Genomic DNA, 57,671 nt, shown 5'->3' with positions numbered 1-57,671 from the left:
CGATCGCAAAAAGTCTAAGGCTGACTTGACCGACGTGGAGACGTTCTTAGAAATACTTGACTTGGAGAGTTAACCTGTGTCCACCGACAGGATGCCGGGATACTACCTGACCCAGATAGGCGGTGTTTCGCATTTGTTGTGCGAAACAAATGCCACACAAATGCGCAACAAATAAGGTTTGAGCCGCTCTCTAATTTTCAGTAAAGAACGGCTCAAAGCATTGCTGTGTAAAGGTTTTAGTTAACGGGTACGGCAGGACTCGAACCTGCGACTCGCTGCTTAGAAGGCAGCTACTCTATCCACCTGAGTTACGCACCCAAATCAAAAAAACAAAAATTTAGCTAGAATTTGGCTAACAGGAGTATTGTATCGTGACAGTGTGCGATCGAGCAAGTAAACATTTCATAAAAGTTTGAACAGACCGCCAAGCCCATAGCAGGATGGTTAATTTACAATAAAAGCCGATCGCAGGACAAGAACTGAGGTAAGGTGTAGAGATGAGTTGGAATGCAGCTCAAAAACAACCGATCCAAATCGTCCACCAATAGAAATACTGGTCACAGACTATTATCAAGCACAGCACCTCGGCCATGACAGGAGTCAAATCGCAGTGTCATGTTTATTCTGAAACGGCAGGATGTTGAAATCACCAATTTTCAACACCCAAAACGGGATCAGCAAATCCCTATTCTCAATTATCAGGGGCAGACGTTCCGCCTAATCAGCGCTTTCAACGGCAAACAAGCAGAAGACGCTAGAGCCTTGTGGCGGGACTTAACCGACAACAAAGGCAAAGCCTGCGTTCTGCTGGAAGAGCCGGATAGATATAGCGTCTGGGGAAAAGTTCGTCTAGACCAGCTTGTCGCTGAAGAAGCGACAGGTAATGACGCAGCAAAACCACCCCTGTTCGCACAGGGTTGTTTACTGCTTCTCCAAGCTGTTTACTTTGATGTAGAAGACCTCCTAGGGGCAAGGCAAGCCACATCGTTTCAGAAAGATATCGCCAAGGTATTTCAACAGGGAAACTTCCCCCAGGCAGACTCCCCTGATGCGATCAAAAATTGGCTCACCGTTAGCCCCTTAAAAGGTCTGAAGCTACCCCCTTGGCAAGAGCAGCATCTTAAGACATTGTTACAAGAGCTGCACCGCTTGGGGAAATCATATTTTGGCAATACCGACTTTGCTGAGGGAGTGAGCGATGTGTTGGAAGATATGCCAACACAGGACCGCAATCAGTTTATCGATTGGCTCAAAAAATCCGCCCTCAACAAATTGTGGATCGCAGGCTAAAAATTTTAGACAATTGCTTAGACAATTGGGAAATACTGAAGACCGGGATCTAAATGCGGCAAAGAATATCGAAGGATGGTTTGCGGGAATTTTGATTCCGATTCCTTCGGAGCGAACGGCAAGCTCTGCCGAGATTGCTTGTGGAGTAGACTAAATTCTCTTGAGTCATCTGGAGACTACGAAGCAAGAAGTAAACAGCAAGCCTGTTCAGTTAACCCTGTTAAGGATTTGCATAGGTTTTACAGAGCAACTCAGACAATTGCAGTGTAGGCGGTACGCGATATGTAGTTGGGATTGCCAACTGGTATTTTCGACCAAATTGTTCCTTCGGTTTGGGTGCCACCTACTGTCTGGCAATTGAACTGCTAGTTAGGTCTTTTGGAATCCCTATGAGTAGCACTTCAGAAAAGTCATCTACATCTTCATCTTTATTGTCAGCTCAGACTCTAGTCATTATCGGCATTGTCTGGGCTGTCATGGCGCTGCTGTTTTTTTTACTGTTCAGCGTTCCCCTCTCCCAAGAAGAGGGCTTGCCTCTTTGGTACTCCATCGGCACCTATGTTTTTGAATGCGGGGCCTACCTCGGAGCAGCCATAGTTTGTTTTAGAAACTGGAAAAGTCCTCACATGGCTAGCGGACGCAACGTCTGGCTGGGCATTGGTTTGGGGATGCTGTTCTACTTTATCGCCGGGGTGCTATTTGGCATTTGGGAGCTTTATTTTGAGGTCAGCCCAGATGTGTCCCCAGCAGATGCCTTCTATCTAGGCAGCTACGTGGTACTGATTGGTGGCATGGTGATAGCTGTTACCTCCAAGCGCCTGAATCTAGAAATTTGGCAATGGGCTCTGTTATCGGCAATAGCAGCCTTGGGTATTGTGATAGCTATCTGGGTGGCAGCACCTGACTCTTGGAGGGCACAGCTAGGACTCGCGCCGGCATCGACTCAGGAAGTAGTTACAGAAACTGCACCTGAGTCCACTAAGTCAACAACGAAAGCTCCGGCTTTAAAAGACTCGTCTACCTCACAGGCTAAAGCAGCGACAGCCTCTGTTGCTAAGCCGGCACCAGAGGAGACAGAAGCAGCAGAAACTAAAGCTCCCGCATGGGTGATGGCACTAGACAAGCAACTGTCACCCTATGCCTATGCCATCAATCTGTTTTACATTGTGGGGGACGTTTTTCTACTGATTATTGCCACAGCATTGCTGCTGGCATTTTGGGGAGGACGTTTTTCTCAATCTTGGCGGATGATTGCTGCTGCAACTTTTTCACTCTACATCGCAGATATGTACTTTAAATGGCGTGATACTCAGGCTGAGGGTACTTATCAAAGTGGCAGTTTGCTGGAAGTATTTTTTGTTTTCAGCGCTATTTTGTTCGGCATAGGAGCTGTGCTAGAACATGATATTTCAACCCGTTCTCGCCAAAGCAGGCGCAGTAGGCGGGCTGCTTAAGGATTTGATATTTGAGGATTGTTGGCAAACTTTTTGGATACAAAAGCTTTGTAGCCCTGGCCAACATTTCTCAGATTCAAATTAACCAACAACCGAAATTCAGAGTTGGTTGACCTTTAGACTGCCCTTGAACAAGTCTTTTTGCTGGAAAACTTGGCATGACGCCCACTAAACTCTCGGATTCAGATAAGCGCGAAATCATCAGACTGTACCGACAGTCGAACGAGAATACTATCACTCTGGCAAAGCACTACGGGGTCAGCAGTTCTACAGTCAGACGCATCCTTCAGAGTGCTTTGTCTGAGCGGGAATACGAATCTTTAGTCCAGCAAAAACAAAAGCGTTTACCCGATCGCCCAATTATTTCTCAAGATACACCCATGAAAGTGGACTCGTCCTCCTCTGTAAGTGACTCCTATCCTTTATCTCCAAGTGTTGCCCCATCAATGCCCACCAATTTGAGACACAGAACCCCACAGCCCTCTTTATCAGCCTCCTCGCCAGTTGCTGAGATCGGGGAGCAAGGTCATATTTACTCAGATTTGGATGTTGCTGGCGCATCGGAAGTCAGACACCAGAATCCTGTCGCACGCAGTGACTACATGGATGTGACTGGGGATTTAAAGGTAATAGTGCCAGAAGCAGGAGTTCTCGGAGGGGAAGATTTTAGGGATTTTGACGAGGATGAGGATGATTTAGATGAGGATGATTTAGATGACTTCGACGGCGAGGATGTCGATGATGATGATGACTCTCTGTTAGAAGCAAGTTTGCTAGGTTTGCGATCGTCCGATGACTCGTTCCAGCTTCGGGGACACACCCTGATTCAAATTTTACCTTTTAGCCTCGCGTCTCTTCCCAAAATTTGTTATTTGGTAGTCGATCGAGCTGGGGAATTAATCACTAGACCTTTGAAAGCTTTTGGCGAACTGGGTCAAATTCCTCCCGAAGAATTGCGCGAGAAAACGTTGCCCGTTTTTGACAACCACCGAGTAGCTAGGCGATTTGCTACTCGCCATCAAAGAGTTTTTAAGATTCCTGATGGCAAGATGCTACAAAAAACAGCACCTTATTTACAAGCTAAGGGAATTACGAGGCTGTTAATTGACGGTCAGGTTTACTGCTTAGTTGAGCCTTTCTAATTCGATCCCAAGTTATCAGATATCTTCCTCTAGTTCGGCTCTGTCAGTAACTGGTTCTGAAGCCGAAAGCATCCATAGCGGTTGGAGAATTGCACCTCCTAATATTCCCACACTCAGACTGATAGCTAAGACTACCCCTACGGGCATTGGTATGGATTGGAACAAGGTAAAGTTTAGGGATACTGGCGTAGCATTTTGGACGGAGATAATGCCGATGGCGCTGACCAAAATTGCTAGTAAAAAACTAATGGCGATTAAAGGAATTGTTTTCATATAACGGTTGATATCGTTTCCGGTTGCATGGAAATTATTTAACCACAGAGAACGCAGAGAACACAGAGGGAGATCGGAGAGATGAATACAGGACGATGCTACCGGATTTGATATGACAAATTTATAATTAAGCTAATACACTTGCTTTATAATCGAAATCTGTGTCAAAGTTTTATTTTTGCCAATATTAAATTACTAAATAATATACCACAATAGATTCGGAAAAGTCAAGGGAATATCCGAAATTTTGAGGTTGATTTTTACTGCACAATCAAAAAAAATCGCCACAGCAACAAATCCCATTTTGTTGCAAATATATAGTTTTTTGACATCTAAAATAAATTGAATGAGGTTAAGCAGATACTTAGTCAGTCCTGGACGCGCGGGGGGTAAAAAAACTGGTTTATGCTTCAAGATCTCAGACCAGAGAGCGACGTTTTTTCAAATAAACCGGGTTTTTTGTCTCTAGGACTGTTTGTAAAAAACCCGGTTTCTAGTACCCCATGCGTAAGTCCTCAATTAGTAAAGTGTGTAGCACACCTTGCAGCTATAGTTATTAGCTAAATCCTATCGTTCTCAAACCCCAGGGGTAAGGGGTCTGGGTGGGAAGAAATAGAAGTTTAAACAGGTTCTAGCTGAGAAATTACCTGTTTCATGTGGGCGGCGATTTTGGCTTCTTTTTCCACAGAATTTGTTTCCATGTAAACCCGCATCAAGGGTTCAGTCCCCGAAGGCCTTAAAAGTATCCAGCCACCATCTTCCAGATAGAGTTTAATTCCGTCTTTGCGGCCGATTTCCTTGACGCCAATGCCAGCTACTTCCGAGGGTGGGTGATTAGTGAAAGAGGCTAAAACTGCTGCTTTGTGGGCATCGTCGAGGTGCAAGTCAAGACGTTGGTTGTACAGGGGGCCGTCGGCTTCGCGGATGGCTTCTTCCACTAGCTGAGAAAGGGGTTTTCCTTCGTAGGCGATCGCCTCTGCGACCAGCATATCAGCCAAAATCCCATCTTTTTCGGGGATGTGCCCCAACACGCTCAAACCGCCGGATTCTTCGCCGCCGATGAGTACCGCTGTTTCTCGCATTTTTTCGCCGATATATTTAAAACCGACGGCGGTTTCGTAGATTTTCAAGCCGTACTTGGCGGCCATATTGTCCAGCAAGTGGGTAGTGGCGACGGTACGGACGATCGCCCCTGTTAGGCCTTTATTCTTCACCAAGTGACGCGCTAGCAACAACAGCACAGTATTTGGAGTCAAGACATTGCCTAACTCATCCACAATCCCAAAGCGATCGCTGTCGCCATCTGTGGCCAAGCCCAAATCCGCCGCATCTTTTTTAACAGATTCTACCAACTCAACCAATTGTTCGCCCTTGGGTTCGGGCATTCCACCACCAAAGAGTACGTCGCGGTAGGTGTGAAAACTTTCTAAATCGCAGCCGCAGTGTTCCAAAACCTCGTCTAGATAGCCACGAGAAGTCGAATAGAGGGCATCGTACTTGACTTTTAATTTAGCTGATCGAATCCGTTCTACATCGATCAAGGTATAGAGAAACTTGAGATATTCGGGCTTGGGATCGAAACTAGAAATTTTATCGTTGTGGCTGCCTTTAGCTGGGGCATCAGACGCACCAGCAATATTTGCCACAATTGTATCAGTAATTTCCGGGGTAGCTGGGCCGGCGTAGTCGGGGATGTATTTGATGCCGCAGTAAGGTGCGGGGTTGTGGGAAGCCGTGAACATCAGGGCCCCGGCGGAGTTTAAATGCTTGGCGCTGTAGGCAATAACTGGTGTGGGGCAATCGCGATCGACCAGTTTCACTGTCCACCCCAAATCTGCCAGTACCTCCGATGCAGTGCGGGCAAACTCGTCTGCCAGAAAGCGGGTATCGTAGGATACTAGCACTGGGCGGTCTTTGGTGTAAGCGGTTTCGAGATAACTGGCGATCGCCCGCGTCACTTTACGCACGTTAGCAAAAGTAAAGTCATGGGCAATCAGTCCCCGCCACCCGTCTGTTCCGAACTTGATTTCCGTTGAATTGCTGCTACTGCTCATGTTCGCCACTCCTTTTGATTTTATCTGTAATTAATCGTACTAGAAGGCTATGCTATCGACGCCGATCGGCAGTGTACTTTTCCTACCCAGCGAGTACCTAGATACTATAAGCTGCTACGCATCCTTATTTTCGATCGCCCCCTGAAGATGGCATCTTTAACAGGACTTACCCACGGCGGTGAAATACCAGGTTGTTTCCTCAATATTTATCCAAAAAACGACTATTTTGAGAAAAAACCAGATTTTGTGCATCCAGGACTATTTAACAAACTTGCAACTATGTCTCGATCGCATAAATCTGATTTAAATTGATAATTTAAGTTTTTCTTTATAATAGCCTCACACCAAATATGTTAGGATTTCTTAACAATTGGTTAACAATCAGCTCCGTAATCTAGTCAAAGACCAATTAAATTTCACCAGCATGGCGAAAGTTCGCCCTAGAGCTAATTAATGTATAGAATTATTAAAAACGGAGGCGATAGTGAATAATCTGTCACAGGTAAATTTAAAAAAATTACACACCACAGATCGAAATCAGAATAGACATACTCTACTGTCCCAAAGTATTACCAGTTCAGACCCTAGCGAACTCTCTAAAGCTAATTCAGACAGCCTAAATTTTACTTCTTTAGCAGTTAACTGGTCAAAAAAATATTACAGTCTAGTAGTTGCCAGAAAAAACCAAACACGGTGTCTCATACTTCAAAATCCACCGTCAATAAATGAACCAGAAAATAGAACCAAAATAGTTGAAAAATTGAGGGAAACCCTGAAAGTAGCGAGCGAGATAGCTTGGAGAAAAGTAGAAGCTATTTTAGGAGGAGAAATAGAGTTTCAAGGCATCGATTCTAGGTTAATTAATCCTGTAGAAATTGTCTCAAATACTCGCCAATTGTATAGTAAAGCAATAGACGCTTACGGCGCTCTAGAATCGGTTTCCCGTTTGTCCGTGTTGGTGGGAAAACCTATTATTGAACTGAGGCGGAAATATTCACAAATCGAGCCGTTAGTTCTAGGATTTGTGACCTTGGAGTTTCAATTAACCCAAAAAATTTTGTTGGGATGTCTTTCGGAGTTAGAGCGGACGCAATTTTCACCGTACTTAAAAATTGTAGATGATTACCTGCACATTCCCTACGGTGAGATTAACCAGGCTGCTGCGAATCTCCCCACGAATTCACAAGCCCTATTAGCCGTACAGCACCTGTTGCCACATACGACTCAGATTGCTAATGCGGTGTACCATCGCGCTACTTCGCACCATCAAGGATATCGTAGCAGTAGCGGGTATTTAACCGATGAGGATGTAAAAATTTCTGGAATTCGGGATATTGAGATTTTTCAAAATTATTTATGCTGGTGCGTTTTGGAAGATAGCTTTCGCCCGGTACAGCAAGAATTATTTCCAATTTGCGTGATGTTATATCCCAAACTTCATGTAAGCTGGGAATTGGTGCAGGATATGTTGTTGATTTTGTTTTGGGAAATATCCGATCGCCTTGCTGCTGAAGATTTAATCGTATTTTTACCTTATTTGCGTACTGTGACAGAGATGTTTTCGAGTGATGTATTTGAAAATTAGGGAATGGGGTATTGGTAAGGGGTAATGGGTAATTGCAATTCTCTATTTAAAATTCCAAGCGGCAATTGCTAAGCATACCCAACCGACAATATAAGCCACTCCTCCCAAGGGGGTAATTGCGCCCAGTAATTTGATATTAGTTAGACTGAGGGCGTACAAACTGCCTGAAAAAATTAATGTACCGACAATAAAAGCCCATCCAGAAACTGCAAAAAAGGTTTGAGATGCCTCGGCACGGCTCAAGATTAATGCCACAAATAATAAAGCCAGGGCGTGATACATTTGATAGCGGGCACCTGTCTCAAAAATTTCTAAAGAGCGATCGCTTAATTTGTCTTTTAAAGCGTGAGAGGCAAAAGCCCCACCAGCGACGGATAAACCTCCGAATAGGGCTGCGGTTGCAAGGAAGATGCGCGTTAAGATTAGTGATGACATTATTTAATCATGAATAGCTGTTTATTTAATTTTAGGGTGCTGTGGGGATGGTCGATCGAGAAATCAGTTTTTTTAACATCACACCTCTGGCATAATTAGTGTGGAACAGCCTGATAGCCTGTTTTTGACTGTCTTTTTAGGAAATGTCTATCTGACTGTCTAAACCACCTAGTTTCCAGGAGTAGGAGTGCTTCCAAGGCTGTGTGATGCGCTTTTCCCCCATCCTCCCCAAATTCTCGCTAAATTAAAGAAGTGTAACAACTACTCAGGCACTACCAAGGAGATATCTATGCCTCGCGTCAGAGCACCAGAATTCCCCACCAATTACCCATGGTTAAATACCGACAAACCCATCTCCATCGAATCCCTCAAAGGCCGCGTCGTCATCCTTGACTTCTGGACATACTGCTGCATCAATTGCTTGCACGTCCTCCCAGACTTAAAATACCTGGAACAAAAATACCCTGATTCCCTCACGGTTATCGGCGTTCATTCTGCCAAATTTGATAATGAAAAGGAAGTGGAAAATATCCGCCAAGCTATCCTCCGCTATGATATTGAACATCCCGTAATCGTAGACAGCGAGATGACAATTTGGCAAAATTATGCTGTCCGTGCTTGGCCGACTTTAATGGTAATCGATCCAGAAAGTTATGTCATCGGTTACGTTTCTGGTGAAGGCAATCGAGAAGCACTTGATGAGTTAGTTGGTAAATTAATTGAGGAATACAAAGAGAAAAATGCCATCAACTTTGAAGCCCTCAGTTTCAGCTTAGAAAAACAGCGCAAACCTCTATCCACACCTCTGGCTTTTCCTGGTAAAGTGCTGGCATTTGCAATTACGGCAACTGAGGCAAAACAGCTTCATCAACATGAGGCTCTTTTGGGAGAAATGACGGAGGATAGCGAATCTGTAGACGAAATTATAGAAGCAGGACCTGCGAATTCAGTCATACAAAGCTTAGTCGGTTCCTGCTTGTTTATTGCTGATTCAGGACATAATAGGATTGTGGTTAGCACCATCGAAGGTGAAGTTCTGCACGTCATCGGTACTGGGAAACCGGGTTTAACGGATGGTAACTTTGAAGAAGCTGAGTTTTTTGCTCCCCAAGGAATGGCTTTTGATGCAGAAAGTCAAATTCTTTATGTTGCTGATACCGAAAATCACGCTCTTAGAACAATTGATTTTACTACTGGGCAAGTCCAAACTATTGCTGGTAACGGTGAACAAAGTCACGAAATTGTACCGCAGAGTGGTAAGGCTTTAGAAATACAGTTGAATTCGCCTTGGGATTTGGAAAGAGTTGGACATAGGCTGTTTATTGCAATGGCGGGCTCGCACCAAATTTGGGAAATGAATTTAGATACGGGAATTATTGGTACTTATGCGGGTAATGGGCGAGAATCCTGTGTTGATGGGAATCTGGCAGAATCTGCTTTTTCTCAGCCTAGTGGGCTGGCTACGGATCGATTGGAGTTGTTTGTGGCTGATAGCGAAATTAGTTCGATTAGGGCGATCGGCATTGATGAAAATCCACAAGTGCGAACTGTCTGTGGTAGTGGTGACTTGTTTGGTTTTGGCGATCGAGATGGTCGCGCTGATGAGGTAAGATTGCAGCACTGTTTGGGTGTGGAATACGCTCAAAATTATCTTTGGATTGCTGATACTTACAATCACAAAATTAAGCGGATAGACCACCGAAGTGGTATATGCAGAACTATGGTTGGAGATGGTACTCCCGGTCATGTTGATGGTCAAGGTATCAGTGTTCGCTTGTTTGAACCTTCAGGATTAAGCGCGATCGGACCTCATTTGTTTATTGCTGATACAAATAATCATGCTATTCGCTTAGTTGAGTTAAATACTCTGGAAGTGAAAACTTTGGATTTCCCTGGTTTGTGCGCTCCTGATGTTTGTGTTCCCGATCGCGCCTTTGGCAATACCTGAGTGCTGGGTAAACCCCTCTAACAATTATACTAAGTTTGTAGTGAGGAATTTATAGCAGTCGCCAAGGCCCTTTATATTGTTTCCGGTTGCATCGTCAGGTGATTTAACCGGACCTAGAACGCTCCAGAACACAGAGGGAGATAAGAGAGATGAATACAGGACGATGCTACCGGATTTGATATTAGTCATTGCTCCCTTCGACTCCGCTCAGGGAGCAATGACTAAAGCACCTTAACAGCCTTGGCGGTTGCTATATCAGTCCCGATCGGGAGAAAAACTTAAAATTCGGAAGAACTGAGCAATCGCATGATTTTTTCCACATCGTTCAACTCTCCCACAATACGTCTGACAGGTTTTGGCCAAACTTTAATCAAAGTAGGAGTAGCAGAAATCTGATCTTTTTCGGCTTGTTCGGGATGCTTAAAAACGTCAATTACTTTTAAGGTATAGGGATAGTGCAGGGCTTTTTCTAACAATTGGTGTACGGTTTCAAGAGTTCGTTCCGTATTAGCATTGTTGCCGGAAACAAACAACCGCAGCACATAGCCTTGAGTTTCGGCGTGTTCGGTAAGTGCAGTGGGTAGAGGAATCTGGGTTTGCTGTGGCTTTGGGAATCGGGAAAGAGGTACCATGCCGGAACTGCGAAATTCCGATCGAGATTCTGCGTTCTTCCAATGTATAACTAGGTCATGATTCTCCCAAAGTTCGGGGAATTGTTGGTGATAAGTAGCGATCGCCATGGGCTCACACATTTCTTCCACACGGGGGTGCCAAACCAAATCACCAGTCTCAAAAACCGCATTTAGCAGCGTTTGGTGTCGCATCACAGGTGGGTAGGCTTCAGCGGCAATTCGCAACTGCCGATCGCGCGGATCTAGCCAACAGTCAACAGTAGCGGTGTAGCAAGGCACTAAAAAATGTGGCGGTTCCGACAAACCAAGTATGGACTGTAGGGCTACGCACAATTGCAAGTGCCACCGAGCTTGCTTGCATGAGTCTATGCAGTAGATTAAATCTCCACCTGGTGTAAAAAGTGCAATGCCTTTGAAAATTTGGGGCAAGGGTGGGCGATCGGCTTTCAATGAAGTACACGAATAAAAGTTAAAAGATAGATAGATTACTGGCTGCCTCAAGGCTGCAACTAGGTTGGTTCCCCGGCTGGAAAATCCGGGGTTTGCACGCAAACAGCCATAACAGTTAAGTGTTAACTGTTGATACTTGATTTTTAGACACGACCTCGAAGCATTTGGGCCATTTCGTTAGGAGATGGGGACTGTTCGATACAAATCTCTTCTGTAATCCGACCTTCTTGATAAAGCCCGTAAAGAGACTTATTCATCGTCGTCATACCCTCATAGGTATCTTTGATCATAATTTGGTTAATTTCTTCATTTTGCCCCTTCATGATGTATTCCTTAACCACGTCTGTATTGATCAGAACGTCGTGGAAGGCTGCCCGCTTGCCATCGGTGGTTTTACACAGCAGTTGAGCGATGATTGCCACTAGAGATTCAGCCATAGAAACCCGTAGAGCCGGTTGTTCTTCTGAACCAAACATATCCAGAATCCGATTCAGGGTTTTGACAGCGCTGTTGGTGTGCAACGTCCCCGCTACCAAGTGACCTGTTTGGGCAGCTTTCAGGGCGATTTCCACTGTTTCTCTGTCGCGAATTTCCCCTACTAGCATCATGTCGGGGTCTTGTCGCAGGGCCCCTTTCAGGGCGTTGATAAACTTGAGGGTGTGTCGGCCCACTTCCCGGTGCTTGATCAAAGATTTTCGACTGGTGTGTACAAATTCTACAGGGTCTTCGATCGTAATAATGTGGTGAGACTTATTTTTGTTGATGTAATCAATCATGGCGGCCATAGTGGTGGACTTACCGGAACCCGTGGGCCCTGTCACCAAAATTAGACCTTTGTGATAGCCACATATTTTCCGAAATACCTCTGGTAGCTTCAACTGCTCCATGGTCAAAATTTCGGCTGGAATGAGCCGCAATACCATAGCAGGGCCTGCTAAAGAGTCAAAGGCGCTGATCCGAATGCGGACAAAACCAAAGTCGAAGGCACCATCAAAATCTAGGTTTTTCTGGAAGTAGGCAATTTCATCATCAGTCATGCACTCCCGCAGCCAACCCATGAACATATCTAAATCTGTTAGGGGATAGCCAGCATCAGTAATTTCACCGCGCTTGCGGAAGCGGGGGATCTCGTTGACTCCCAAGTGCAAGTCAGAAATGCCTTCTTCTTTGGCTCGCAGAACGAGTTCTCTCAAACTCGGGTGTCCATTGTTTCCTGAGCTGGACTCTTTGGATGGGGCAAAGGATTGGGGGGCTGGTGCGGCCGGAGGCGGGGCGGATGGTGGTGCTGGTGGTGGTGCTGGTGGCAATCCTCCGGTTTTGGCAATGCCAGGAGCTGGAGGACGGGGTGGCATACCTGGGGGTGGTGGAGCACCAGGTACGGGGGGGCGAGGAGCTGGCGGACGCTGTTGTGTCATATGCGCTACCTAAATGTTGGCGAAAAGGCTTAGTTGAGCGAATGATTTGTGGAAGTCGGGGAATGTTAAACGCGATTTTGCGTGTCTTCAACAAAAGCTTAACTTTTCACATTAGTCTATCTCAAGAGGGAGCAAAACAGCGTTATCCCAACAGGAATTTTATTCCCTACATCCTATACCGATCGCGATCGGTATAGGATAAACAATAGATATTTTGAATCTCTTGAGAATTTTTTTTAGGTCTAGAGTTGTCACTGCGCCCGCAGTATAAATTATTACCGATATTTGTATTGAAAGGATTGGAATCTGATGAATTCTGTTGATGTGGCTTTTACTCCAGCTCTGGAATTGGCGAAGTCGATCCGCGATCGAGAGGTGTCCCCCCTGGAACTTGTCAATGTTTACTTGGAACGGATCGATCGCTTCAACCCCCAACTGGGCAGTTATTTTACCGTGATAGCCGATCGGGCTCAAGCCCTAGCTAAATCTCAAACCGAACAACTAGCTGGCTTCAACAAATCACAAGAATTGCCACCTTTTTTCGGAGTGCCGATCGCGATCAAAGACTTAACACCTGTTACGGGCATTCCCTGTACCTATGGCACTCAGGCTCTTGTCGATAATATCTCAGCCTACGATGAATCAGTAGTATGGCGGATCAAAGCAGCCGGATTTAACATTCTGGGCAAAACAGCAACTTCTCAAATTGGCTCATTACCTTACACCGAACCCCCAGGTTTCCGCCCAGCGCGCAATCCCTGGAACCGAGACTACACGCCAGGAGGTTCCAGTGGTGGCTCAGCGGCGGCTGTAGCAGCAGGTTTATGCGCGATCGCCCAAGGTTCAGACGGCGGCGGTTCAGTTCGAGGCCCAGCTTCCTGCTGCGGTTTAGTGGGCATTAAACCCTCGCGAGGACGAGTTTCCTGGGCCCCTGTCGGAGATTATCTCAGTGGCATTTCTGCCAACGGCCCTCTAGCCCGCACAGTCGCTGATGCGGCCGCCCTGTTGGATGTCATGTCAGGCTACACCACCGGCGATCCTTATTGGCTTCCAGATCCAAATCCCACATTTTTAGAGTCAGCAAGTCAAAAGTTAGGCAAGTTGCGAATTGCTTTTTCTACCTCTGTTTTCCCTGTGGGGGAGGCTTCGGCTGTATGTCAACAAGCGGTGCTCGATACCGTAAAGTTACTGACTGATTTAGGTCACGATGTGGAACCTGGATGCCCGGATTTTACGGGTTTGATCGAGCCGTTTACAGCAATTTGGCAGACTGGAGCGGCTGCAAGTGGCATTCCAGCCTCTGTTTTGCAACCGATGAATCGCTGGCTGTTGGAAAGAGCTATTTCGGCTGGGGAATATTTGCGGGCTGTGCATCAAATCCAGGTGATTTCGCGGCGGATTGTGGGATTCTTTGAAAAATTTGATGTGTTAGTTTTGCCGACTTATATGCACTCGCCGATTCAGATTGGTGAGTGGGCAGATTTGAGTTGTGAAGAAACTTTGGCTCATATTATTAATTGGATTGCTCCCTGTCCACCGTTTAATGCTAGTGGCCAACCGGCGATCGCACTTCCGGCAATTTTAGATAGTAATGGTTTACCTGTGGGGATTCAAATTATTGGTAGACCGGCGGCGGAAGCTACTTTAATTGCTTTGGCGGCGCAGATGGAAGCGGCGAAACCTTTCCCAGTTTTGGATTTTACCTGAAGTGGGAAAATTTTGAGAATATAGTAGTGATGTGTTGGAAAACATCCTCCTATGGTCTATTGACATGAACATTAAAAAAACTTTCACATGGCTATCCTCGTTGGCGAGTATGTCGATCGCGATCGCGATTAACACTTTCAGTGGCACTTTTGCTCCCGCACAAGCGGCCCAAACGGTTGTGGTTCGCAAAGGTTTTTTAGAATCTTCCATATCTGTAGCGGATTTGCGATCCCTTGTGGAAACCGGAAAAGTCCCGGATGGCCTTCAAAGTTACGCCAATCTTCTCTCCTCCGAACAACGGAGTCAAATCTTTGGAGCTCTCAAAGCCAAAATTCCGCTGAATGTAGTCGGACTCAGCAGCTTGCTGAATACTCGCGTTGGTACTGCGATTCTCGCGGATCTCACCACTGTTATACCTAGGCGTGACGGTGCCGGTGTCGAAGCACTACGAGCGGCCTTAGTTTTGGGAGCAAATCAGCCTGAAGGTTTGTCTGTATTGAGTTTTATTGAAAATTATCCGGGGCGACGGGTAGTAGTGGATCTCGATCGCGCTTTTGCGGTGTTGGCCAATTTGAATACTGGTTTCTGGCAAACTCAACGGTTTATGGCGGCCATCGCACCTCAGTTAGGGGCCAATAAAGCAGCGCTGAATCTGCCCTTTGATGCTAGCCAAGCCGGCCCGAATGCAGTGCAGGTACTTAAGCTAGATTTAAATGATACCGCCCGCGATCGACGTATTCCCGTTGACGTTTATTGGTCCAAGGCGGCGACAGCCGACAAGCCGACGATCGTGTTTTCTCACGGTTTGGGTTCTGTGCGTACAGATTTGCGCTATTTAGCCGAACATTTAGCGTCTCACGGCTATGTGGTAGCAGCTTTGGAACATCCCGGAAGCAATGAAGCCAACACTAATGCTGCGATTGTTGGTCAATCACGGTTGATAGCTCCTCAAGAGTTTTTGAACCGTCCCAAGGATATCAGTTTTGTCCTCGATGAATTGGCAAAATTGAACAAAACAGATGTTAATTTGCAGGGAAAAATTGCGATCGACAAATCCATGGTAATTGGATATTCCTTCGGTGGCGCAACTGCTTTGTCCTTAGCCGGGGCCGAGATGCAATTGGGCCGTCTTAAACAGCGGTGTCAGGCGGATTTGATTACTTTAAGTTTGGGCGAAGGCATTCAGTGTGCGGCCGCCGGATTATCTGAAGAACGTTATCAATTGCGCGATCCCAGAATTAAAAGGGCGATCGCCATGAATCCTACAACTTCTTTATTATTTGGAGAAACAGGTTTAAGTAAGATAGAAATTCCCACATTAATAGTTGCTGCTTCTGCGGATAAAACCACCCCGGCTTTGGTCGAACAAATTGTCGGATTTCCCCAAATCCCCTCTCCCAAATGGCTAGTTGGGTTTGTGGGCGCAACCCATTTAAGTGTGAAAGACCCCAGCACAACTTTAGATCAAGTTGATAAGCCGAGTACAGTGATTACCGGTGATGAAGTAGTCGGCGATAAAGCTGTTAGTATTCGCAACTATATTAAAGCTGTAAGTTTGGCGATGGCTGCTCAAATGACGGCGGATGCTGATAAGTATGCAGTTTTTTTAACACCCGATTATGCCCAATTTGCTTCTACACCAGCACTTCCGGTGCGACTGGTTACAGAGATTCCCCCGGAAGCTAATGCAATTGTACAAAGTTTTATGGAGCAGAATAAGTAGGGCCTAGGGAACTTCTGCTGCCCTTCGCTCCAGAGTCGAAGGGTAGTAGAAGCCTACCTAACAAAGCTTGAGAACTGCTATAACTAATAACTAATAACAAACAACAAATAATAAATAATATCGTTTCTGGTTGCATAGTCAGGATTTAACCACAGAGAACGCAGAGAACACAGAGGGAGATACCAGAGATGACTACCTGGGGGGGTGACAAAGAGGTTTAGGAGATAGACCGAACAAGGGTTGCAGCCTGTATACCCCGTTGATAAAAGCCATGTTGATTTCGAGTTAACTTCATTAACTCTTGAATTTCTAATGAATGCCGATCGAGATAATCAACCCACTGCTCTCCATCGAAACCGCTTTCTGTTTACTAAAACCCTTGTTGGGACTGTCTTATTTTTAGTGGGCAATAGTCAAACAAAATATGTGCCATAGTGTTTTGAAATGGAGAATTCAAAATACTGTGCAATAAAATCAAAATTCGGGGCATTAAACAAAAAAAAGCGACGGAGAGGGTGGGATTTGAACCCACGGAACCTTTCAGTTCACCTGATTTCAAGTCAGGCGCATTCGACCACTCTGCCACCTCTCCAGGTGGATACACTCTATCATACCAGTAGTTGTCCCTAACCACAAGTAGTTGCAGATTCAGTCCGCCGATACAGAATTTGTTCTGTTTCCACAGAGAAATCTTTACCCACCCACACTAAAGATACTTCCGACACTACTCCAGTATCAAGTTCCACGAGGGAGAAATTTCGTAGTTTCGAGCAATCTTTGTCTACAATTCGCGGTACTCTAGCTGCATTCAAATATACCGTACCCTCGGCCCTCACCACCGACTTCCGAAACTCGTGTTTGATGTGGCGGAGTTGATGGTGCATATGCCCAAAAGTTACCAGAGGTATCCGTTTGCCAGAATTACGAGTTTTCTCGATCGCCTGGGCAAAGTCTGGATCGCCCCAATCCCCTCCCAGCGGCTTCCAATCTCGTCCGCAGACATCTTCAGGAGCCTCTCCTAAGCCAGTTGGGCCTGTGTGACCCAAAAAAATCACATTTTCGCAATCAGCGTCCGCAGCCGCAAGTGCAATACGTTGCGCCGACTCCTCAAAACTCTCTACCCCAAACCACTCCGAGTAAAAATCCCCATACTTCCAATCCGATCCGCCCCACGTAAACGGGCGACTTCCTACGACTGTTACGCCCAATTCGGGAAAATCTCGTTTCCCGTAACCGACGTGAGCTTCTCCCATTAAGTCTATTTGCTGTTTGACGCGATTTTCTTGTTGGCGATCGTAAGGACACTTACTGCGCCCCCAATCCGTCGCCGTGTACCAAGCATCGTGATTCCCAAACACAGCGGCTTTCGGAATATCCAATTGGGCAATCGCCCGCACCACATCCACCGACTCATTCCCAAAATCTCCCACAAACAGCACCAAATCAACACCCAGATGCTTTAGGGCCTCGCCGTCTTCTGCTTCCCACTGATCGTGAACATCTCCCACCACTGCAATTTTGATAGATTTAGTCTGATTCATTTGATTTGCCCTGTGCGATCGCTTCCCCCCTCTTATCAGCATAGGAAACAGCGACCAATTTTTACACATCCCCCCAACCAATTTTAGATTTGAGATGGGTTCAACGGAACTCCCAGTCTTTTTTGGTGAATTCAACTATAATTCAAAGTACACTTTAGCTTTCTTCACCACCTTTCGCGGAATATTTTAACTGTGTTTACCACCGCACGTTCTCCCAACCTGACCCAAAGCAGACTGCCCGATGACTTGTTTGCAGCCATTAAAGCCCTCAAACAAGAGTTGAACGCCGTCATTCTCGCCCATTATTACCAAGACTCAGACATTCAAGACATCGCCGATTTCATTGGTGACTCCCTGGAACTAGCCAGGAAAGCAGCCAACACCAATGCCGATGTCATCGTGTTTGCCGGTGTCCATTTTATGGCAGAAACCGCCAAAATCCTCAATCCCGACAAATTAGTATTGTTGCCCGACTTGAATGCTGGGTGTTCCCTAGCCGAAAGTTGTCCTCCCGAAGCCTTTGCAGCCTTCAAAGCCGATCGGCCAGGACATTTGGTAATTTCCTACATTAATTGTACGGCCGCAATTAAGGCAATGAGCGATATTATTTGCACCAGTTCCAACGCCGTAAAAATAGTCAACCAAATCCCCGAAAACCAGCCGATAATTTTCGGTCCAGATCGCAATCTAGGCCGGTACGTGATGGAACAAAGCGGTAGAAAAATGGAACTTTGGCAAGGAGCTTGCATCGTCCATGAAAACTTTTCAGAAAAAAAGATAGTTCAACTCAAAATCGAAAATCCCGAAGCCGAAATCATTGCCCACCCAGAATGCGAACCTCCCGTACTGCGCCATGCTAACTATATTGGCTCAACCACGGCTTTGCTGAAATATTCTCAATCTAGTTCCAGCAGTGCTTTCATTGTAGCGACTGAGCCGGGAATCATTCACCAAATGCAAAAGCAAACACCTCACAAACACTTTATTCCCGCGCCTCCAAACAACAATACTTGTGCTTGTAATGAATGTCCACATATGAGATTAAATACCTTGGAAAAATTGTATCTAGCCATGAAAAATCAAACCCCAGAAATTACCATGCCTCAAGATCTGCAAATAGCAGCTTTAAAGCCAATTCAGCGAATGCTAGAAATGAGTTGACGGTTCACTGTTGACGCTTCACTGTTAATAATCAATCTCTTCTAGGGTGGGTTGGGCGCAGCGATTCAATTAAGTCATTCCTTTAAACATCAGGGACGATAAATGATTTCAGAACAACTAATTATTTTCACTCGCTATCCAGCACCGGGACAAGCCAAAACTCGATTAATTCCTGTACTCGGAAAAGAAGGAGCAGCCAACCTTCACCGCCTGATGACTCAAAGGACGATCGCCCGCGCCCTCTCTCTTCAAAACTCCCGCCAATTATCCGTAGAAATTCACTACACAGGGAGCAGCCAGCAACTAATGGAAGACTGGTTGGGAACTGAGATTATTTATCATCAACAGTCCGAAGGAGATTTGGGCGCAAGAATGCTAGCAGCCTTTCAAAAATCCTTTAATTTCGGGATTGAAAAAGTTGTAATTATCGGTACTGATTGCCCACAATTAAAAGAACAGATGCTGGCCAAAGCTTTTGACGCTCTCAATGATAAAGATCTAGTTTTGGGACCAGCAAAAGATGGGGGTTATTATCTAATCGGGCTGCGTTGCCTGATACCTGAATTGTTCGACGGGATTCACTGGGGAAGCAGTGAAGTATTTGCTAAAACCCTGGCGATCTCTCAAAATCTAGGTCTAAATATTGGTGTTCTCCCTACTTTAGTAGATATCGATAGACCAGAGGATCTTATCGGTTTAGATATCAATATTTTGCGATAATCAAAATTAGGACAATTTAGCATAATTCATTAGTAATTGTCATCGATAATTACAAATAATTACTTGCTTAGGAAGCCACGATGTCATAATATAGTAATTGTATTTGTCTAACCAAATACTGACTCTCAGTAGTGGTTAGACAGCGCTTGAGAGAATTCTCTCAGGCGCGATAAAAATCAATTAATACCAGATACAGCCTTTCTCAGGTAGATGACGTCATCATCGTTAAGGACAGGATAGGTAATAGGTAATTGCAGGAGTGGCATAAATGGGCAAATCATACCTTAAGCTTTGTAAAAAAAACAACTCTAACGGCGTTATTTATGGGAGCATCCCGATTTTGCATAGGTGAAGCATGACCGCAGACAATTTATTAGGGAGAACCAGAGATTTACAGCCGTCATGCTATAGCCTATACGAATATATTGGCACTCATTGAGATGCACCCTTATTTATTTTGTATGCCTGAAACTGAAACTGCAAATCTCAAAATTTCTATTATCATTCCCGTCTTAAACGAAGCTCCGACGATCGCCAAAGTCATCTCCACCGCCCGCAATGCCGAAAATGTCGAAATAATAGTCGCTGACGGCGGCAGTCAGGATGGCACTGCGGAAATAGCCAAATATGAAGCCGATCGAACTATTTTCACCACACCAGGCCGCGCTACCCAAATGAATGCAGGTGCTGCCGCCTCCACCGGAGACATCCTCTTGTTCCTCCACGCAGACACTCATTTACCCCAGGGCTATGATGTTAGCGTCCGTCAAGCACTCACGAATCCCTCCATAGTGGCGGGAGCCTTTGAACTCAAGATTGATGCGCCTTTGCTCAGCCTGCGGCTAGTAGAAACAGGGGTAAAGTGCCGATCGCACTTGCTAGAAATGCCCTACGGGGATCAAGCCATTTTCCTCAAAACAGATACCTTTAACCAAATCGGTGGCTTTCCTAACTTGCCAGTGATGGAAGACTTTGAATTTGTGCGGCGATTGAAAAAACAAGGCCGCATCAAAATAGTACCCATGGCAGTCCTCACCTGTGCGCGCCGGTGGCAGCAGCTTGGGGTAATCAAAACCACCGCCATCAATCAAATAGTAATTATTGGTTATTTTCTGGGATTATCGCCCGATCGACTCGCTTTCTGGTATAGAGGACAAAAGAAAAATTATTCTCAAAACTAAAGAATAGTGAACTTTTCTAAAGCTCGCAGCCAATTTTGCAAATAGGCTACACGTCCCTGCGTAAAATATGACTTGAACGCCTCAACTTTCTTTCACACCGAGGAGAAACTAAATATGGCCGACCCCAGAAATGCAGAAATGATTCAACCCTTTAACGGCGACCCCTTCACGGGTCATCTAGCAACTCCCATTAGTGCTTCGGATTTTACCAAAGCATTCATTGGCAATTTGCCAGCCTACCGCAAAGGACTCTCCCCCCTAGTTCGAGGTCTAGAAATCGGCTTGGCCCACGGTTATTTCCTCGTCGGCCCAGAAATCGTCTTCGGACCACTGCGGGACTATCCAGAAGCAGCTAATCTTGGTGGACTAATTACAGCCCTCGCCTTAGTTCTACTCGGCACAGCAGGTATGTCTGCCTACGGTTTGGTATCTTTCAAAGAAAATACTACCTACCCCAGCGCCAATCCCATGACTCCCGAAGCCCTTAAAACCGGCGAAGGCTGGAGCCAACTTACCGCTGGTTTCTTTGTTGGTGGCATGAGCGGTGTCTTTGCTGCCTATTTCTTACTCGAAAACTTTAAGGGCGTCGATGCCATTTTCCGCGGTTTGGTCAATTAAATTAGACCCTACTCGGAAATACCTCTGTTGAAACACACTAACTTTAGCTGGGAGAATTTGATATGACAGGTTCATACGCCGCTTCTTTTTTGCCTTGGATCTTGATTCCGCTCATTACCTGGCTGATGCCAGTTGTGGTCATGGGTTTGTTGTTTATTTACATTGAAAGTGACGCCTAAATCCTACCGCTCCTGCCACATTCAAATTTGGGATTAGGGATTAGGGATTAACACCAGAACCAGCCCCCGGATTCATCTGTGGGCTTGATTGGCAATTTTAAAATCTCAAATCCCATGCCATTATCTCAAATCCAAAATTTACCAGCCCTAGGATTTTAGAGAGCATCAGAAAAAACTATGTTGATGTTGCTGACAGCCAAAATACTGGGTTTATTTACCAGAATGCTCAGAATTTATTAGGTAAGCAATGTTGGTGTTTTTTGCCTTCTGAACTGGATAATTGCAAAAAAACCTGCGCCCGCAAGCGGAGGTTTTTTTGTCAAAGCTAAAAATACTCCTCTGGAGGAAGACAAATTGCTGAATTTTGAGTCACAATTATCAATGGAAACTCTCTTACAGGAGACAGCGATGAAATTATCCTCCGCACGCCGAATCTTAGCTCCATTTCTAATATCGGTACTTTTGCTCCTCACCTCCTGCGGTAAAGCCCCAGAACCCTCCCGCTGGGACAAAGCTCAGCAGGAAAGTACCCAAAAACCTTCCGCTAAAGCTAAGCAGACAACTGCTGATAAATCCACTGCTGACAATCAAAACCTGCCCAAGAAGGCAGTAGCAGGTGGCAAATTAAATAAATATTTCCCTTCGTCGGGTGGCGGATTCGATCGCGTCTTCGCTCAAGAAAAATCAGGTTTTGCCGAAGCTAAGCTCAACAAAGGTGGTAAAAATGTCGCGATGTTGTCCATCAACGACATCGCTGGCAACCCCTCGGCTGGGTCTAAATTCAAAAGTAGTAGCAAGCAAATTGGCGGCTATCCCGCTGTTACCCAAGGTGCTAATATCACTGCGGTCCTCGTGGCAAATCGCTACCAGGTGAAAGTTCAATCCCGCGATCCTTCTTTTACTGCTGGCGATCGCGAAGATTGGTTGACAAAATTTAACCTCAGTGGCCTTGCTAACGTCAAATAACCATACCTATGCTCATCGTCCAGCTTTAACTTGAGTCTGACTCTATTGGCATCCAATCTCTACCCTGACTTTGAGCCTGGTGCAATCTGCCAAAAGAAATACTTTTGAGTCCTGTTAATCAACTAGAAGGAGTTTTTTGTGAGCAAATCCATCTTTGAATTAGTGGATCAACTTCCTAAAGACAACATGACTGTCAAAGCTCTCAGAGCCCTTGACTTTGTTGTACCCGGTGAGTGGAACAATTTAATTGGTTTTGAAAATACAATTCGCACGGTAACAGGCGAAACAGATGAAGAACTGATCCAGCAAATTGGCGAGCGGGCTATCTATCTCTACAACGATAAATCTGAAGGCTATCAGCGCGCTCTCTGGCTCTACCAAACCATCGACAGTGCGGACAAGGCCCTAGGTGCAGCAGCAATGGCAAACAAAGTCTCTCAAAATGTGCCGTTTTTGTCCATGCTGGGCAATCTTACTCCCAAGCCGGAAAAGGCTCAAACGATCGACCTTTCTTTGAAGTTAGTCGTTGAGTTACTAGCTTTTTGCCAAATCAACGGCCTTCCCGGCGACAGCATCGGCGATTTTGCTGGTGCTTTGGCCGACTACGGTGGCGAATCCCTGATGCGGATGGCGGCTTTGGTTTGTTTTGATGGTTTGATTCCCCTGGGCCCAGACTTTATCATGGCAACTCAGTCTTGGATTCAGAGGCTTTCCCCAAGCGATTTGCAATCCAATCCATCGTTTAATGCCATAAGCAGTATGATTCCTGGTGACCACCCAGCAGGCCAGTTAGGCTTTATTGGGGAAAGTTTTAGCTCGGTTTCTGGCTGGATGGGCTCTTTTGTGAGCGATCGCGGTTTGACTCCCCAAAACGTGATGGGCCACTTGCAAAACTTTGTGGAAATTTCTGCTGATAAGGTGGACTATCTGGGGGCATTCCTCGACGTGACTACCAACTACTACGAACACACAGGCGTTCAAACTTTGGCCCGCCGTTTGATTGAACGAGCTGTCGCTGAGATTTAGAATAATCATAGTCCTCAGTCATTAGTCAGTAGTCATCGGTTATTAGTTATTGGTTATTAGAAACAACAACTAAAACTAACAACCAACAAATAACTACTGACTACTGACTCCTGACTCCTCTACTCATCACTTTTTTACAGGAAGCACCAATGGCAGAAGAACCGACAAATCCAGCAGCAGGCGAAGCCGAAATTCCTAGTCTTTCTGCTGAAAACACTCCCAGCACTGACAAGCCTCAGCCTGCGGCTAAAAAGCCTGCTGCAAAAGCTGACGGCGATAAGCCCCCAGCTAAAGCTAAAAAGGAAAAAGCTCCTGCTGTTGAAGACAAGCCGTTCGCAGAATTTATTCAACAAGACTATTTGCCTGCTTTGCAAACTGCTTTAACTAAGCAGGGCGTTGAGGATTTAGATATCAGTTTTGCTAAGCAAAAAATCCCCGTTACGGGCATGAGTTCCGCCGGCGATTGTTGGCAAGTAGTGGGCAAATTCCAATTAGGTCAGCGCCAATTTAACTTGTATTTTCCTCAAGAAAATATTCAAAGTCAAAGAGCTTTTTCTTGCGCTGAAAGTAACACAAAAACTAGCACTCTTGAACCTTTTTTGATAGACGAGCGCAAGATCACCCTAGACTTAATGGTTTTTGGTGTAGTTCAGCGGCTTAATGCTCAAAAATGGCTGAATCTTAATTAGTTATTGGTTATTAATTGGTAGCTGGTTGTTAATTGTTATCGGAACTTACCCCCTGCGGGGTAGTTCCGAACGATTTATTCTTAATTATTCACTCCTTTCTAGCTTTCCCAAAACAATTAAACTTTCTAAATTTTTGTTGATTGTTGTTGATGATAATCAATCATTAATGACTGACAACTAATGACCTATTTAAGAAATTCTGAGTTTGCATAATTCTATGAAGGTCAACATCAGTTTCTAACAAACAAGCATGACCGCTGTTAGCCAGCATCACCAGTTCAGCATTAGGAATTACCTTGACTAAAAGCTTCGCTTCTGCTAAAGAAGGCAGAAGTCGATCGCTACCACTAGCAATTACTACCGTCGGCTGTTCGATCGCACTCAACTGATTTTCGTCAACATCGAACGATCGCACTAAAGCTAATCTCCATACAGAAGTGCTCTGAGGTACTGCTTGCATCGCTTCTAACAAAGCTCGTCGCTCCTCTCGCCCAATCTTTCCCAAGGATGCTAAGACTGGCAATAAACCTACTACCGACAGCGGATAAAGGCTTGCCGGTAGCCATTGAGTCAGGTAAGAACCCCACTGTACCCAAGGTTGCTGTCGAAACGAAGAAGCTGGATTGACTAAAATTAGTCGATCGCACAATTGAGGAGCTTCTAAAACTACTTTCATCGCTAAACACCCCCCAAATGATTCCCCACACAAATAAACCGGCCTCTGATTTCCGGCTGCCTTTTCTGCTTCAACTAAGGCGATTGTTTCGCTGACAAGTACATCCCAACTAGCCATGTCATTGGCTGGTATAGCTAAGCAACGAATGTCAAAATCATTGGTTAATTTAGGGATTTGCCGACGCAGCAGCAAACCGCTACCATCCATACCAGGAAGAAATACAAATAAAGGCAGATCGGAATTCGGAGATTTTGGCGTTAGGAAACGAAGCTTGTTAGTAGAATTTGACATGATTAAAGTCAATTGATTTTAGATTTTATAGACGAAGGAAGCAGGAAAAATGAAGATGAGATTTTAGGTTAAATCATTCCGGTTGGAGTCGAAGGATTTAACCTTTATATAACGGATAAAACCCAGAGCAAAAAAAGAGAGAGCAAGAATTTTGATGCTCGCTGATTTGATCTAAAATCTGACAACAGTCAACAGTCAACTTGCTTGGAGTAATTGTGCAATTTCTCCGTGACAATGTTCTGTAAGTTCCGCAACAACTGCTTTGGCTTGTTTCCCTCGATATTGCTGTTGTCGATCGACCGTAATCCAGTACGGACGGCCGACTAAAATATTAACTCGTCTGTAAAGTATCACAGGATGCCATCCAGCTCGATCGAACAAAGGTTCTGAAGGATCGAACCAACTCAATAACTTCAAGGGTATAGCCGATCGTACCGACTCTTCTTGAAAAGAACTAATCGCCACGGGCAAAACCACCAAATCCCGCACCGGAGCTCGCAAAGCTAAATGAGCAAATCCTCGCTGAAACTTTCCGACAGTATGCGGTTGAGTAAAATTCACCATCGGTTCAGCACCCTCTGGAAACACCCCCACCATCTCCCTATTTTGCAGTAAGGCTGTCGCCTGATCGAAAAAATGCTGCTGTCGGTGTTGCGGTGCTTCCAAGGGAAAAGCACCGAAAGATGTTACCAATTCCCGAACCAGCGGCACCTGACCCATGTAATGATGGCAAGCAAACCGGATCGATCGACCCAAAGCCGCCGTCAGCAGCACAGGATCTAAGAAACTGCGGTGATTGCTAACCACCAACACCGGGCCTTCTTGGGGAATTCGATCCTCTTGGTGCAAAAACATCTGAGTGCCCAAACCTGCTAAGAAAGAGCGTGAAATCAGTAATGTGCGATCGGGCGACATAGGCAAAAAGACAGGTGCGACCCTCTAAAAGTTAATTACATCTCCATGTAACTTAACATTTCTTTACGAAATTGGCGATCGGTCCGAAAGTAGATTTTTCCGTAAATTTATAAAGTCTTGTTGCGACCTCTCTAAAAATCTTTGGAACCGCAGTCAAACCAAGTTAGCTTAGCAGACGGGAATCCCCACACTATATCGCTTCGATTAGTGTGGGATCAAAGGTACGTGAATCGACGATTCCATCAGCCACAAGACGTAAAAGCGAAAGCTAGCAGGCGATGGCGGATGGATGAGGAGATCATCCCTTCGGCGAGCGTGAGGGGGCATCGCAAATTGTTGGCTTTTCTAATATTTTTTGTTATGATAAACTTAGACTAATCAAAAAAGCAATCTAAGTATTGTGCTGAAAGCTGTCAAAGTCCGAATCTACCCTACTATTGTCCAGCAAGCATACCTTGCTAAGGCTTTCGGTTGTGTGCGTTGGGTCTGGAATCAGTCTTTGGCTATAATAACCGCAACCTATCAAGAGACTGGCAAAGGCGTTACCGCCATGACCATAAAAAAGTCAATACCCTTGTGGAAAACTGACAATGAATGGCTATCTGAGTGTTACTCTCAGTGTCTTCAGCAATCGGTCTTGAATCTAGGTGTAGCCTTTGGCAACTTCTTTGATGGTCGCGCCATGTATCCAACATTCAAGAAACGCCAAGGGAAGCAATCTATTCAATACCCTCAAAATGTCAAAGTATTGAGTAATTGTGAGATTAAATTTCCGGGTTCGTTGGGTACTGTCAATGCTAAAGTTCATCGGGATATTGAAGGTAAAGTCAAAACTGTGACTGTATCCAAAAATCCTGATGGGAGATACTTTGCTTCCATGCTTGTGGATGATGGCATTGAATGCCCAGAATCTAGCTCTGAGGGTAATGTGATTGGCATAGATTTAGGTCTAACTGATTTTGCAGTTACATCAGAAGGTTCTAAATATCAACATCCAAAAGCTACAAAGAAACATGAAAAAAATTTAGCTCGTAAGCAAAAAAAGCTGGCTCGCAAAAAAGATAAAACGACAAATAATCGTCGAAAAGCCAAGCTGGCAGTAGCTAAAGTTCACTCAAAAACCAAAAGAGTCCGCGAGGATTTTCTGCACAAGCTATCGCGCAAGATAGTAGACAAAAACCAAGTCGTAGTAGTAGAAAATCTGGCAGTCAGAAACATGGTGAAAAATCATTGCCTAGCCAAATCAATATCTGATGCTGGTTGGGGAATATTTTGTACTATGCTTAAATATAAAGCAGAAATGGTGGGGAAAGTTTATCTAGAAATAGGTAGATTTTTTGCATCAACTCATCTTTGCTCAAATACTTTGAAGCCACTGCCAAAAATGGATTTATCTGTACGAGAATTTGACTGTCCACACTGTGGCAATCGGCACGATAGAGACATTAATGCCGCGATAAATATCAAAAATGAAGGCTTGCGCTTATTGACGTTGGGAACCAGCGTTATTGCTCCTGAAGGCTATGTAAGACCAAAACAGTATGGACGCAAATCTACTACTGTGGTGGCTGTGGTCGTTGAAGGGAGAAGCCTCCGTCATACCGGTACGACCCTTGACGGCGGGTAGTTCACGCTAACTAGACTAAGAAATTTCAAGTATTTTCGCGCAAGTCCTAATAGCAACCTCGCCAGGCCCAAAATGAATAACTTCCATAACTATCGCCTCAGATGCACGCTGACCTTCGGCGACATTTACGGTCAAATCATTATTTGGCTGATTGTGATCTTTCTAAGCCTAGCCTCCGCCCTCGCCTTGTGGAGTAGCGCCCGTCAAATCTACGCCTTAGCCACCGTCGGATTGATCTTAGTCCTGTCTCTACCCTTCCTACTGTTTGCGTTTGTGACTACTTTGCTAAATCACATCGAAGTCACAGCCGTAGAACCAGCTACCGAATCGATACCACCCGCTAGCGCCAATTTACCAGGTCAAAAACCTACCCCAGCAGTGGGTTAATCCCTCTCAGAGATTTTTAATTATCCATCAAATTAAAAATCAAAAGTTAAAAACTTCCTTACCTTTGCGTGAGGATTTTTTTTGTGCATCAAAATTATACATACAGCAGAACACTCAACACTACTCAAAAAATGCTAGAACACGACGTAATCATTGTGGGCGGCGGTTTAGCAGGTTGCCGCGCCGCGGTGGAAATAGCCCGCACTGACCCCAGTTTAAAGGTAGCTGTAGTTGCCAAAACTCACCCGATTCGATCGCACTCCGTCGCAGCCCAAGGCGGTATGGCATCCAGCCTGCAAAATGTCGATACCGAAGACAGTTGGAAAGCCCACGCTTTTGACACCGTAAAAGGTTCAGACTATTTAGCCGACCAAGATGCCGTCGAAATTCTCACCCGCGAAGCCCCCGGTGTAGTCATCGATTTAGAACACATGGGAGTCCTATTCTCTCGCCTCCCAGATGGCAGAATAGCCCAGCGCGCTTTTGGCGGACATTCCCACAACCGCACCTGCTACGCCGCCGACAAAACCGGTCACGCCATCCTCCACGAATTAGTCAACAATCTCCGCCGCTACGGAGTTCACATCTATCAGGAATGGTACGTCACCCGCCTGATTTTGGAAGAAGGCCAAGCCAAGGGCGTAGTTATGTATCGCCTTGTAGACGGTCAAATCGAGGTTGTGCGCGCTAAGGCAGTGATGTTCGCTACGGGGGGTTATGGTCGGGTTTACAACACGACCTCGAACGATTACGCCTCGACTGGAGACGGTTTGGCAATGACTGCTATGGCGGGATTGCCGTTGGAAGATATGGAATTCGTGCAGTTTCACCCGACTGGTTTGTATCCCGTGGGAGTGTTGATTTCCGAGGCTGTGCGGGGCGAAGGGGCTTATTTGATTAATTCCGAAGGGGAACGCTTTATGGCGAACTATGCCCCCTCGCGGATGGAATTAGCGCCTAGAGATATTACATCTAGGGCCATCTCCTTAGAAATTCGTGCAGGCCGAGGAATCAATGTAGACGGTAGTGCTGGCGGCCCATTTATTTACATGGATTTGCGGCACATGGGACGGGAAAAAATCATGAGCAAAATTCCTTTTGCTTGGGAAGAAGCCCACCGTTTGTTAGGAATTGATGCCGTAAATCAGCCGATGCCAGTGCGTCCGACAGTCCACTATTCAATGGGGGGAATTCCTACTAATGTTAGAGGACAAGTTCGCAGTAGTGTTGATGGTTTGGTAGACGGTTTCTTTGCAGCCGGAGAAGCAGCTTGCGTGTCAGTTCACGGCGCAAATCGTTTGGGCAGTAACTCGCTGTTGGAATGCGTAGTTTACGGCAAAGTTACTGGCGCAACCATAGCACAATTCGTCCAAAATCGCAAGCTTCCATCTGTAAACGAACAGTTATATATCAAGGAAGCAAAAGAGCAAATTCAAGCACTTGTAGAGCGTCCAGGCAAATACCGCATCAATCAAATTCGGCAACAGTATCAAGATACGATGACTGAGTATTGCGGCGTATTTCGTAGCGCCGAATTGATGCAGGAAGGTTTGACAAAATTGGAGGAATTGGAGCGACAATATCAGGAGGTTTACTTGGACGATAAAGGCAAGTTGTGGAATACGGAAATTGTGGAAGCTTTGGAGTTGCGAAGTTTGATTATTGTGGGGAGAATGATTTTAACTTCTGCTCTGAAGCGGCAGGAAAGTCGGGGCGCTCATTCGCGGGAAGATTTTCCGCAGCGGGATGACGGCAATTTCTTGAAGCATACGCTGGCCTATTATTCGCCGGCTGGCATCGATTTGGCTTATATGCCGGTGGCGATTACGATGTTTGAGCCGCAGGAGAGGAAGTATTAATTTATAGGTGGGCAATGCCAGCCCTATTAAGGTGGTGAAGAAATCCCTCAAACGCTTGAAATTGCGTAGCGGGCGATCGTTAAATCTGATTCTTTTAAAAGGCGATCGGTAATAAACCAGGTTTATTGCCGATCGCCACCGCCTAGAATGACGCAAATCAGTTGTTAGCGCAGCCCTCGAAGAGGATCGCACCTTGACTGGGCTGGCTGGCAATGCGTACCTTACCAATTGAGAGGCAATTCGGCAATCTTTAGTCTCTTCTACCACTTTTAGTTATCTTGCGCTATAATTATGTCAGATACGACATATTTGTAAACTTTATGACTAGACTACTTAATTTATGGAATCCCAAGGCGAGAACAAAGATGTTGTTTGGCTCATCAGAGGCTCCGTAAAAACTCCCCCTTTTTCCGCCTCAGCGCGAATTGAGGCAGGGATTTTATTAAGGATGTTACAAAATGGATAAATTTTAGCCATGCCTGTCTCTCGGCCTATGCCAAGCATCAGCCCTCACTGCCACGAATTGCGGATCGATGATAGTGAAGCCGGTAAACAGTGGCGAATTATTTACCGGATTGACTCAGATGCTATTGTCATTGCAGAGGTGTTTCAAAAAACTACCCAGAAAACGCCTAAGCGCGCGATCGAAAACAGTCAAAAACGACTGAGATTGTACGATCAAAGCTCAGGAGAAACCTAGTTATTTCAGGACTTCCTTTAGGGTGGGCAATGCCCACCTTACAAATTGAGAGACAATTCACCATTCACAATCCTTGCTCTGTGCAATTCATATAATTTTAAAAAGAGGTAATAATTACAATGGATGCCATTAAACGTCAACGTTTAGAAGCAGCAGGTTGGCGGGTGGGAGATGCCGCAGACTTTCTAGAACTTTCAGCCGAAGAAATTGCTTTTATTGAGATGAAGCTGTCTCTAATTAAACGCTTGAAGCAGCTTCGCCTTAGTCAAAATCTTTCTCAAGAAAGTTTGGCTAAGAAAATTAAATCTAGTCAGTCACGGGTAGCTAAAATAGAAGCTGGCGATCCGTCTGTTTCTCTTGATTTGATGGTAAGGACAATGCTAGCGCTGGGAGCAACTCGCGAGGATGTGGCACTTGCTATTACTTCTTCCAAAAGCTGAGAAGCAGACAGTTGAAATTTGAGAATCTTCGAGAATTTGAAGTTAACTTTATCCCGATAAAACTATCTCAGCCGTGATAATTGTGGCTAACTTCCTCCACAGATAAAATTAACGCCTCCGCCACTTGTTCGACACTCAAACCCATTCCCAACAATCGGGGAATAGCATCCCTTCTTGGGCAGTTCGCACCTTACTAATTGACAACTACAGGTTCGCCAAGCATAGATATGCTCAACCATATTTTGCTAGCTGTCAAAGCCGAACGTTTTTCAAACAGTCCTGGACGCACTCGGACAAAAGAAACCGGGTTTTTTACCTTGGGTGCGGGCTGCAACGAAGTATTTTTGTAAAAAAACCCGGTTTCTGGGTTCCATGCGTCCAGGACTATCAGAAATAAAAATTGCAACCAATACCAGAGGTAAGCAAAAGCACCTCCTTGGGACGGAGATCCGTCGCCAGAAGATTATTCTTATCAACACGATGGACAACCTATCTCGTGGTCAGAAGAGTAAACACAATCTACTGAATTTGCTGTTTATTCAACTCTGGGGGATGACTGCAAACTTGGCAGTGTTATACTGCTTTTATCCGGTATCATACAGTTAAATATAATATATGAGCAAAACAACACAGACATCTCAATTCCAGCAAGCTCTTGAAGCTGTAGAAGTTTTATCATTAGAAGATCAAGCCATGCTTCTAGATATTCTTCAGAATCGTCTGCGACAACAGCGACGAAATGAATTACTTAAGGAAGTGGCAGAAGTTCGTCAAGAGTATGCGGAGGGCAATGTTAAATTTGGTTCGGTAGCCGATTTTATGGCGGAGTTGGATGATTGATGAAAATTGGTTGGACTCCCAAATCTATTCGTACTTTCAAAAAGTTAGTTCGTAAAAATCCTCAGCTTCGCCTTTTAATTGAAGCTACGCTAGAACTTTTGTCTGAAGACTGCTTTAACCCCAGCTTGCGAACTCACAAATTGACAGGAGATTTATCGGGTATCTGGTCCTGTTCCATAGATTATGATTATCGGATTTTATTTGAGTTTGTGACCGATCCAAAAGATGAGGAGGAAGCTATTTTATTGCTCAAAATGGGTTCTCATGATGAAGTCTATTAATACCGATCGCCCTTTTCCCAATTCTCTCCCCCTGTCTCACTCTCCAGCATTCTCCGTAACTTCCTCCACGAATAAACTTAACGCCTCCGCCACTTGTTCGGCACTCAAACCCATTCCCAACAATCGGGGAATTGCATCCCTTCTTGCCTGAAATTCAGCTTGTTGTGCCTGCTCTGCACTGTCGGCTCGCAACCTTTCTTGTTCGGCTCTTTCGCGCTGTTGTTCCCCTCGCAATTTCTCCAATTCTGCCCTTTCATCGCCAATCAATAGCAAATTACCTTCCTCGTCCCACCAGCGGAGCCAAAGCATAGTTTGATTTTGATAACTGCCTTGCCAAAGTCCCAATTCTACGCCTAAAGGTGCGATCGGAAAATGACCGCGTTGATTTAGTTCTAACCGTTGATAATACCCATCAATCAATCGATAAACTTCTAATCTGCCGCTGTTAATTTCATAGATGCCATAATAGGGAATTCGCATTACCCGCTCGTACACCCAAAACTTGCCAGGTTTCGTTATTAGCCCTTCATCAGTGCGCGATAAAGGAGTACGATCGCGCTCTTCATCCCCGTTCCCGCTAGCAAATTCCAACGCAATTAAAGGTGCTATGTGTTCTCGCCACAGCACGTAGGAACGGCGAATTTGACCGTCAATATTAGGAGGTACATTGGGAACATAAAACCAATCAGGAGCTTCTGCACCTTTTTCCGGTGGCTCGGTTTCTCGCCAGTAAATACCGCAGTCTTGACCGATCGCATATTGTCCATCGGGATGCCGTTCCTGCAAAATTGGTCCGATCGAATCAGTTAAAATTAAACTTTGTGGATGCTCCTGAAAATTTTTCACAAAAGTACCATCCGACTCTGGTAATTGAGTGTGGTCTGGAAAAGCAGGAGGTAGAACAATGCGGTCAACGCTTTGGGTCATAATTCCCTCCGAAGTTGTGTCTAATTGGCAATCCGATTTGAGATTTTAGATGGAGAGAGTGTTCGAGTTTTAGTGCGTTGGGACTAGAAGAATTATTTAACCGCGAAGACGCGAAGGACACGAAGGAAGAAGTAAGAAGAAGGAAGTAAGTGCATGAATTTTAAATTCTTGAACTCCCAACTCACGCACTCAAAACTCAAAACTCTCCTTAAGGCTTAGGTAGTGAACCTTCAGGACTCGGTGAAGCGGTCGATTCAGGAGTTGATGAAGTCCCTGGTTGGGGACTTGCAGCAGGGGGTGCTGAAGGCTTGGGAGTATCGCTAGCTAACTGATTGATTTGGTCTTTATAGTTAGGAGGAGCTAACTCTGTAGCCTTAGCAAATAGGGTTTTTGCTTCATCTTTTTTGCCCTGTTCTTTAAATACGATCGCCTTTCCTAGAGTCGGGCGAAAATCCTTGGGATTAGCTTTGGCAGATTCGTCATAAATCGCGATCGCCTCGTCAAATCGCTTCCCGACAGCATAAACTTGTCCCAAAATCAACTGCACCGAAGTTGTATCGATACTTCCCGGTTTTGCCTCATTTGCAGCCGGAGCAGCTTTGAGGGTATCTTGCAGCAATCCGATCGCTGCTTCGGGCCGCTGCTGGACTAGCAACAAATTCACCAACCCCTGCAAAGCTTTAATTTCCCCCGGCTTAGCCGCCAAAATAGCCCGGTATGCCTGAGCCGCACCTTCGCGATCGCCCGTGCGTTCCTTAGCCTGAGCCAGTAAAATCCCGTATTCAGTAGTTTCAGGATTCAACTTAGCCAACTTTTCCAAAGGAGGTACTACATCTTTAATGTCCCCCACTCCTTGTCCGATCAATTCCAGCCGCACCTGCAATAGGCCTCGCAAAGCAGTTACATTGTCGGCCTCGCGCTGCAAAACCAATTCGTAACCCCTCGCCTGAGCTTGCAGCAACTCTGATTGCTTTTCCCCACTTGCAGCCGTCTGAGTAGGCGTTGGAGTTGACCTAGTTTGGGCTTGGCTTCCCTTGAGAATGCTGTCCAAAAGTGGGACCAGAGAAAATCCCAAAAAAGCGATGAGGGACAGCACCACCACCACAGTAATCAATCCACGACCCTTGTTTGTTTTATCCATAATTCAACTTCTTGTTGAGCTTAAAATTTACTATTTTCCGAGATTGAAGGCATCACCTGCTGCCTAAGCCAAGTCCATCAGGTTTTTAATTTTAGGGCCCAACTGTGACAAAGCAATCTTTTGCTTGCAGCTAATATGGTAACAGACCCACAACTTCATGCTAGCTAAACAATTTTGGACACTCAGACCCGCAGCCCCAAGGATTGCGCCCTCTGTCCAATTTAGTCTGGTCGAGCTAAAAATTACCAAAAATATGGCGGATCAGCCCGTTCGGTAATTGGATTAAGTAAAATAGGCAAGCTGAATATCCTAAATTCTATTAGCCAGCAACTCCAACTACAGGGCGATCGAATTGACGATCGGTCCGCAACTCCTAAAGTCTTTGCCAACAAGGATTTTAGCAGCCAACGGACTGCTCGACACTCTACTACCCCTTGCAAGTTGGAGTTGACGGGTCACAACCTGACATGAAAGCCCCGTGCTCTCCTGTCAGGTGCTAGTAGTTTTGAAAGCAGTGTCTTCAGTTTATTCCTAATTTCCCTCAAGGGATGTGTCTCCGCTGCAAGGAGTTTTTATGAACCCCTCTCCAAACCGCTCTTCCAAATCGCCCAAATCTACTTCAACTCGCAAGGCTCAGCCTCGCGAACTGGCCGTCAATCCGCCCAAAGATACAGTTTCAGTTCCTGAGACACCAGAGGAAAGTCCACAGCCAGAGCTGTTGGCAGCACCGGTTGACCAAAATCAACCGCCAATGGCAACAGATGCCCCAGCATCCAAGGACACCCTGCAACGACCACGCTACACTTCTCCCCCCAAGGAGGAAGCAAAGCCACAAGATCCACCTAGGGATGCTCCCGCACTCTCAGAGCCAGCACCCCCATCTCCATCTACCAGCGATACTCCAGCAGTCTCTGTATCGCCCACCGTCACATCAGACTCTGCTGAGCAGGAGAGTCCAGCCACCGATGACATACCCGCAGTGATGCGCCAACATCCGATTCCCCCCCCCAGTGAACCTAGACAGTACCGAGCTGTTGGTTTGGTCCGGGGCCGCTACACCCAATCTGAAGAACATTTCACGCGGGGTATGCTCATCGCTGCTGACGGAACTGCCATAGACGCGGTTTTGCTCGGTAGAGTCATGAGTTTAGTCAAAAATCACTTGGACTTGGAACAAGAACACCTGTGGGTGGTCTATCCCCGCACCAGGCAAGAAGATGGTAACTTACACGCCCAGATTATGGGAGTCTGGGAACCTGAAACGCTCAAAAAACCTTCGGAAATTTCCTCAGATGAGGAAAGTCCAGTTTCCGGGGAAATTGAGAGCAGTTTAACATCCTCTATCCCCTCTCTCCCAGAGTCTGAACCTAATGTTGAAGATGGCTATTTTTCGATTAGAGGTGAGGTTATCTATCAATCTCACGATCGAGAAAAGTATGTCATCGTCAAAATTAAGCAAGCTCCCCGCAAGAATGACGACAAGATGAAGTTTTTTAAGTTGAAACTTCAGGGGGATTTAGCCACAAAGGCGATCGGGTTTTTTTGGGATTTCCATGTCAAGTTACAGGCTGACAATCTCATAATTCAGCAGGCTAATAATATTGGGGCACTGCCGATCAAAAAGCGGAAATTCCCCCCTGGCGAAAAACCCCCCGGCTTCCGAGGAGGCGGAAATAAACGTCCATATACTCCTAGACCCAGTGGTGATGGCGCTCCTGTAGGGCGTCCAAATATCAAGCCCTCAGCCGCCTCCGCGCCCCCTGCTCGTAAGGAACCTCTTCCTAAGCCTGTGAAGAAACCTAAGCCTGTGGAGGAGTGATGCCTCCCCAAAATTTAGTTTCTGTATCCAGAACTGGTCTATTCCAATCTAACTTGCGCCCCCCACACATCCTGTGGCAGAAATACTCTGTCTGCTGGCAGAGGAGCAACTGGTGCGGTGAGAGTAAATTGACCAGTTTCAATTTGCTGTTTCAATTCCAAAGCTACTTGTCGGGACAGAAACATACTTGCTAGGGGGGCTGTTCGCACGGGTTTACCCTCTATCAGAATGCGACCTGTTTTTAATTGGGCATAGCTAACTAAACCGAAGGTGGGACGCACGCGCCGGGGGATTGAGAAATCTACCACCGGCGCTACTATTTTTTTGTCTGATACTGCACAGTGGGCAACGACGGTTTCGTTGAGGACAGGAAATGGGATGCCGATTCCCAGCATGATTGATGGGCCGTAGTTTTTGAAGTAGCACCCGCGTACCCATTTTGAGTTCATCTGTTTTGCATCGCCGATAAGTGCTAGGGTGGCGGCCGGTCCGATGGGGGTACGATTGGCCTGCCGTTTTTGCAGGGGGAAGTGCTGGGTGCCTTCCCAGGTGATGTAGCCCTGAGCGCCTCCTAGGAAGATGCGCGTGCCAATGCCGATGGTTTCGAGGTCGGGGTCGTTCAGCAGGGGGGACATGGCTCCTAGGCTGGAATAGACGGCGTTGCCTAGGTTTGCTTGTAGGGGCCCTAGGTAGGTGAATAGTGGTCGATCGCCCCCATTGACACCAACAATAAAGTTTTGATATACGTTCCGGGGATTGAATAAATAAAACTGGTTGATGGTATCGCGGGTAATTGTGGTTTCAAAGGAGGTGCGGGGGTAGCAGTCTGTTACTTGTCCGAGGGCGCGCAATTGTACGGGTTTCCCCGCAATCAGGTCTTCGATGACGTGTCCGCCGCCTCTTTCGCGGGATTCTTCGCCGTCTTCGGCTACTTGGGTGGCTCCTAGGTACAGGTCTACTGCACCAAAGCCGGAGTAGGCTAGAACGCCGTCTAGCCAGCACTGGCGGATTTTTATGGGGGGATCTGTGTGGCCGAGGTTGATAATTGCCCCTGATGATTCCATTGGCTCGAAGGTGCCTGTGGTGATGACATCGACTTCTTTCGCCGCTTGGGTAATGCTGGTTTCTTGGACTCGGTTTTTGAGTTCTTCGATTGTCCAGACTGTGGCTTTGCCTTGAGTGATTTTATCGTTGATTTCGTCGATCGTTCCCATATTATTATTTGAGATTTGAGATTGATAGATTGCCTGAATACTGGATTACCGACTATTTGGGACTAGGTGGCAGATGCTATTATTGGCAATCAGAAACAATCTACTTTTTGGGTTCACCATTATCATCTGTATTGTTTGGGATGTCTGTTTTTTGTTCTGGCAGACTTTCTGATTGACTATGTACTACTCCTATAGCTTGGTATTCCTCCTCAATAGCAGAATTAATCGCTGCTAGCTTGGTGGGACTTGTGTGCCACTGGTTGAGAATATCTTTAATTAAGACTTCTCTAATCCAAACTTGAGCGACAACGGTGAGGGGAAGGGCAAGCAATAGTCCTAAAAATCCAAAGAATGTAGCGAAAAATACTTGAGCTATTAAGGTGACAGCGGGCAGCAGCGATACTTGTTGTGCCATAACGTAAGGGGTGAGGAGGTTACTTTCAAATTGTTGAATTAGAAAGTACAGGAGTAGGACTAAACCGGATTTTAAGGGAGAGTCTAAAAGTGCGATCGTCATGGGAGGAATCACGCTCAAACCAGGCCCCATATTTGGTATTAAGTTCAGTAAACCCGCTACTACAGCGTGAGCTAGGGCTAAGGGAACTTTTAATACTGATAAACCAATTAAGCTCAGAAGGGTGATGACGCTCATGCTAATTAAAGCACCGATCGCCCATCGACCCAGAGCTATTTCGCATTCATCTAAGATGCCATCGACTCTACGCCGATAAAAAGAAGGAAATAGTTGGATAAATGCTTTCCGATAAGAGAGAGGTTCTGCTAATGTCATTAACGTCAAAACTATGACCAGCAAAAAACTGAGAATAACTCCTAATGTGTTCCCGACAAAAGCTCCTGCACCGCCAACGAGTTGGTTGAATAAAGGTTGTAGTTGTTGCATGATGTCGTTAACATCAAGATTGGGCAGCCGCTGACCAAATTGTCCAGAAAAGCGAGTTTCAATCTGATCGATCCACTCATTTAATTTGACTATTCCTTGAGGCGCTCTTTGGGTCAGTTGTTGAAACTGTTGAGTAAAGGGTGGTACAATAATTAGAAATAAGCCTAGGAATATCAGGACTAGGAAGGTAATTGAAAGTAAGACTGCGATCGATCTTTTGAGCCGGAATTTCTGTAAGTACCGTGCTAGCCTATTTAAGGCTGTGGCTAAGACGACTGCGGCAAATAGCAGCAGTAAGGCTTGCCTGATTTGCCAAAGTATGTAACAAGATGCGATCAGGGCTAATAAGCCCATCCATTGTCCTAGCTTCATTTGGTTTGAGATTGGGGAATCAAGATTTAGTGTGGGACTTGAGAGGTTTGGGAAATCTACTCTCTCCAAGATATCTTAGATGCGGGCGATCGCACTTTAATCCTATCTTTAAAAAATACCCCTACTCTCACACCAGAAGAAGCAGACTCCTCATTGACCTTTGACGAACAACTGTTTTGGTGTCAGATTGAATTATGTTGACATACTCCCCGGCGTGATCGAACTTATCAGTTAGCTCATGGGCTAACTTCCAGAACCAATCATGCCGACGATTAGAGATATCCTCATGCTTGCGTACTAGATTCTTTCTAGCTCTTTCTCTGTTTGATGAGCCTTTTAGCTTTTTAGAATGCTGTTTACTAGCTTTTTTAATAGCGTTTAGGGATTGTTTAAAAAATTGGGGAGACTCAATTATTGTACCGTCTGAGCAGGTGAGGAAAGTCTTTAACCCAAAGTCAAAACCAGCGATTCTACCCGTCTTAACTTCAACTTCTGGGCTAACGTCGTCAACAACCAAAACCAAAAACAATTCACCCAACGGGGTGCGTTTAATGGTTAAAATTTTAACGGTTCCTTCTATCTCTCTGGATTTATAGTCTATAATCCCTTATTCCTGAATACCCATGGATTCCTATGCTTCTAGTTTCAGGGCATAATTATCCTCCGAATTAGTGCTAGTTACCTCGACGATTAAGGGGACTTATGAACCCATTGTAATCATTGATAATTTTTCCCAGCGTGGCTGGTTTCCCATGGTTTATTCGTGGAGTACAATAATATCAGGCTTATATAGCAATCCTAAATGAGTCGTAAATTTTTTACCCCGCCCCAACCCTCCCCTTAGCAAGGGGAGGGAGTAAGAAGTTCACAAATGATTTAGGATTGCTATATCCCGATTTCTGGCGCATCGGTAGTTTTTAGACCAAGTTTAGATCGCACTCTAGCTCGCCTTGCTATTGCTGTTGCCATGCCCGCCACCCCAAGATAGCAGCTACAATCAGGCTTGGGGAAAGGATGGCAATGAGAGCGTTGGAATCGGTGGAGGGTATGGATAAGCTAGGCCCTGCGTACTTGATGGCGAGGGAAAGGGCGGCGGAGAGGGTAAATACTTTGAGGATCGGGCTGATGTTGGTGTTCATGGAGGTGGTGGTTGGTTCTATAATTACGGATTGAGACTATTATTGCAAGTTTGTACCCTGGGCGTGGAGTTGAATTTAGACTGTTTTGATTGAATGTGATAATAACAATTTAGATATTAATTTACTGTGTCGCTGCTTGCTGATGGCTTCGAGTGTGGAAGCGATGAAAGAGTTTAGGAGGGGGATGTCTGGTTAGGGCGATCGCACAGCAATTAAATGATGATAAAATGCAGTGATAAAAATCCATCATAAATTCCATGACGCGATTCATTCACGATCGCTTTGCCAAAGAATACCTGGAAGAAATGCTCTCTCCCATCGGGAAAGTCAATATTGGTCGCGATGTGACTTCGGAAGTCCGAGAAATTGATGTCTATTTCACTCCCGGCACTCCCATCCCAGAATATACAGAAAATCTAGGATTGTTGGGAAAAATGGCAAACACAACTGCAATATTTGAACCGTTTCGCAATCCCATAGCTCTGGGCGATGTCTGGAATTGTACCAGTAAGTTATTCGATTTACGAAGAGAATTAGAGCGACAGGCAAGAAGAGAAAATACTCGCTATGATGATACTAAGCTACCCTTCCTGTGGATTTTAACACCTACAGCCTCAAAATCATTAGTTTCGGGTTTTGGTGGAACACCAGACCCATCTAATTGGTTGGAGGGCATCTATTTTTTCCCAGAGCACTGGCGAGGGGCAATTGTGGTGATTCACCAATTACCAGAAACACCAGAAACCCTGTGGTTGAGGATTTTGGGGAAAGGGAAAGTGCAGCAAAGGGCTATTTCTCAATTGAGTTCTTTAGCAACGGACGATCCGCTGCGGATGACTGCCTTAGAGTTATTATATAGGTTGCAGTCAAATTTAGTAACCGATACCCCACAGCAATTAGAACCAGAAGAGCGGGAGTTAATTATGGCCATTACACCACTTTTTCAACAACAAATACAAGCAGCACAGCAACAAGCTAGGGAAGAAGGGCTAGAACGAGGGCTAGAACGAGGGCTAGAACGAGGCAGACAAGAACAGCAACGCTTAATTTTATCAGATTTTCTGCCAGGAAAATTCGGAGAATTAAGTCCCAAAATGAGCGTGTTTTTAACGCCTCTATCCAAGTTGTCGGCGACGGAATTTACTCGGATGTTGCTGGCGATATCAATGCTGAGTGTCGATGAATCAGGACAGGAACAAGCGGTTAAATTGTTGGCGGAATATGTATTGAAAAGGTACTTAAATGAATCAGCAGATATTCTCGCTACGGCAGTGAGAAATTTAGTAGAATTATCAGTGACCGAATTGACAGTGTTGGTAGAAGAAATGCCACAGTTATCTGCTGATGAATTGAGGGCAAGGTTATTATAGAGTTTTTGAAGTAGTGATAATGGCAATAGGGACACCGCACCGTGCCCAAAGCGTGTCAACTTAAGGTACAACCCATAGTCCGGCAAGGGTTGAAACCCCTGCCTCAAAGCGAAAGTCCTCTGAAGAGGACTCATGAGTTCTTCAGTCCTCTTCAGAGGACTTTAGCTATTAGACAGGGAATTCATTCCCTGGCGGACTGGCGGGCAACCCTGGCAGACTTGGCGGGCTGACGGCTTAAGTTGAGAATGATCGCACAGTGTACTTCATAAACCTGGAATCTGCTGTATGTTGCGACTTGGGGGAACATCGCATATTTTCTGAGATACTAAGATAATTTGCCAGCGTTGAGCGTAATTGAACATGGATCGCGAAAATTTAGAGTTAATAGAAAACATTCGCCAGCAATTTGACAATACTCCTTATCCCAGAATCCCCCTGGAAGAATCTCCTAAAGACAACAGTGAATTGCTTTACCTTCATAATCTGGTAACTGCTTACTACTTCAGAAATAGAAAAGTCATCAATACTTCCGGTAAAGTTATCCTTGATGCCGGATGCGGCACTGGTTATAAATCCTTGGTTTTAGCTCTTGCCAATCCGGGATCGAAAATAGTAGGTATCGATTTATCAGAAGAATCTGTGAAACTAGCTGAGCAACGTTTACAGTATCATGGGGTTGCTAATGCAGAGTTTTATGCTTTGAAAATAGAAGAGTTGCCAACTTTAGGGTTACAGTTTGACTATATCAATGCTGACGAAGTTCTGTATCTATTACCCGATCCTATTGCTGGATTGCAAGCGATGAAGTCAGTTCTGGCTCCCGATGGCATCATCCGCACAAACCTGCACAGTTCGATTGGTAGAGCGGGAATGTTTCGCGCTCAAGCTGCTTTCAAAATAATGGGATTAATGAATGAAATCCCTGGAGATTTGGAGATAGCAATAGTCCGGGAGACTATGGAATCGCTGCAAGATGGAATATGGCTCAAAGCAGTTACTTGGAATTCCGATCTCGGGAAGGATGATGGATGGATTCTGGCAAACTATTTATTAGTGGGTGACAAAGGCTGTAGCGTGCCTGAACTATTTGCACTTTTGAGAGGTGCTGATCTAGAGTTTATTAGTATGGTGGCGTGGCACCAATGGGATTTGATGGATGTGTTCAAAGATCCAGATGATTTGCCGACGTTTTTGGCGATGAGTCTGCCAGAAGCTTCTCTGGAAGAGCGGCTGCATTTATTTGAACTGTTTCATCCCCTACACCGGCTGTTTGATTTTTGGTGTGGCAATCCCGATCGAACTCAGGATTTTGTGCCGGTGGCGGAATGGACGGAGGCCCAGTGGCGGGAAGCGCGGGTACACCTGCACCCTCAACTGAGGACTTCCCAGGCGAGGGAAGACTTGACTAATTGTATTGACAGTCAGACTCCGTTTGAGATTAGTCGTTATATTATTGTGGCGACTTTGGCACCAGTGGCGATCGAGAGTGCGATCGCGGCTTGTTTGCTACCTCTGTGGGAGGGGCCACAGTCTGTGGTATCCCTGGTGAATCAGTGGTTCCAAATCCGCTCCCAGATCGGTGTTAACCTAGAGCCTGCTAGTCAGCGGACTGCCTTTGAGGAAGTCAAGGAACTGTTGATTAGGCTGGAAGTCTTTCTGTATGTGCTTTTGGAACCTTAGAGCCAAGAGTTGAGAAAAAAATTGCTCAGGGGTGATATTAAAGCGCCGATAACTGGGTAAGTTACATATAAGAGTTAGAAATCGAGCATCCCACCCCTCAAGGAGAAAAGACTTATGAAGACTGAATTTAAAGCCAAGTTCCTGCAACACATCAACAAAAGAAGACAGGATCAAGGTTTTACCCTGATTGAACTGCTGGTTGTGATCATCATCATCGGTATTTTGTCTGCTATAGCTTTGCCCGCGTTCCTCAACCAAGCAAACAAGGCCAAGCAATCTGAAGCCAAGCAGTATGTCAGTTCAATGAACAAGGGTCAGCAGGCTTTTTACGCTGAGAATAGCAAATTTTCGATCGATAACACTGGTACTCAATTGGGTCTTGGTATCAAAACTTCAACCACTAACTACACATATGACTTGAGCAAAGGTGAGACGGGCTCTGGAGGAGTTGTTAACGCTCAACCAAAGGTTGGCTCTCTCAAAGGATATGGGGGAAGTGTGGCTTTAATAGTAGCTGGAGAAGCAAAAACAACTACCAGCATCATCTGCCAAGAAGGAGGTACAAGTACAGGTGCTGTAACTGATATGACATCAGGTACTACTGACTGTGCCGCGCTGACAGTCCTCACGGAACCTGTTACCAAGTAGTTTCTGAGTTTTATTACTTCTGCTTGTTAATAGTCCGTCATCAGCGGGTAGCAGATAACGCTACCCGCTTTAAAATTTTAATAAAAATTCCTTGAATTGTTTATGATTTCTAGTGATTCACTCATTGCCGAATGGCAACACCAAGCTGAAAAATATATTTGTTCAGGAAATTATTATCAAGCAGCGAAAATTTACGAAGAGGCAATTTTTCATGAGCCTAATGTGAACTCCTACTACTGGCACTTAGGTTTGATTTTTTTATTGCAGGGCCAAGAAAGTGAAGCTCAGACAACATGGCTCATAGGAATGGCAGATGGAGAGCCAGAAGACATAGAAAATTGGACACAAGAATTAATTGAGGTATTGGAAACAGAAGCAGAGCGACGACGATTACAGGGCACAACAGACCAGGACTATTGTATAGCGTGGGCAATCCGGCAACATATACGGGAAATTAACCCAGAAGAAGTTAATAACTTGTTACATTTAATCGGGCTGTCCACTTTGCTCAAAACATACCAGGGAGAAATGTTGAATGAGCTGCATATCCTGGAATTGCTAAATTCGGAAGTAGTAGAAGTCGATACTGAGCTATTAATACAAGTGCTGAAAAATGTTTTAGATTTGGCACCGTTTCACCCTTCATCTTTCGATTTTGCCGAAACAGCTCTAGTTTATGTTAAAGACAATACATCCATTTTAGAGCAATTTCTACATCCATTTGTCTATAAACTTTGTTACTCATTTAAACGAGCTGATGTTGCTGCCCGTTTTACCGAACTAGGTTTAAAGTTACTTCCTAAACACCAAGAATTTTTATATGCGTTGGCTTCTTTTTATCAAGATAGCCGTGAATATACGAAGGGAATAGAAGCAGCTAAATTATACTATTCGCTTCAAGAAAACTTAGTCAATAAAATTTCTGGTAACTTGCTAATTATGCGCGGGTTGATGGGTGCAGGTGGCTACTGGAATGAAGTTTGCTTGGGTTTTGAATTGCAGAAGTCCATGCTTGCTTCTTTGATAAATGAACAAAATAATGATGATCTATGGGGGACATCAGCTCTGGGATTATTTAATTCTATTTTTTTCTTTCCTTATTTGCAAGACCGACTTGAGGAAAATTTAAAAATTCGCAGTCAAATAGCTCGTCTAGCACAATCACATATAGAAAAGTCTCTGAAGGAAAAGGTATATCTGTGTCGCCAGTGGAAGGCTCGGTTGATAAAAACAAATGTTTCTACAAGACGTTTAAAAATTGGATATATCTCGCACTGCCTGTGGAATCATTCTGTAGGTTGGTTAGCACGATGGGTATTTCAGTACCACGATCGAGATCGCTTTGAGATCAATGGTTACTTTATGGGCTATCAAGAAAATTATAATTCATTACAAGAATGGTTTGTAGGTCAGGTTTCTAAGGCTTGCAAATTAGAACTCAGTGGTCAAGAAGCTGCTGAAAAAATTTATGAAGATGAAATTGACATTTTGATAGACCTTGATAGTTTAACGCTAACTAACACTTGCGAGGCAATAGCAATGAAACCAGCACCAATACAACTAACCTGGTTAGGTTGGGATGCCTCGGAGATTCCTGCTGTTGATTATTTTATTGCCGATCCTTATGTTTTACCGGAATCGGCTCAGGATTACTACACAGAGAAAATCTGGCGTTTGCCTCAAACCTATATAGCTGTAGATGGTTTTGAAGTCGGTGTACCTACTCTCCGGCGCGATCGATTAGATATTCCTACTGATGCTGTTATTTATTTTACTGGTCAGAAGGGATACAAATATCACCCGGATACAGCAAGGCTGCAAATGCAAATTATTAAAGGAGTTCCCAACAGCTATTTTTTAGTGAAAGGAGTAGCCAATCAAGAATCACTTAAAAACTTTTTTATTCAAATTGCAGAATCAGAAGGGGTGAGTGGAGATCGCCTAAAATTTTTACCATCTGCTTCTTCAGAGCAAGTCCACCGCGCTAATTTAGGCATAGCTGACGTAGTATTAGATACTTACCCCTACAACGGAGCTACAACTACAATGGAGACGCTGTGGATGTGTGTTCCTATAGTAACCCGCGTAGGGCAGCAATTTGCTAGTCGCAACAGCTACACGATGATGATGAATGCAGGTATTTCCGAAGGGATTGCTTGGACAGATGAAGAGTACGTGGAGTGGGGAATTCGTTTAGGGAAAGACGCAGCTTTGCGACAGCAAATATCTTGGAAACTGCGACAGTCACGACAAACTGCTCCGCTATGGAATGGCAAGCAATTTACGCGAGAGATGGAAAAAGCTTATGAGCAGATGTGGCAAATATATATTGACCAATCAAACCATTAAGTGCAACGTAGAGGCACTCCCCCCGCGATCGCCCCCGTATCGATGGGGTAGGCACAGGGGCACTACCCCTACAAATCTGTATTAATGATTTGGACGTGCTATATGACAGGTTAACGGGACTTATTTCTATTATTTCTAGGATATGTTAAACTAAGCAAAGCTTAAACAACTAAATAGGAAAGTTTGCTATGCTTGCCAAATTAACGGCTGAAAACCAGCTTACTCTACCTAAAAGTATAACTCAAGCTATCGGGGCGGCTGAATATTTTGAGGTTAAGGTAGAAGGTGGACAAATTATTCTGACTCCAGTAAAAATTCAAGGGGCTGATTCTGTACGCGCTAAGTTAGGAGCGTTAAATGTGAATGAACAGGATATTACTGATGCCGTGGAGTGGGCGCGTCAGTTATGATTGAGCATCCACGAGTGGTAATTGATACAAATTTAGTGTTGTCAGCGTTAGTGTTTGGGGGCCGACTGTCCAGATTGCGCCTTGCATGGCAGAATAATCGCTTTATTCCTTTAGCTTCTGAAGTTACGATCTCTGAGTTAGTTCGGGTGCTTACTTACCCAAAGTTCAAACTCACAAACTCTGAGCAGGAAGATTTACTGTCAGACTATCTGCCGTTTTGTGATACTGTGCTGATGCCCGATACTTTGCCTGTAGTTCCTGAATGTCGAGATCCTTTTGATATCCCTTTTTTGCTGTTAGCTGTTGTCGGTCAGGCTAATTATTTGGTGACAGGTGATGGTGATTTACTGTGCCTTTCAGATAAATTTTCTTGCCCAATTTTAACAGTTGATGAGTTTTTAACGGTTATTAATTATCAATCACTCTAATTTTCCCTGGGGATAGGGTGGATCGTTGCGTACCTATATAATATCAGGTTCGGTTAAATAGATCTAATTCCTGTAGGGGTTCCCCTCACCACATTGGTGTCAACTTAAGCCTGACAGCCTTGATAAATCTCGTTTTTACCTGAGTCCAGATCCCCCTAAATCCCCCTTAAGAAGGGGGACTTTAAGAAAACTCCTGTCCCCCCCTTCTTAAGGGGGGCTAGGGGGGATCTAGGCTTAATAGTCAAATAGCATTCTGTGGCTGGGTTTGACGTTAAGTTGACACCAATCCCCTCACCAATAATAATTGCCGAAAACCGACAATCTCATAAACCCACCCGGCCGGTGACGATCAGCAATTAACCGAGCTTGATATAATTGAGAAACGCTATAATTGATTGCGTGTGTTATACTTTATAAGTCAAAATATTTAGGAAATTGCCTAAATGCCTTATAGCCAATTTACTATCGAACAAATCAAGTCATCGTTTGGAATACGGCTATCCGAAAAAGTCGGAATATTTGGAAATATTCCCGAAGCTAGCTACAGCAATTTTTTATCCGAAACCCTAGATTATAATATTCCACTAGCTTTAGCAATTAACTCGGAAAAATCTCGTTCTGAACTGATTGTCATGCCAATACTAATTGAGCTCAGAAAACAATTCTCCAATCAAATTGCTCTATTTTCTGGCAAAGACTTTACTGTAGATTCGCAAAAAGGTTTAAACGGATTTTGCGATTTTCTGATTAGCAAATCGCCAGAGCAGCTAATCATAGAAGCACCAGTTATTGCTCTAGTAGAAGCAAAAAATGACAATATAGAAACAGGCTTAGGTCAATGTATGGCAGAAATGATTGCTGCTCAGTTATTTAACCATCAAAAAGGAAATGAAGTTCAAAAAGTTTATGGAGTCATCACAACTGGTAGCCTCTGGAAATTTATGCAACTAGAAGATCAAACTATCACCATTGATTTAAATGAATACTTTTTAGGTAACGTAGGGAAAATAGTCGGGATTCTTAGAAGCTTGATTGAAACTGAAGAAATGTAAGGCTATCAGGATTGCGCCCAGGAACCATAGCAATAGGGATATTTAGGGCGAAATTTCGCTCAGAATTCCATCCCATTCAGGGGTGGGAGTGTCAACAAAGCATACTCTGATGAATAATATCGTTTCCGGTTACATCGGTATTGTATGATATTAAATTTTGTAGGGGCGGGCGATGCCCTGAGCGTAGTCGAAGGGTTTACCAGCAATAATTGCCCATAATAGACAATATAGTAAACCCGCCCCCGCGCATATAAGTCCGATGCTACCGGATTTGATACAATTTGTGCCACACCTTGTTGCACAAATACATTTGAGTAGTTGAAGCGGAATTAAATGCGATCTCACCGGAAACAGAGGATTGAATTTTATATTTTTAAGCTGTCTAATTCAAATAAGGCTATCTTCTCTGCTTTTGCATGAGCGATCGCCTCTTTATTCTCATGCTCTAATCCAATTTTCCCATGAAGCCGGGGGATTAAAACTTCCCACTGGATTTCGCTTAACTGTCCAATTAGTGAAATTTCCGGCCCCTCAGAAACGTCTAAATCTTCTTCCATCAAAAGGTTCATCGCAACACTGGATAAAAGCAGGTGGGCATCTTCTTCAGAAATGTTGCTGTTGTCTATTAGGAGAGTTATGTTACTTTTGTCTGGGTGAGTTGCGATCGCAATCAGGACAGCACCCAATTCCTCGTACAGTGATTCTTCTGATTGACTCCAATCTGGAAATACAATCAGGTTAACTTCTCTTAACCTCAAATTTTCAGTGAGAGCATTTGCCTGGTAGTTGCTAAAGAACTGTTGGAATAGCGCCTGCATTTGAGCCGAGTAAGAGCGACTGTCCAAAAATCTCGGCTTTCTCTGCATTTTTTGCTTGATTTGCTCGCTCGTTTTTTCCCGCAACTGTGAGTTAAGTGCCAAAGCAACTGCTAGCTGAATATAGGCTTCTTCGCTGTTAGCGATTAAGTTAGTTACTTCGAGTTCTCGTAACAGTGAAGAACCCAGGCGATAACGAGCAGATTCTCCTTCCTTGACAACCGTCGCTAAACCAGCCTCCAACGGATCGATCAGCGAAGCCATGCCAGAGGAGGGGTAAGAATCTAAATATATATCAGCATTTTTTAAACATTCCTTAATATCAGCACGATTCGGTAATGGCTCAAGGAATCTTAACTGATTCTCATTTAAACCGTGGTTCTCTAGCACCTGCAAAAAACGGTCTTTAAACGCTTTTCCTGAAGAGTTAAGTGTTATGTTATCATTCAATAAATATAACACTAGAATCGAGTTAGGCACCCTAGCAAGAATTTGCGCCCAAGCTGCTTGTACTTCTGGAAGAATTTTGTCAAAATCAACCCCCGAAATGTAAACTACCGAATTCTGGGCAATTCCTAAACTTTCTCGGCTAATACTTGTTGTCACGAGGAGTTGCTCTTCAGTGGCAAAATCGAAGCACAGAGACGGCCCTTCCACCATCACTAAGGTCTCTGTATAGTGTTCTTGAGCGCCATTTTCTAGCTCAGTCAGTTTACCTGAGATAAAGTAATCTACATTACTCATACCAGTAGTCCCAGTTGAGTTCCTACCCACTACTTGAACTCGTGCCAAACGATGCAAGGAAAGTAATGTAATTAAATTGGTTTGTGATGTTATGTCGGAAGCAATGAAAATGAGATCGAGGTCGTCATCGCGAATAGTCTTCACCTGATTATACAGGTCTTCAGGAAGTTGTACTGCTGCATCAGCATGGCCTGAACAGTACCTTTCAATCCGGTGTCCACTAGCTTGGGTAGAATAGAGAATTATTTCAAATAAATCTCTATTTAAGTGTTTATAAACTGACAAAGTGGCAAATGTCTCTGGATTTGGCTCAAATTTATTCACAATAATACCCAAGCGGATTTTACTCCTAGCTGGTATTCGCGCTGGAAAATCATACTCTAGTTGATACCCCTGGCTCCGCAAAGAAAATTCCATGATATCGGCTCGTTTTTTGTAAATTTCCTTCAAATTTTCTGGACTAAAATCCATAAAAAACTTGACATTCAGGGTGAAAAGGAGAGCTAGTTCTTGGGAATTTGTTGCCGTGGGGTTGCTAAAAATGTAAGTGTGGAGAGTATTGATTACTTTTCGCAAGTGGTGAGAGTATTCCTCTGATTCACCCATTTCTTTAAACGAAATGGGAGCTTCTAAGATAAATTTTATATAATTGTTAAGTAGCCACTGGGGAATTCGGGAGAGGTCATACTGCAACGGTAACTGATGGGGATAGATGTATAGCATCGCTACCAGTAAATTCTGAATAGCTTTTGTCTCATTCAATTCAGTAGACATATTTACCATTAACTCCTGTACCAGATTTTTTTCGGTCTTTGTGATAGCTTGGTCAATCGTGCAAGAAGAGAGAATTCTTATTATAATATCCTGCTGGGGGATATCCTCCAGTTCCTCCCTAGTTAAATTCAACCACACATTAGCCATTTTACTTCGCAAATATGATGAATCTCCACTAAAAACAATTTTTTGAATGAATTCATCTACTTGAGGGTCACGGCTGATAGACAAAGGATGCCTTAAAGGAAATTCTAGGGGCTGTACCAGCGTATTAGCTAATAAGCTGTCCACATTGATTGTATTTGTAGAATCAGGATTATCAAATCCTATATTAGAAACTAAATTAATTTCAGGAATAATTGTGAAACCATTTTGGAGCCAGCAAGCGAATTTCCAGCGAAATGCCCAGGAATTAATATAGCCATCATAGGTAGCCTGAAATGTTTTTGTCCACCGTTCTGCCACTTGAGAATCTTGTAAAAATTCTGCTAGCCAGTTCCGATCTCGACGTTCTGGCCATTGCTTCATTTCAAAGTCAAAGTGCTGCCAAGCACGCCGCCAAGTTGCCCATCCCCAGCAGTCGATGTAGCGAGTGAAATAGTAACTATCATTATTCGGTTTCCATCCAAATAAAAAATTTGTGCCTGCTATCACCATAATTTGCGGGTTGTGGCGGTAGTATTCGAGGAGTTCCTCACAAAACCGAAAAAATGTTGCGTCTGGCAAACAGTCATCTTCTAGAATAATAGCTTCTTCTACTGTTTTAAATACCCAATCTAAGCCAGTCGCCACGCGATGCTTCAAGCCTAGGTTTACATCCGAGTAATTTTTCAAGACTTCGCAATCCCAATCTACACCCTCAATAATTTGACGGGTAGCTTCACACTTCTCTGATTCACCCAATTTATCTGGGCGTGGACCATCAGCAATTACCAATAGTTGAGAGGGTTTGACTTGCCTAATTGCTTCAAATACCTTTGCAGTGGTATCAGGGCGCTTAAATATAATTAAGCATACAGGGGTTTTTAACTGCCAGTTGGTCATGGGCTACTCTCCTCATCATTTAACTTTCCTCGGCTTCTGCTGGGGTTTCTATTCAACTATTATTCGCGGAAATAGCAGGAATTGCTATCCCTCTAATAGTGCTTTGAATAGAAACTTCTGGCAAAAGCGGTGAAACTTCCTTTGCTATTTCTCTTAAAGTCTGAAGATAGGGAGCATAGATATCTCGAAAAATGACGCGATCGCTAAATCGTTTGACTTTAAAATCTGGGTTGAGACCAGAAAGCTCAAACTCCTGCTTGTAATGATTAAACCCGTGAAAGTGGAAAAATATGAGAGGTTTCTCATCTATCCACACCCGATTTCCATCACCATAAATTTGGTAATTGTTAGTATTCCAATGAGCTACGTTGGCTCCCTTGTGTTGCAAGACTACCACGCCGGGAAAACGAGTTGGCCAGTCATCTAAGTATTTTTGATCGGCAAATCGATCGCCTTCTGGTCGATCGTAACACCATTCAATACATCGTTCCCGCCACCATTGCAGACAGCTTAAACCATTTGCGTCGCGTCGAAACGACTCCCACCCCACATTGTAAATTCCAAATACTTTTAATTCGAGGCGTTCTGGTGAGAAACGGTGTTCAATAATTCCGACTGATTGCTCACCCAGTTCTTCATAAATTGGTTCTACACTAGAATAAAAGAAAAGATCCGAGTCAAGATAGGTGATTAAATCGACTTCGGGGTAATTTCTGAAGATGAATAAGGGCAAAGACGGAGTACATGTGAAGTAATATTCAACCAGGGTGCGGTTTTGCTTGGCAGCGATCAGGGCTTCATCTCCCCGCTCAAATTCTTCGAGAGCAATCAAGTGGATATCTGGTAGATCCAACTCCGAAAGAACGTCATAACAAGTTTTGCTCAAGCACAACACCCACCATTTAAATTCGGGACAATGCTGCTTCAATGAGCGATAAAGTGCCAGTCCTCTTGGCAGGTAGCGATGATCGAAATAACTGCAATAGTAGTACATTATGCCTTGTTCGCTATTTTTTGATACCACGAAATAATCTTTTCACTCACATACTGAACCTGCTCGTTGCTCAATTGAGGATACATCGGTAAGCTCAAAATCTCCCGTCCTATTTGTTCTGTCACTTCTAGTCCCCTGCCAGCGATCGCTACCCTCCCGTGATAAGCAGGTTGTAAGTGAACTGGCAATGGGTAGTGAATCAAAGTGCCAATTGAATTATCCTTTAAAAAGGCTCTGAGGTCATCCCTCTTTTTGTCGCGCACAACATATTGATGGTATACATGATCGATATTCCCACATTTTTGGGGCAGTTTCAGAGGGGTATTGAAAAGCAAAGTATCATAGTGGTGAGCAACTTGCTGCCTCCGGTAATTCTCTTCATCAAGGTGTGCCAGCTTCACGCGCAAAATCGCTGCTTGCACCTCATCTAAGCGGGTATTCATGCCGGGAATATCGCTGATATAGCGATCGCGCCAGCCATATTGTTGCAAACTCCGCACTTTTTCTGCTAATGAAGCATGATTCGTAACGACAGCACCGCCATCCCCCAAAGCTCCCAGGTTTTTTGTTGGGTAGAAACTAAAAGTCCCTAAGTCTCCCCAGATGCCTGTTTTGCGCCCCTCAATTGTTGCGCCATGAGATTGAGCGCAGTCTTCAATCACATACAACTCGTGGCGGCGGGCAATCTCTACAATTGCTGGCATATCCGCTGGATGGCCGTAGAGGTGAACGGGGATAACAGCTTTGAGATTACCTAGAGATGAGTTTTGGCGAGTTTGGGCGATCGCTTCCTCTAGATAATTCGGCTCCATTGTGAAAGTAACTGGGTCAACGTCCACGAGTACAGGCGTCGCCCCCGTTAGTTCGATCGCTGCAACTGTTGCTACCGCAGTATGAGATACTGTAATCACAGCATCCCCGCTGCCAATGCCACAGGCACGCAGCGCTATTTCTAGAGCATCTGTACCGTTACCAACTCCTATGCAATGACTCGCGCTCATATAAGCAGCGAATTCTTGCTCGAAAGCTTCAACTTCTCGACCGAGAATGTACCACCCGCTGTCTAGCACTCGGTGAATCGCTGCATCAATTTCCGCCTTGTGAGCCTGGTAATTAGCTTTGGGATTGGATTGGAAAATGACAGTTTCGTTGGCCATAATTCATAAATAATGCGGTAGATGTTCCCGATAAAAAGCGATCGTCCGGCTTAGTCCTTCTAGTAAAGAAACTTTGGGTTTCCATCCCAACAGTTCGCGAATCAATCTATCGTCTGCATAGTAATCCCCGATATCAATCAGTTTGCGTTCCGCTGGAAAAGAACGAACTGTGAATTCTCCGCCCCCATTAGCTTTAATCAACAATTCTGCTGTATCCTTCAGGCTAATCACGCAATCGGCGCCCAGATTAAAAGCTTGCCCTTTGGCTTCCTCACTAGCCGCTACTATTAGCATGGCATCTACAGCATCATCTACATAGGTAAAATCTCGTAATTGCTCACCTCCCCAAACTTCAAAAGGTTTGCCTTCAACTAGCAAGCGAATCCAGATGCCTAAGAAGGTTTGACGAGCATCTTTGACTCGCATCCGGGAACCGTAGGTGTTGGTTAACCGCAGAGCGCAGGAGCGAATGCCGTAAACATTATTATAGAGAATATGATACCATTCTCCAGCCATTTTATTGATGCCATTGACATCTACGGGGCGCAGTAGGTGGTTTTCATCTACCGGCAAATAATCAGGCTTGCCGTAAAGCTGCCTGGTACTGGCAAAAACTACCTGAATATCGGGGTTGTATTTGCGGCAAGCTTCTAAAATGGACAGTTGCGATCGGCAGTTAATCTCCAAGTCAGTATAGGGGTCGTGCATCGAATCCAAATGGCTGGTTTGCCCAGCTAAGTTGAATAAATAATCTTGCCCTTGCACTAAATAGCGCATACTGTATTCATCGCGAACATCGGAGATATTGACTTTTACTTTGTCTTCAATACCAGCGATGTTGAAGATATTACCACCGTATTCAGGGATAAGGCTATCTACCACTAACACTTCGGCCCCTATTTCTATCAAACGTCTAGCTAGATTACTGCCAATAAAACCTAATCCACCCGTGATCAAAACCTTCCGTTCTTTAAAAAGTGCGTCAATCATTTTTCTGTGCCTCGCGGACGAAACAAAAACCCTCTACCTTCTCCAGGCTCGGGTGCTCCTGGCACTGGAAACCCCTCTGCAATTATAAATTCCCGCACTAATTCCATTTTCCCCCTATTCATGTAATTCAAAAACTCTCCTCGATTCAAAAACCAACCCAAATATTCTGTTCCGTATCCATATTGATACGGTCTTTGTAACACGACAAAAGAATCTACTTTGTGGACAATTGGGAGGCGAGTTATGTAAAGATATGAACGGCTCACCGCCTCTAACTGACTTACGACTCCCTGCCAATTTTCAGAATATTGCAGAGATGAGCTTGCCACAACTAAATCGTAACTTTGTTCAAAGCACTCACTGTCATCGTCATAAAACTTGGCTTCTGGCAAAAGTTCACGACCCGCTTGGCAAAGCATAGACACCTCTTTGCAGTGATAGTCAATTTCTACATCAGGCAATAAAGCTTTACTGAGTAGGTAATACTCTCCAAGACCCCCTCCCCAATCGAGTATAGAAATGCGTTCTTTTCTCTGAGTCGTCAAAGCTAACACATAGGCATAAGCCATGTAGGTGTTGTGAGTTCCATAGTTTTTTGCTACAGGTTTATCCATCTGAAGCAATTCCTGAAATCTTGACCAATTTGCTTTGCGGATTTCTAAAATACTTTCAACATTCCAACCCTTCACTTTTAAATTGTTTTTAGCCCATTTTTGGGGAATATACTCCCATTCAGGAAGTGAATAACATTGGCGTTGTTCCTCTAGGATTTGTTCAATAAAAATTATTTCTTTTTCCGTCAGGGGTTGCTCTTTAATAGCGCTGGAAGCTAAGTTTTGAGAAATCTTCGCTAGTTCAGCTAAGTAAATATTTGGCAAATGCTCGGCTGGCAAATTCAGCAACACATCTGCTATTTGCCGGCGACTTTTTTGCAGATACGCAATTGTTGAATCACTATCTAAAGATGTTCGCGTTTGTTCAACACAATTGGATATTTTAACAGCAATTTTTTCAATCTCAATTAATCTATTAGCTATTTCATTCCCAGATTCACGATTCGGCAAGGGATAAGTGACCCCTGTTGTAGTAGCGAATTCTCCTTTAGTTAAAGTGACAAAAACTGAAATTATTTCTTGAGGTTTTAGAGTATGAATATCTAATATTCCTGCACTAGCCGGAATAGAGAGCCTCCAATCACACTCTAATACTGTGAAGCCAGCTTCTTTACTCAAAAAGCGCAAACCCTCTGGCGAATAACGCCAGTAGTCACGAGGAGATGGATGGTAGGGGAATAAAAATACAGTTGAAATCACTAATAAACTATTCGGCTTCATTATTTCGTAAAAAGCACGAAATACCTCAAGGGGATTTTCTATGTGTTCAATGACATTGAGGCAGACAGCCGTCCCGAAGAAGTTGATGTATTTTTGAGGTAGAGCCTCTATTGCGGGATCGCCCTTTTCAGGATTTAAAATTAAATAACTTGGATCTATATGGTCAAAAGGTCTTTGCCTCAAGCCGACATATCTAGCAGACTGGTCTCCTGTTTTAATCGTTAAGTCATAATCAGCAATCGTAGGTTTTTCCAGTCCACCTAAATCTACAAAAGGTTTTCTTAGTCCATATTTTTGTACTTGTTCTGTTACTAGTTTTATATCATCCCAAAACATTTTTTATTTCCTTGTTTAACGTAATAACTACCATCTATTAGCACTACTAATTTAAAATTTTATCTAGCATTGGATTATTTTGTCAAAAAATGGTAGATAAACTTTTAGGGAAAATTTCACGCTTTATTTCACTATTCAGGAATATTTCATGTATTTTTCCTATTTTTACAAAATAAGTAATTGCTAGTTGATCTGCGGATAAATTAAGCAAAAGTTCTGCCAATTGTTGGCGTGCTTGCTGAAGGTTATTAATCGAAATTTGAGTTCGTTCTTGGCGATACGCTTTGACGCAGTTATAAATATTATCTATTACCTTTGATATTTCTGTTTCCAGTGAAGGAAAGGCAACATAATTTTCATAAAAAGATTGCGAATCGGTCGCGAGATCGCCAAGGCTGCCATCGCTCTGAATCTGATGAGCCTCATATCCATTTTCACTCAGTACGTCAAAAGTATCTTTAGCTTTACGGCTCAAACCCTCTAACATTTTTTGAGAAATTTCAAACTGGATAAAATGAATTGCTTTTTTTTTGAGAAGTTCAACTGCTCCTTTTAAAACATCACTTTCACAGCCTTCTACATCTATTTTTAAATAATCAATAGTTTCTATTTTGTTTTGCTGACAAAATCTATCAAGAGTAATTGCTTCAACTATTTCTGTACGAACAATAGGTACATAGGCTGCGTGATTTTCAGGATCTAGCATTTTGGGAAAGCCAAGGCTATTCCAAGATGAGTATTCTTCTGGGAATTCATTCAATTCTATTTGCTTATTTTCCGAGAAAATAGCTTTTTTAAAAGCATAAATATTAGAGCAATTAAAATTTTGAAATCGACTCAATAGTTGCCTAAATGTACTAGATGTAGGTTCAAATGAGTACACTTTCCCATATTTGCCAACAAGTTGACTTAGAAAAATTGAATAGTTGCCAATATTGGCTCCTACATCAAACACAGTCATGCCTGACGAAACAAGATTTTTTACTAGCAACTGCTCCTTGATTTCCGTAGAAAAATAAAAGCTGCTTTGATATAGGTCATTCATAGGATTTATACCCAACTAGCACGATTAGCCTCACAAGCCAAAACTTAGCGATCGCTCCTTCCCCTACTTCTGCGCCTTCGCCTGCCCCAACAATATCTTATAATCAGCTCTGTCAGGATGCAGCTTGACCAACTTCTCCAAAGGCTCGATCGCCCCCACCTTATTATTCATCTGCAACCGCACATTTGCCAACCCCTCCAGAGCAGTCTGATTCTGCGGTTCCCGCTGCAAAACGGTTACATATCCCCGTTCCTGGGCCGCCACCAAAGACTCCTGGGAAACAACCACCGCAGCCGGCTTTTGCTGGTGCTGGCTGCTCAAACCGCTGCTGAACAGACTTACAATACCAAAAATTGCCGAACCACCAAACGAAACCATCGATACTAACGCAGAAATTTGCTTAACTCGATCTCTCCAATGAACGGGACTATTACTAGATTTTTTCTGCGTACTTTCCATCGCTAATCCTTTGTCTAGACTGTTTCCAGGCACTCACCAAGCACCTGTATCTAGAATGCCCAAGTTCGATCGCAAAACGATCGCCCTACCCAAAAAATACGCGCGTGCGAAGCTATCCCGAAGGGAATCGCCCTTAATTTTAACGCAAGTGCGATCGAACTCCAAAGCCGCATCCGCGATCGAATTAATCAACACGCACCGCGTTAGCAAATCGAAATCATAGAGGCCGAGAAACCGGGTTTTTTTACAAAAATAGTTGGTTGTGACCCTAAGATGCGGTAAAAAACCCGGTTTCTTTGGTCGGAGCGCGTCCAGGACTGAATT

General features: G+C 44.4%; 54 protein-coding genes, 2 tRNA genes and 1 pseudogene. 33 read left to right on the top strand and 24 right to left on the bottom strand.

The features are described 5' to 3' along the window. Positions 1–244: 244 nt before the first annotated feature. Positions 245–318 (bottom strand) — tRNA-Arg (locus tag AAFP14_RS01115). A 297-nt stretch (positions 319–615) separates the two neighbouring features. Between AAFP14_RS01115 and AAFP14_RS01110 the strand changes: the two genes are divergently transcribed. The 3 genes from AAFP14_RS01110 to AAFP14_RS01100 all read left to right on the top strand — a co-directional run bounded on the left by AAFP14_RS01110 (position 616) and on the right by AAFP14_RS01100 (position 3,886). Further along, positions 616–1,290, top strand: a complete 675-nt coding sequence (locus AAFP14_RS01110) for an Npun_F0813 family protein (RefSeq protein ID WP_341730497.1) — start codon at positions 616–618, stop codon at positions 1,288–1,290. A gap of 389 nt (positions 1,291–1,679) precedes the next feature. Continuing rightward, entirely contained in the window at positions 1,680–2,744 is a 1,065-nt protein-coding gene (locus tag AAFP14_RS01105) for a hypothetical protein (protein WP_341730496.1), read from the top strand. Positions 2,745–2,902: 158 nt separating this feature from the next. Further along, positions 2,903–3,886: a hypothetical protein gene (locus AAFP14_RS01100; protein ID WP_341730495.1), complete on the top strand. Its 984-nt coding sequence runs from the start codon at positions 2,903–2,905 to the stop codon at positions 3,884–3,886. A gap of 15 nt (positions 3,887–3,901) precedes the next feature. On the opposite strand, the gene AAFP14_RS01095 is transcribed toward AAFP14_RS01100, so the two are convergent. Beyond that, positions 3,902–4,159 (bottom strand): LapA family protein, encoded by a 258-nt coding sequence (locus tag AAFP14_RS01095; RefSeq protein ID WP_341730494.1) that lies wholly within the window; start codon positions 4,157–4,159, stop codon positions 3,902–3,904. 620 nt (positions 4,160–4,779) lie between these two features. Further along, positions 4,780–6,213 carry a phosphoglucomutase/phosphomannomutase family protein gene (locus tag AAFP14_RS01090; RefSeq protein ID WP_341730493.1) on the bottom strand — a complete coding sequence of 478 codons (1,434 nt, stop codon included), beginning with the start codon at positions 6,211–6,213 and terminating at the stop codon, positions 4,780–4,782. A 484-nt stretch (positions 6,214–6,697) separates the two neighbouring features. Here AAFP14_RS01090 and AAFP14_RS01085 point away from each other — a divergent pair, with 484 nt between their 5' ends. Continuing rightward, positions 6,698–7,798 (top strand): hypothetical protein, encoded by a 1,101-nt coding sequence (locus AAFP14_RS01085; protein WP_341730492.1) that lies wholly within the window; start codon positions 6,698–6,700, stop codon positions 7,796–7,798. Positions 7,799–7,840: 42 nt separating this feature from the next. On the opposite strand, the gene AAFP14_RS01080 is transcribed toward AAFP14_RS01085, so the two are convergent. Next, positions 7,841–8,233, bottom strand: coding sequence for a DUF423 domain-containing protein (locus tag AAFP14_RS01080; protein WP_341730491.1), 393 nt, complete (start codon positions 8,231–8,233; stop codon positions 7,841–7,843). 289 nt (positions 8,234–8,522) lie between these two features. On the opposite strand from AAFP14_RS01080, the gene AAFP14_RS01075 reads away from it, so the two are divergent. After that, positions 8,523–10,181: a thioredoxin-like domain-containing protein gene (locus tag AAFP14_RS01075; protein WP_341730490.1), complete on the top strand. Its 1,659-nt coding sequence runs from the start codon at positions 8,523–8,525 to the stop codon at positions 10,179–10,181. Positions 10,182–10,459: 278 nt separating this feature from the next. Here the strand turns inward: AAFP14_RS01075 and AAFP14_RS01070 are convergent, their stop codons facing one another. Further along, entirely contained in the window at positions 10,460–11,263 is an 804-nt protein-coding gene (locus AAFP14_RS01070; RefSeq protein WP_341730489.1) for a circadian clock KaiB family protein, read from the bottom strand. Positions 11,264–11,406: 143 nt separating this feature from the next. Continuing rightward, complete coding sequence (locus AAFP14_RS01065; RefSeq protein WP_341730488.1) at positions 11,407–12,678, bottom strand: type IV pilus twitching motility protein PilT; 1,272 nt, start codon at positions 12,676–12,678, stop codon at positions 11,407–11,409. Positions 12,679–12,740: 62 nt separating this feature from the next. Here AAFP14_RS01065 and AAFP14_RS01060 point away from each other — a divergent pair, with 62 nt between their 5' ends. From AAFP14_RS01060 to AAFP14_RS01050, 3 genes are all read left to right on the top strand, one after another. After that, complete coding sequence (locus tag AAFP14_RS01060; protein ID WP_341730487.1) at positions 12,741–12,875, top strand: hypothetical protein; 135 nt, start codon at positions 12,741–12,743, stop codon at positions 12,873–12,875. A gap of 112 nt (positions 12,876–12,987) precedes the next feature. Next, positions 12,988–14,385: an amidase gene (locus AAFP14_RS01055; RefSeq protein WP_341730486.1), complete on the top strand. Its 1,398-nt coding sequence runs from the start codon at positions 12,988–12,990 to the stop codon at positions 14,383–14,385. A gap of 64 nt (positions 14,386–14,449) precedes the next feature. Beyond that, a complete protein-coding gene (locus AAFP14_RS01050; protein ID WP_341730485.1) occupies positions 14,450–16,108 on the top strand; it encodes an alpha/beta hydrolase in 1,659 nt (552 codons plus the stop codon). Positions 16,109–16,615: 507 nt separating this feature from the next. On the opposite strand, the gene AAFP14_RS01045 is transcribed toward AAFP14_RS01050, so the two are convergent. Beyond that, a tRNA-Ser gene (locus AAFP14_RS01045) sits at positions 16,616–16,700 on the bottom strand. 34 nt (positions 16,701–16,734) lie between these two features. After that, entirely contained in the window at positions 16,735–17,649 is a 915-nt protein-coding gene (locus AAFP14_RS01040; RefSeq protein WP_341730484.1) for a TIGR04168 family protein, read from the bottom strand. 192 nt (positions 17,650–17,841) lie between these two features. Here AAFP14_RS01040 and nadA point away from each other — a divergent pair, with 192 nt between their 5' ends. From nadA to AAFP14_RS01000, 8 genes are all read left to right on the top strand, one after another. Further along, positions 17,842–18,810, top strand: a complete 969-nt coding sequence (gene nadA, locus AAFP14_RS01035; RefSeq protein WP_341730483.1) for a quinolinate synthase NadA — start codon at positions 17,842–17,844, stop codon at positions 18,808–18,810. Between the two features lie 102 nt (positions 18,811–18,912). Beyond that, entirely contained in the window at positions 18,913–19,530 is a 618-nt protein-coding gene (locus tag AAFP14_RS01030; protein ID WP_341730482.1) for a TIGR04282 family arsenosugar biosynthesis glycosyltransferase, read from the top strand. A 461-nt stretch (positions 19,531–19,991) separates the two neighbouring features. Next, entirely contained in the window at positions 19,992–20,711 is a 720-nt protein-coding gene (locus AAFP14_RS01025) for a TIGR04283 family arsenosugar biosynthesis glycosyltransferase (protein ID WP_341730481.1), read from the top strand. A 114-nt stretch (positions 20,712–20,825) separates the two neighbouring features. Beyond that, complete coding sequence (locus AAFP14_RS01020) at positions 20,826–21,329, top strand: photosystem I reaction center protein subunit XI (RefSeq protein WP_340522447.1); 504 nt, start codon at positions 20,826–20,828, stop codon at positions 21,327–21,329. Between the two features lie 62 nt (positions 21,330–21,391). After that, complete coding sequence (locus AAFP14_RS01015; RefSeq protein WP_293127047.1) at positions 21,392–21,508, top strand: photosystem I reaction center subunit VIII; 117 nt, start codon at positions 21,392–21,394, stop codon at positions 21,506–21,508. A 408-nt stretch (positions 21,509–21,916) separates the two neighbouring features. Continuing rightward, positions 21,917–22,474 (top strand): hypothetical protein, encoded by a 558-nt coding sequence (locus tag AAFP14_RS01010; protein ID WP_341730745.1) that lies wholly within the window; start codon positions 21,917–21,919, stop codon positions 22,472–22,474. 138 nt (positions 22,475–22,612) lie between these two features. Further along, on the top strand, positions 22,613–23,500 hold the full coding sequence (locus AAFP14_RS01005) for a hypothetical protein (protein ID WP_341730480.1): 888 nt from the start codon (positions 22,613–22,615) through the stop codon (positions 23,498–23,500). A 149-nt stretch (positions 23,501–23,649) separates the two neighbouring features. Further along, positions 23,650–24,189, top strand: a complete 540-nt coding sequence (locus AAFP14_RS01000) for a DUF2996 domain-containing protein (protein ID WP_341730479.1) — start codon at positions 23,650–23,652, stop codon at positions 24,187–24,189. A gap of 163 nt (positions 24,190–24,352) precedes the next feature. Here the strand turns inward: AAFP14_RS01000 and AAFP14_RS00995 are convergent, their stop codons facing one another. Further along, positions 24,353–25,156 (bottom strand): alpha/beta fold hydrolase, encoded by an 804-nt coding sequence (locus tag AAFP14_RS00995; protein WP_341730478.1) that lies wholly within the window; start codon positions 25,154–25,156, stop codon positions 24,353–24,355. Between the two features lie 195 nt (positions 25,157–25,351). Beyond that, positions 25,352–26,071 (bottom strand): lysophospholipid acyltransferase family protein, encoded by a 720-nt coding sequence (locus AAFP14_RS00990; protein ID WP_341730744.1) that lies wholly within the window; start codon positions 26,069–26,071, stop codon positions 25,352–25,354. 400 nt (positions 26,072–26,471) lie between these two features. Here AAFP14_RS00990 and AAFP14_RS00985 point away from each other — a divergent pair, with 400 nt between their 5' ends. From AAFP14_RS00985 to AAFP14_RS00965, 5 genes are all read left to right on the top strand, one after another. Beyond that, a complete protein-coding gene (locus AAFP14_RS00985; protein ID WP_341730477.1) occupies positions 26,472–27,698 on the top strand; it encodes an RNA-guided endonuclease InsQ/TnpB family protein in 1,227 nt (408 codons plus the stop codon). Between the two features lie 72 nt (positions 27,699–27,770). After that, on the top strand, positions 27,771–28,085 hold the full coding sequence (locus AAFP14_RS00980) for a hypothetical protein (RefSeq protein WP_341730476.1): 315 nt from the start codon (positions 27,771–27,773) through the stop codon (positions 28,083–28,085). A 131-nt stretch (positions 28,086–28,216) separates the two neighbouring features. Then, positions 28,217–29,944 carry a succinate dehydrogenase/fumarate reductase flavoprotein subunit gene (locus AAFP14_RS00975; protein WP_341730743.1) on the top strand — a complete coding sequence of 576 codons (1,728 nt, stop codon included), beginning with the start codon at positions 28,217–28,219 and terminating at the stop codon, positions 29,942–29,944. 475 nt (positions 29,945–30,419) lie between these two features. Next, positions 30,420–30,644 (top strand): type II toxin-antitoxin system RelE/ParE family toxin, encoded by a 225-nt coding sequence (locus AAFP14_RS00970; RefSeq protein ID WP_341730475.1) that lies wholly within the window; start codon positions 30,420–30,422, stop codon positions 30,642–30,644. A gap of 119 nt (positions 30,645–30,763) precedes the next feature. Continuing rightward, positions 30,764–31,084, top strand: a complete 321-nt coding sequence (locus tag AAFP14_RS00965; protein WP_333050854.1) for a helix-turn-helix transcriptional regulator — start codon at positions 30,764–30,766, stop codon at positions 31,082–31,084. A 67-nt stretch (positions 31,085–31,151) separates the two neighbouring features. Here the strand turns inward: AAFP14_RS00965 and AAFP14_RS00960 are convergent. After that, positions 31,152–31,259 (bottom strand): annotated as a pseudogene (locus AAFP14_RS00960) (Uma2 family endonuclease); the annotation flags it as partial. Between the two features lie 52 nt (positions 31,260–31,311). On the opposite strand from AAFP14_RS00960, the gene AAFP14_RS00955 reads away from it, so the two are divergent. The 3 genes from AAFP14_RS00955 (at position 31,312) to AAFP14_RS00945 (ending at position 32,205) form a co-directional block, all read left to right on the top strand. Then, complete coding sequence (locus AAFP14_RS00955; RefSeq protein WP_333292937.1) at positions 31,312–31,434, top strand: hypothetical protein; 123 nt, start codon at positions 31,312–31,314, stop codon at positions 31,432–31,434. A 265-nt stretch (positions 31,435–31,699) separates the two neighbouring features. Continuing rightward, on the top strand, positions 31,700–31,924 hold the full coding sequence (locus tag AAFP14_RS00950) for a hypothetical protein (protein WP_096831014.1): 225 nt from the start codon (positions 31,700–31,702) through the stop codon (positions 31,922–31,924). Then, positions 31,924–32,205: a type II toxin-antitoxin system RelE/ParE family toxin gene (locus AAFP14_RS00945; RefSeq protein WP_341730474.1), complete on the top strand. Its 282-nt coding sequence runs from the start codon at positions 31,924–31,926 to the stop codon at positions 32,203–32,205. The genes AAFP14_RS00950 and AAFP14_RS00945 overlap by 1 nt, the downstream gene beginning before the upstream one ends. A gap of 36 nt (positions 32,206–32,241) precedes the next feature. On the opposite strand, the gene AAFP14_RS00940 is transcribed toward AAFP14_RS00945, so the two are convergent. Together AAFP14_RS00940 and AAFP14_RS00935 are read right to left on the bottom strand one after the other, a co-directional pair. Further along, complete coding sequence (locus AAFP14_RS00940) at positions 32,242–33,132, bottom strand: Uma2 family endonuclease (protein ID WP_341730473.1); 891 nt, start codon at positions 33,130–33,132, stop codon at positions 32,242–32,244. 208 nt (positions 33,133–33,340) lie between these two features. Then, complete coding sequence (locus tag AAFP14_RS00935) at positions 33,341–34,273, bottom strand: tetratricopeptide repeat protein (protein WP_341730472.1); 933 nt, start codon at positions 34,271–34,273, stop codon at positions 33,341–33,343. A 574-nt stretch (positions 34,274–34,847) separates the two neighbouring features. Between AAFP14_RS00935 and AAFP14_RS00930 the strand changes: the two genes are divergently transcribed. Further along, complete coding sequence (locus tag AAFP14_RS00930) at positions 34,848–36,092, top strand: hypothetical protein (protein WP_341730471.1); 1,245 nt, start codon at positions 34,848–34,850, stop codon at positions 36,090–36,092. Positions 36,093–36,130: 38 nt separating this feature from the next. Here the strand turns inward: AAFP14_RS00930 and AAFP14_RS00925 are convergent, their stop codons facing one another. The 3 genes from AAFP14_RS00925 to AAFP14_RS00915 form a co-directional block, all read right to left on the bottom strand. Next, positions 36,131–37,306: a homocysteine biosynthesis protein gene (locus AAFP14_RS00925; protein ID WP_341730470.1), complete on the bottom strand. Its 1,176-nt coding sequence runs from the start codon at positions 37,304–37,306 to the stop codon at positions 36,131–36,133. A 100-nt stretch (positions 37,307–37,406) separates the two neighbouring features. Then, positions 37,407–38,579, bottom strand: a complete 1,173-nt coding sequence (locus AAFP14_RS00920; RefSeq protein ID WP_341730469.1) for an AI-2E family transporter — start codon at positions 38,577–38,579, stop codon at positions 37,407–37,409. A gap of 127 nt (positions 38,580–38,706) precedes the next feature. Continuing rightward, positions 38,707–39,096 (bottom strand): transposase, encoded by a 390-nt coding sequence (locus tag AAFP14_RS00915; protein ID WP_341730468.1) that lies wholly within the window; start codon positions 39,094–39,096, stop codon positions 38,707–38,709. Between the two features lie 497 nt (positions 39,097–39,593). Here AAFP14_RS00915 and AAFP14_RS00910 point away from each other — a divergent pair, with 497 nt between their 5' ends. The 8 genes from AAFP14_RS00910 to AAFP14_RS00875 all read left to right on the top strand — a co-directional run bounded on the left by AAFP14_RS00910 (position 39,594) and on the right by AAFP14_RS00875 (position 47,655). Then, on the top strand, positions 39,594–39,752 hold the full coding sequence (locus tag AAFP14_RS00910; RefSeq protein ID WP_341730467.1) for a hypothetical protein: 159 nt from the start codon (positions 39,594–39,596) through the stop codon (positions 39,750–39,752). A gap of 223 nt (positions 39,753–39,975) precedes the next feature. After that, a complete protein-coding gene (locus AAFP14_RS00905) occupies positions 39,976–41,088 on the top strand; it encodes a flagellar assembly protein H (protein WP_341730466.1) in 1,113 nt (370 codons plus the stop codon). Between the two features lie 360 nt (positions 41,089–41,448). Further along, positions 41,449–42,768, top strand: a complete 1,320-nt coding sequence (locus AAFP14_RS00900) for a class I SAM-dependent methyltransferase (protein ID WP_341730465.1) — start codon at positions 41,449–41,451, stop codon at positions 42,766–42,768. Between the two features lie 114 nt (positions 42,769–42,882). After that, the gene (locus AAFP14_RS00895; RefSeq protein WP_341730464.1) at positions 42,883–43,416 is read left to right on the top strand and encodes a type IV pilin-like G/H family protein; all 534 of its coding nucleotides are present in this window, start codon (positions 42,883–42,885) and stop codon (positions 43,414–43,416) included. Positions 43,417–43,518: 102 nt separating this feature from the next. Beyond that, entirely contained in the window at positions 43,519–45,765 is a 2,247-nt protein-coding gene (locus tag AAFP14_RS00890) for an O-linked N-acetylglucosamine transferase, SPINDLY family protein (protein ID WP_341730463.1), read from the top strand. A gap of 188 nt (positions 45,766–45,953) precedes the next feature. Then, positions 45,954–46,175 carry an AbrB/MazE/SpoVT family DNA-binding domain-containing protein gene (locus AAFP14_RS00885; protein ID WP_275526507.1) on the top strand — a complete coding sequence of 74 codons (222 nt, stop codon included), beginning with the start codon at positions 45,954–45,956 and terminating at the stop codon, positions 46,173–46,175. A 14-nt stretch (positions 46,176–46,189) separates the two neighbouring features. After that, a complete protein-coding gene (locus tag AAFP14_RS00880) occupies positions 46,190–46,603 on the top strand; it encodes a putative toxin-antitoxin system toxin component, PIN family (protein WP_341730462.1) in 414 nt (137 codons plus the stop codon). Between the two features lie 443 nt (positions 46,604–47,046). Continuing rightward, positions 47,047–47,655 carry a hypothetical protein gene (locus AAFP14_RS00875; RefSeq protein ID WP_341730461.1) on the top strand — a complete coding sequence of 203 codons (609 nt, stop codon included), beginning with the start codon at positions 47,047–47,049 and terminating at the stop codon, positions 47,653–47,655. 365 nt (positions 47,656–48,020) lie between these two features. On the opposite strand, the gene AAFP14_RS00870 is transcribed toward AAFP14_RS00875, so the two are convergent. The 8 genes from AAFP14_RS00870 to AAFP14_RS00835 form a co-directional block, all read right to left on the bottom strand. Continuing rightward, positions 48,021–51,032: an O-linked N-acetylglucosamine transferase family protein gene (locus tag AAFP14_RS00870; RefSeq protein WP_341730460.1), complete on the bottom strand. Its 3,012-nt coding sequence runs from the start codon at positions 51,030–51,032 to the stop codon at positions 48,021–48,023. Between the two features lie 52 nt (positions 51,033–51,084). Next, positions 51,085–52,056, bottom strand: a complete 972-nt coding sequence (locus tag AAFP14_RS00865) for a hypothetical protein (protein WP_341730459.1) — start codon at positions 52,054–52,056, stop codon at positions 51,085–51,087. Further along, entirely contained in the window at positions 52,026–53,183 is a 1,158-nt protein-coding gene (locus tag AAFP14_RS00860) for a DegT/DnrJ/EryC1/StrS family aminotransferase (RefSeq protein WP_341730458.1), read from the bottom strand. Before AAFP14_RS00860 ends, AAFP14_RS00865 begins: the two co-directional genes overlap by 31 nt. Positions 53,184–53,186: 3 nt before the next feature. Continuing rightward, positions 53,187–54,173, bottom strand: coding sequence for an NAD-dependent epimerase/dehydratase family protein (locus AAFP14_RS00855; RefSeq protein ID WP_341730457.1), 987 nt, complete (start codon positions 54,171–54,173; stop codon positions 53,187–53,189). Next, positions 54,170–55,843 carry a methyltransferase, TIGR04325 family gene (locus tag AAFP14_RS00850; RefSeq protein ID WP_341730456.1) on the bottom strand — a complete coding sequence of 558 codons (1,674 nt, stop codon included), beginning with the start codon at positions 55,841–55,843 and terminating at the stop codon, positions 54,170–54,172. Before AAFP14_RS00850 ends, AAFP14_RS00855 begins: the two co-directional genes overlap by 4 nt. A gap of 82 nt (positions 55,844–55,925) precedes the next feature. Next, positions 55,926–56,888: an FkbM family methyltransferase gene (locus tag AAFP14_RS00845; protein ID WP_341730455.1), complete on the bottom strand. Its 963-nt coding sequence runs from the start codon at positions 56,886–56,888 to the stop codon at positions 55,926–55,928. A 63-nt stretch (positions 56,889–56,951) separates the two neighbouring features. Beyond that, positions 56,952–57,380 (bottom strand): tetratricopeptide repeat protein, encoded by a 429-nt coding sequence (locus tag AAFP14_RS00840; RefSeq protein ID WP_341730454.1) that lies wholly within the window; start codon positions 57,378–57,380, stop codon positions 56,952–56,954. Then, positions 57,381–57,539, bottom strand: coding sequence for a hypothetical protein (locus AAFP14_RS00835; RefSeq protein WP_341730453.1), 159 nt, complete (start codon positions 57,537–57,539; stop codon positions 57,381–57,383). Positions 57,540–57,671 lie beyond the last annotated feature (132 nt).

This window comes from Microcoleus sp. EPA2 (assembly GCA_020882975.1).
In the GTDB taxonomy this organism is placed as follows: domain Bacteria; phylum Cyanobacteriota; class Cyanobacteriia; order Cyanobacteriales; family Microcoleaceae; genus Microcoleus.
The sequence above is the reverse complement of the archived record's forward strand: the minus strand, read 5'-3'. Positions and strand labels throughout refer to the sequence as shown.

What these genes read in the sequence shown, in the direction of transcription:
- AAFP14_RS01110 (WP_341730497.1), top strand. Translation starts at nt 616, where the DNA reads ATGTTTATTCTGAAACGGCAGGATGTTGAAATCACCAATTTTCAACAC.
- AAFP14_RS01105 (WP_341730496.1), top strand. Translation starts at nt 1,680, where the DNA reads ATGAGTAGCACTTCAGAAAAGTCATCTACATCTTCATCTTTATTGTCA.
- AAFP14_RS01100 (WP_341730495.1), top strand. Translation starts at nt 2,903, where the DNA reads ATGACGCCCACTAAACTCTCGGATTCAGATAAGCGCGAAATCATCAGA.
- AAFP14_RS01095 (WP_341730494.1), bottom strand. Translation starts at nt 4,159, where the DNA reads ATGAAAACAATTCCTTTAATCGCCATTAGTTTTTTACTAGCAATTTTG.
- AAFP14_RS01090 (WP_341730493.1), bottom strand. Translation starts at nt 6,213, where the DNA reads ATGAGCAGTAGCAGCAATTCAACGGAAATCAAGTTCGGAACAGACGGG.
- AAFP14_RS01080 (WP_341730491.1), bottom strand. Translation starts at nt 8,233, where the DNA reads ATGTCATCACTAATCTTAACGCGCATCTTCCTTGCAACCGCAGCCCTA.
- AAFP14_RS01075 (WP_341730490.1), top strand. Translation starts at nt 8,523, where the DNA reads ATGCCTCGCGTCAGAGCACCAGAATTCCCCACCAATTACCCATGGTTA.
- AAFP14_RS01065 (WP_341730488.1), bottom strand. Translation starts at nt 12,678, where the DNA reads ATGACACAACAGCGTCCGCCAGCTCCTCGCCCCCCCGTACCTGGTGCT.
- AAFP14_RS01060 (WP_341730487.1), top strand. Translation starts at nt 12,741, where the DNA reads ATGTTAAACGCGATTTTGCGTGTCTTCAACAAAAGCTTAACTTTTCAC.
- AAFP14_RS01055 (WP_341730486.1), top strand. Translation starts at nt 12,988, where the DNA reads ATGAATTCTGTTGATGTGGCTTTTACTCCAGCTCTGGAATTGGCGAAG.
- AAFP14_RS01050 (WP_341730485.1), top strand. Translation starts at nt 14,450, where the DNA reads ATGAACATTAAAAAAACTTTCACATGGCTATCCTCGTTGGCGAGTATG.
- AAFP14_RS01040 (WP_341730484.1), bottom strand. Translation starts at nt 17,649, where the DNA reads ATGAATCAGACTAAATCTATCAAAATTGCAGTGGTGGGAGATGTTCAC.
- AAFP14_RS01030 (WP_341730482.1), top strand. Translation starts at nt 18,913, where the DNA reads ATGATTTCAGAACAACTAATTATTTTCACTCGCTATCCAGCACCGGGA.
- AAFP14_RS01025 (WP_341730481.1), top strand. Translation starts at nt 19,992, where the DNA reads ATGCCTGAAACTGAAACTGCAAATCTCAAAATTTCTATTATCATTCCC.
- AAFP14_RS01020 (WP_340522447.1), top strand. Translation starts at nt 20,826, where the DNA reads ATGGCCGACCCCAGAAATGCAGAAATGATTCAACCCTTTAACGGCGAC.
- AAFP14_RS01015 (WP_293127047.1), top strand. Translation starts at nt 21,392, where the DNA reads ATGACAGGTTCATACGCCGCTTCTTTTTTGCCTTGGATCTTGATTCCG.
- AAFP14_RS01010 (WP_341730745.1), top strand. Translation starts at nt 21,917, where the DNA reads ATGAAATTATCCTCCGCACGCCGAATCTTAGCTCCATTTCTAATATCG.
- AAFP14_RS01000 (WP_341730479.1), top strand. Translation starts at nt 23,650, where the DNA reads ATGGCAGAAGAACCGACAAATCCAGCAGCAGGCGAAGCCGAAATTCCT.
- AAFP14_RS00995 (WP_341730478.1), bottom strand. Translation starts at nt 25,156, where the DNA reads ATGTCAAATTCTACTAACAAGCTTCGTTTCCTAACGCCAAAATCTCCG.
- AAFP14_RS00990 (WP_341730744.1), bottom strand. Translation starts at nt 26,071, where the DNA reads ATGTCGCCCGATCGCACATTACTGATTTCACGCTCTTTCTTAGCAGGT.
- AAFP14_RS00980 (WP_341730476.1), top strand. Translation starts at nt 27,771, where the DNA reads ATGAATAACTTCCATAACTATCGCCTCAGATGCACGCTGACCTTCGGC.
- AAFP14_RS00975 (WP_341730743.1), top strand. Translation starts at nt 28,217, where the DNA reads ATGCTAGAACACGACGTAATCATTGTGGGCGGCGGTTTAGCAGGTTGC.
- AAFP14_RS00970 (WP_341730475.1), top strand. Translation starts at nt 30,420, where the DNA reads ATGCCTGTCTCTCGGCCTATGCCAAGCATCAGCCCTCACTGCCACGAA.
- AAFP14_RS00965 (WP_333050854.1), top strand. Translation starts at nt 30,764, where the DNA reads ATGGATGCCATTAAACGTCAACGTTTAGAAGCAGCAGGTTGGCGGGTG.
- AAFP14_RS00955 (WP_333292937.1), top strand. Translation starts at nt 31,312, where the DNA reads ATGCTCAACCATATTTTGCTAGCTGTCAAAGCCGAACGTTTTTCAAAC.
- AAFP14_RS00950 (WP_096831014.1), top strand. Translation starts at nt 31,700, where the DNA reads ATGAGCAAAACAACACAGACATCTCAATTCCAGCAAGCTCTTGAAGCT.
- AAFP14_RS00945 (WP_341730474.1), top strand. Translation starts at nt 31,924, where the DNA reads ATGAAAATTGGTTGGACTCCCAAATCTATTCGTACTTTCAAAAAGTTA.
- AAFP14_RS00940 (WP_341730473.1), bottom strand. Translation starts at nt 33,132, where the DNA reads ATGACCCAAAGCGTTGACCGCATTGTTCTACCTCCTGCTTTTCCAGAC.
- AAFP14_RS00935 (WP_341730472.1), bottom strand. Translation starts at nt 34,273, where the DNA reads ATGGATAAAACAAACAAGGGTCGTGGATTGATTACTGTGGTGGTGGTG.
- AAFP14_RS00930 (WP_341730471.1), top strand. Translation starts at nt 34,848, where the DNA reads ATGAACCCCTCTCCAAACCGCTCTTCCAAATCGCCCAAATCTACTTCA.
- AAFP14_RS00925 (WP_341730470.1), bottom strand. Translation starts at nt 37,306, where the DNA reads ATGGGAACGATCGACGAAATCAACGATAAAATCACTCAAGGCAAAGCC.
- AAFP14_RS00920 (WP_341730469.1), bottom strand. Translation starts at nt 38,579, where the DNA reads ATGAAGCTAGGACAATGGATGGGCTTATTAGCCCTGATCGCATCTTGT.
- AAFP14_RS00910 (WP_341730467.1), top strand. Translation starts at nt 39,594, where the DNA reads ATGGCAATGAGAGCGTTGGAATCGGTGGAGGGTATGGATAAGCTAGGC.
- AAFP14_RS00905 (WP_341730466.1), top strand. Translation starts at nt 39,976, where the DNA reads ATGACGCGATTCATTCACGATCGCTTTGCCAAAGAATACCTGGAAGAA.
- AAFP14_RS00900 (WP_341730465.1), top strand. Translation starts at nt 41,449, where the DNA reads ATGGATCGCGAAAATTTAGAGTTAATAGAAAACATTCGCCAGCAATTT.
- AAFP14_RS00895 (WP_341730464.1), top strand. Translation starts at nt 42,883, where the DNA reads ATGAAGACTGAATTTAAAGCCAAGTTCCTGCAACACATCAACAAAAGA.
- AAFP14_RS00890 (WP_341730463.1), top strand. Translation starts at nt 43,519, where the DNA reads ATGATTTCTAGTGATTCACTCATTGCCGAATGGCAACACCAAGCTGAA.
- AAFP14_RS00885 (WP_275526507.1), top strand. Translation starts at nt 45,954, where the DNA reads ATGCTTGCCAAATTAACGGCTGAAAACCAGCTTACTCTACCTAAAAGT.
- AAFP14_RS00875 (WP_341730461.1), top strand. Translation starts at nt 47,047, where the DNA reads ATGCCTTATAGCCAATTTACTATCGAACAAATCAAGTCATCGTTTGGA.
- AAFP14_RS00870 (WP_341730460.1), bottom strand. Translation starts at nt 51,032, where the DNA reads ATGACCAACTGGCAGTTAAAAACCCCTGTATGCTTAATTATATTTAAG.
- AAFP14_RS00860 (WP_341730458.1), bottom strand. Translation starts at nt 53,183, where the DNA reads ATGGCCAACGAAACTGTCATTTTCCAATCCAATCCCAAAGCTAATTAC.
- AAFP14_RS00855 (WP_341730457.1), bottom strand. Translation starts at nt 54,173, where the DNA reads ATGATTGACGCACTTTTTAAAGAACGGAAGGTTTTGATCACGGGTGGA.
- AAFP14_RS00850 (WP_341730456.1), bottom strand. Translation starts at nt 55,843, where the DNA reads ATGTTTTGGGATGATATAAAACTAGTAACAGAACAAGTACAAAAATAT.
- AAFP14_RS00845 (WP_341730455.1), bottom strand. Translation starts at nt 56,888, where the DNA reads ATGAATGACCTATATCAAAGCAGCTTTTATTTTTCTACGGAAATCAAG.